Annotated in this window: 46 protein-coding genes (2 of these 46 running past the window's edge); 10 read left to right on the top strand and 36 right to left on the bottom strand. The window is 64.9% G+C overall.

The features are described 5' to 3' along the window. The 3 genes from AC1DUN_RS12205 to AC1DUN_RS12195 all read right to left on the bottom strand — a co-directional run. Positions 1-428, bottom strand: the start of a protein-coding gene (locus tag AC1DUN_RS12205) for a DUF1800 domain-containing protein (protein ID WP_477714185.1). The gene continues 1,132 nt to the left of window position 1, outside the view; 428 of the gene's 1,560 nt are visible here — the first part of the coding sequence; the start codon lies at positions 426-428; the stop codon falls past the left edge of the window. A gap of 158 nt (positions 429-586) precedes the next feature. Further along, positions 587-994, bottom strand: a complete 408-nt coding sequence (locus tag AC1DUN_RS12200; protein ID WP_477714184.1) for a DoxX family protein — start codon at positions 992-994, stop codon at positions 587-589. A gap of 80 nt (positions 995-1,074) precedes the next feature. Then, complete coding sequence (locus tag AC1DUN_RS12195; RefSeq protein ID WP_477714183.1) at positions 1,075-1,977, bottom strand: LysR family transcriptional regulator; 903 nt, start codon at positions 1,975-1,977, stop codon at positions 1,075-1,077. Between the two features lie 190 nt (positions 1,978-2,167). Here AC1DUN_RS12195 and AC1DUN_RS12190 point away from each other — a divergent pair, with 190 nt between their 5' ends. The 6 genes from AC1DUN_RS12190 to AC1DUN_RS12165 all read left to right on the top strand — a co-directional run bounded on the left by AC1DUN_RS12190 (position 2,168) and on the right by AC1DUN_RS12165 (position 9,327). After that, a complete protein-coding gene (locus AC1DUN_RS12190; protein WP_477714182.1) occupies positions 2,168-3,061 on the top strand; it encodes an alpha/beta hydrolase in 894 nt (297 codons plus the stop codon). A gap of 2 nt (positions 3,062-3,063) precedes the next feature. Continuing rightward, positions 3,064-4,008: an ABC transporter permease gene (locus AC1DUN_RS12185; RefSeq protein ID WP_477714181.1), complete on the top strand. Its 945-nt coding sequence runs from the start codon at positions 3,064-3,066 to the stop codon at positions 4,006-4,008. Beyond that, positions 4,005-4,826, top strand: coding sequence for an ABC transporter permease (locus tag AC1DUN_RS12180; protein ID WP_477714180.1), 822 nt, complete (start codon positions 4,005-4,007; stop codon positions 4,824-4,826). Before AC1DUN_RS12185 ends, AC1DUN_RS12180 begins: the two co-directional genes overlap by 4 nt. Next, positions 4,823-6,496 carry an ABC transporter ATP-binding protein gene (locus AC1DUN_RS12175; protein WP_477714179.1) on the top strand — a complete coding sequence of 558 codons (1,674 nt, stop codon included), beginning with the start codon at positions 4,823-4,825 and terminating at the stop codon, positions 6,494-6,496. Before AC1DUN_RS12180 ends, AC1DUN_RS12175 begins: the two co-directional genes overlap by 4 nt. Before the next feature lie 17 nt (positions 6,497-6,513). After that, positions 6,514-8,073 (top strand): ABC transporter substrate-binding protein, encoded by a 1,560-nt coding sequence (locus AC1DUN_RS12170; protein ID WP_477714178.1) that lies wholly within the window; start codon positions 6,514-6,516, stop codon positions 8,071-8,073. Positions 8,074-8,193: 120 nt separating this feature from the next. Beyond that, the gene (locus AC1DUN_RS12165; RefSeq protein ID WP_477714177.1) at positions 8,194-9,327 is read left to right on the top strand and encodes a C45 family autoproteolytic acyltransferase/hydolase; all 1,134 of its coding nucleotides are present in this window, start codon (positions 8,194-8,196) and stop codon (positions 9,325-9,327) included. Positions 9,328-9,330: 3 nt separating this feature from the next. On the opposite strand, the gene AC1DUN_RS12160 is transcribed toward AC1DUN_RS12165, so the two are convergent. Continuing rightward, on the bottom strand, positions 9,331-11,604 hold the full coding sequence (locus AC1DUN_RS12160; protein ID WP_477714176.1) for a Nal1-like putative serine protease: 2,274 nt from the start codon (positions 11,602-11,604) through the stop codon (positions 9,331-9,333). A 438-nt stretch (positions 11,605-12,042) separates the two neighbouring features. Between AC1DUN_RS12160 and AC1DUN_RS12155 the strand changes: the two genes are divergently transcribed. Beyond that, the gene (locus tag AC1DUN_RS12155) at positions 12,043-12,303 is read left to right on the top strand and encodes a hypothetical protein (RefSeq protein ID WP_477714175.1); all 261 of its coding nucleotides are present in this window, start codon (positions 12,043-12,045) and stop codon (positions 12,301-12,303) included. 57 nt (positions 12,304-12,360) lie between these two features. Here the strand turns inward: AC1DUN_RS12155 and AC1DUN_RS12150 are convergent, their stop codons facing one another. From AC1DUN_RS12150 to AC1DUN_RS12035, 24 genes are all read right to left on the bottom strand, one after another. Further along, positions 12,361-12,765: a hypothetical protein gene (locus AC1DUN_RS12150; RefSeq protein ID WP_477714174.1), complete on the bottom strand. Its 405-nt coding sequence runs from the start codon at positions 12,763-12,765 to the stop codon at positions 12,361-12,363. 2 nt (positions 12,766-12,767) lie between these two features. Beyond that, positions 12,768-15,146, bottom strand: a complete 2,379-nt coding sequence (locus AC1DUN_RS12145) for a tetratricopeptide repeat protein (protein ID WP_477714173.1) — start codon at positions 15,144-15,146, stop codon at positions 12,768-12,770. 55 nt (positions 15,147-15,201) lie between these two features. Further along, entirely contained in the window at positions 15,202-15,885 is a 684-nt protein-coding gene (locus AC1DUN_RS12140; protein WP_477714172.1) for a methyltransferase domain-containing protein, read from the bottom strand. Positions 15,886-15,895: 10 nt separating this feature from the next. Next, positions 15,896-17,491, bottom strand: coding sequence for a tetratricopeptide repeat protein (locus AC1DUN_RS12135; RefSeq protein ID WP_477714171.1), 1,596 nt, complete (start codon positions 17,489-17,491; stop codon positions 15,896-15,898). After that, entirely contained in the window at positions 17,488-19,662 is a 2,175-nt protein-coding gene (locus AC1DUN_RS12130) for an ATP-binding cassette domain-containing protein (protein WP_477714170.1), read from the bottom strand. Before AC1DUN_RS12130 ends, AC1DUN_RS12135 begins: the two co-directional genes overlap by 4 nt. Beyond that, on the bottom strand, positions 19,659-21,026 hold the full coding sequence (locus AC1DUN_RS12125; protein WP_477714169.1) for a TolC family protein: 1,368 nt from the start codon (positions 21,024-21,026) through the stop codon (positions 19,659-19,661). The genes AC1DUN_RS12130 and AC1DUN_RS12125 overlap by 4 nt, the downstream gene beginning before the upstream one ends. A 17-nt stretch (positions 21,027-21,043) precedes the next feature. Then, positions 21,044-21,400, bottom strand: a complete 357-nt coding sequence (locus AC1DUN_RS12120) for a hypothetical protein (protein ID WP_477714168.1) — start codon at positions 21,398-21,400, stop codon at positions 21,044-21,046. A gap of 58 nt (positions 21,401-21,458) precedes the next feature. Next, positions 21,459-22,895, bottom strand: a complete 1,437-nt coding sequence (locus AC1DUN_RS12115) for an HlyD family type I secretion periplasmic adaptor subunit (protein ID WP_477714167.1) — start codon at positions 22,893-22,895, stop codon at positions 21,459-21,461. Next, positions 22,892-25,078, bottom strand: a complete 2,187-nt coding sequence (locus AC1DUN_RS12110; protein ID WP_477714166.1) for a type I secretion system permease/ATPase — start codon at positions 25,076-25,078, stop codon at positions 22,892-22,894. Before AC1DUN_RS12110 ends, AC1DUN_RS12115 begins: the two co-directional genes overlap by 4 nt. A 265-nt stretch (positions 25,079-25,343) precedes the next feature. Further along, a complete protein-coding gene (locus AC1DUN_RS12105) occupies positions 25,344-26,123 on the bottom strand; it encodes a Crp/Fnr family transcriptional regulator (protein WP_074577840.1) in 780 nt (259 codons plus the stop codon). A 70-nt stretch (positions 26,124-26,193) separates the two neighbouring features. Next, complete coding sequence (locus AC1DUN_RS12100) at positions 26,194-26,616, bottom strand: hypothetical protein (protein ID WP_477714165.1); 423 nt, start codon at positions 26,614-26,616, stop codon at positions 26,194-26,196. 325 nt (positions 26,617-26,941) lie between these two features. Further along, positions 26,942-28,042: an NAD(P)/FAD-dependent oxidoreductase gene (locus AC1DUN_RS12095; RefSeq protein ID WP_477714164.1), complete on the bottom strand. Its 1,101-nt coding sequence runs from the start codon at positions 28,040-28,042 to the stop codon at positions 26,942-26,944. Continuing rightward, positions 28,039-28,974, bottom strand: coding sequence for a 4-hydroxyproline epimerase (locus AC1DUN_RS12090; protein WP_477714163.1), 936 nt, complete (start codon positions 28,972-28,974; stop codon positions 28,039-28,041). Before AC1DUN_RS12090 ends, AC1DUN_RS12095 begins: the two co-directional genes overlap by 4 nt. A gap of 325 nt (positions 28,975-29,299) precedes the next feature. Continuing rightward, the gene (locus AC1DUN_RS12085; RefSeq protein WP_477714162.1) at positions 29,300-29,800 is read right to left on the bottom strand and encodes a hypothetical protein; all 501 of its coding nucleotides are present in this window, start codon (positions 29,798-29,800) and stop codon (positions 29,300-29,302) included. A gap of 410 nt (positions 29,801-30,210) precedes the next feature. Further along, a complete protein-coding gene (locus AC1DUN_RS12080) occupies positions 30,211-31,440 on the bottom strand; it encodes an ABC transporter substrate-binding protein (RefSeq protein WP_477714161.1) in 1,230 nt (409 codons plus the stop codon). Between the two features lie 36 nt (positions 31,441-31,476). Further along, complete coding sequence (locus AC1DUN_RS12075; protein ID WP_477714160.1) at positions 31,477-33,417, bottom strand: hypothetical protein; 1,941 nt, start codon at positions 33,415-33,417, stop codon at positions 31,477-31,479. Positions 33,418-33,715: 298 nt separating this feature from the next. Next, the gene (locus tag AC1DUN_RS12070; RefSeq protein ID WP_477714159.1) at positions 33,716-33,994 is read right to left on the bottom strand and encodes a YrhB domain-containing protein; all 279 of its coding nucleotides are present in this window, start codon (positions 33,992-33,994) and stop codon (positions 33,716-33,718) included. Between the two features lie 16 nt (positions 33,995-34,010). Then, on the bottom strand, positions 34,011-34,553 hold the full coding sequence (locus tag AC1DUN_RS12065) for an Imm42 family immunity protein (RefSeq protein WP_477714158.1): 543 nt from the start codon (positions 34,551-34,553) through the stop codon (positions 34,011-34,013). Between the two features lie 236 nt (positions 34,554-34,789). After that, the gene (locus AC1DUN_RS12060; RefSeq protein ID WP_477714157.1) at positions 34,790-35,149 is read right to left on the bottom strand and encodes a hypothetical protein; all 360 of its coding nucleotides are present in this window, start codon (positions 35,147-35,149) and stop codon (positions 34,790-34,792) included. A 104-nt stretch (positions 35,150-35,253) separates the two neighbouring features. Beyond that, complete coding sequence (locus tag AC1DUN_RS12055) at positions 35,254-35,697, bottom strand: hypothetical protein (RefSeq protein WP_477714156.1); 444 nt, start codon at positions 35,695-35,697, stop codon at positions 35,254-35,256. A 62-nt stretch (positions 35,698-35,759) separates the two neighbouring features. Beyond that, entirely contained in the window at positions 35,760-36,032 is a 273-nt protein-coding gene (locus AC1DUN_RS12050) for a colicin immunity domain-containing protein (RefSeq protein WP_477714155.1), read from the bottom strand. Next, a complete protein-coding gene (locus AC1DUN_RS12045) occupies positions 36,029-44,299 on the bottom strand; it encodes a two-partner secretion domain-containing protein (RefSeq protein ID WP_477714154.1) in 8,271 nt (2,756 codons plus the stop codon). Before AC1DUN_RS12045 ends, AC1DUN_RS12050 begins: the two co-directional genes overlap by 4 nt. A gap of 76 nt (positions 44,300-44,375) precedes the next feature. Then, a complete protein-coding gene (locus AC1DUN_RS12040) occupies positions 44,376-45,302 on the bottom strand; it encodes a hypothetical protein (RefSeq protein ID WP_477714153.1) in 927 nt (308 codons plus the stop codon). Positions 45,303-45,335: 33 nt separating this feature from the next. Then, a complete protein-coding gene (locus AC1DUN_RS12035; protein ID WP_477714373.1) occupies positions 45,336-47,033 on the bottom strand; it encodes a ShlB/FhaC/HecB family hemolysin secretion/activation protein in 1,698 nt (565 codons plus the stop codon). Between the two features lie 462 nt (positions 47,034-47,495). Here AC1DUN_RS12035 and AC1DUN_RS12030 point away from each other — a divergent pair, with 462 nt between their 5' ends. Genes AC1DUN_RS12030 through AC1DUN_RS12020 form a run of 3 tightly spaced genes read left to right on the top strand, consistent with a single transcriptional unit; the run spans position 47,496 to position 50,155 of the window. Further along, positions 47,496-48,029, top strand: a complete 534-nt coding sequence (locus tag AC1DUN_RS12030; RefSeq protein WP_477714152.1) for a thioredoxin family protein — start codon at positions 47,496-47,498, stop codon at positions 48,027-48,029. Between the two features lie 60 nt (positions 48,030-48,089). Beyond that, the gene (locus AC1DUN_RS12025) at positions 48,090-48,833 is read left to right on the top strand and encodes a response regulator (RefSeq protein ID WP_477714151.1); all 744 of its coding nucleotides are present in this window, start codon (positions 48,090-48,092) and stop codon (positions 48,831-48,833) included. After that, complete coding sequence (locus AC1DUN_RS12020; protein ID WP_477714150.1) at positions 48,830-50,155, top strand: ATP-binding protein; 1,326 nt, start codon at positions 48,830-48,832, stop codon at positions 50,153-50,155. Before AC1DUN_RS12025 ends, AC1DUN_RS12020 begins: the two co-directional genes overlap by 4 nt. Positions 50,156-50,232: 77 nt before the next feature. Here AC1DUN_RS12020 and AC1DUN_RS12015 read toward each other — a convergent pair whose 3' ends face one another. The 8 genes from AC1DUN_RS12015 to flhC form a co-directional block, all read right to left on the bottom strand. Then, positions 50,233-50,658, bottom strand: coding sequence for an organic hydroperoxide resistance protein (locus tag AC1DUN_RS12015; RefSeq protein WP_477714149.1), 426 nt, complete (start codon positions 50,656-50,658; stop codon positions 50,233-50,235). 175 nt (positions 50,659-50,833) lie between these two features. After that, positions 50,834-50,965: a hypothetical protein gene (locus AC1DUN_RS12010; protein ID WP_477714148.1), complete on the bottom strand. Its 132-nt coding sequence runs from the start codon at positions 50,963-50,965 to the stop codon at positions 50,834-50,836. A 5-nt stretch (positions 50,966-50,970) separates the two neighbouring features. Next, positions 50,971-52,761 (bottom strand): cytochrome c biogenesis protein DipZ, encoded by a 1,791-nt coding sequence (locus AC1DUN_RS12005; RefSeq protein WP_477714147.1) that lies wholly within the window; start codon positions 52,759-52,761, stop codon positions 50,971-50,973. 322 nt (positions 52,762-53,083) lie between these two features. Further along, complete coding sequence (gene cheA / locus AC1DUN_RS12000; RefSeq protein WP_477714146.1) at positions 53,084-55,147, bottom strand: chemotaxis protein CheA; 2,064 nt, start codon at positions 55,145-55,147, stop codon at positions 53,084-53,086. 37 nt (positions 55,148-55,184) lie between these two features. Next, the gene (locus tag AC1DUN_RS11995; protein WP_477714145.1) at positions 55,185-55,565 is read right to left on the bottom strand and encodes a response regulator; all 381 of its coding nucleotides are present in this window, start codon (positions 55,563-55,565) and stop codon (positions 55,185-55,187) included. After that, positions 55,565-56,527, bottom strand: a complete 963-nt coding sequence (gene motB, locus AC1DUN_RS11990; RefSeq protein WP_477714144.1) for a flagellar motor protein MotB — start codon at positions 56,525-56,527, stop codon at positions 55,565-55,567. Before motB ends, AC1DUN_RS11995 begins: the two co-directional genes overlap by 1 nt. Before the next feature lie 33 nt (positions 56,528-56,560). Then, a complete protein-coding gene (gene motA, locus AC1DUN_RS11985) occupies positions 56,561-57,424 on the bottom strand; it encodes a flagellar motor stator protein MotA (protein ID WP_074577822.1) in 864 nt (287 codons plus the stop codon). Between the two features lie 42 nt (positions 57,425-57,466). Next, positions 57,467-57,671, bottom strand: partial view of a flagellar transcriptional regulator FlhC gene (flhC, locus tag AC1DUN_RS11980; RefSeq protein ID WP_477714143.1) — the final stretch only. It continues 425 nt past the right edge of the window; the window shows 205 of its 630 coding nt (coding positions 426-630); its start codon lies off the right edge, out of view; it ends in the stop codon at positions 57,467-57,469.

Below are 57,671 nucleotides of genomic sequence, written 5' to 3'. Positions count from 1 at the left end.
GCCTCACGCCCCAGGCGGTTCATCTCGGCCTGGAAGCCCTGCTGGGCCGCTTTTTTTTCCTCATCATTGGCCAACGCATTGGCCTCCTTGTTGCGCTGCTCCAGTTCCTGCACCAGCGCCACAATGGGCCGCTGGCTGATCGTCATGGCGCCGATCTGCGCCGCCACCGCCTCAGGCAGCTTCGCCGCGCCGGGGTGAAGCTGCTCAGCCAGGTAGGCGTCAAACCCTTTGGGGGCGATCTGCTCCACCGACGAAGGAGAGGCGCCCCAGGTCACGCGGTTGACCCACAGGTAGCCGTCAGCTGTGGCAGTCTGTCGGCCTTTATCCGATGTATCCGCGCCGGGCGCCGCGCAACCGGCCAGTGTCAGGGCCAGAGCCAGGCAGGCCAGGCTGCGGGGGGAAAATCGGGGAATGGGGTGCTGGGTCATAGGTCACGAATCTTGTCACAGCGGCCAACAACGGCAGCCCATCCCTGAACAACGCCTCAGCAGGCCGCGGCGACTACGCCGGCTTCAGCTCGTCGCTGTAACAACACGTGCCGCGGCTGCGCCCCGTGCAGCCCACCCGCGGGCATCAAAAAAGCCGCCTATTTTTTGCCACGCAGCGCGTCAATGCCCCAGGCGCCGCCGCCCGCGGCGGCCATGAACAGGAAAACAAAGCAGAACAGCACGGCCGACTCGCCGCCGTTGAGCATGGGCGAGAGCACAAAACCCTTGGAGGCATGGCCGATGAAATAGGCAAATGCCAGCAGGCCCGACAGCACAAAGGCCACGGGCCGCGTGAACAGGCCGACCAACAGCAGCGCGCCGCCAAAGAGTTCCAGGATGCCGGCAAAGCCGATCAGCGACAGCACCTGCAGCCCGTCGAAATAGGCCACATGGGGAAAGCCCAGCAGCTTGGCCGTGCCATGTTGAATAAGCAAATAAGCCGAAACAATGCGAAGCACCGACAGCGCGCGCGACGTGAGTTGTGGGTTGTTGTTGGCAAACGCCATGGGTATCCTCCGTTAAAAGAATGTGTGACGGAGCCAGGCTGAAAAAGTTCAGCGGGCGAGTCAGAAAGTTCCCAGCCGCCTCAACGCGCAGCCGGCGCCGCGCTTTTTTCGGCCAACAGCTGCACCAGGTGCTGGCGTATCGCCGAGGTGATGTGCTCGCGCTTGCCCTGCTCCAGCATGCCGATCAGCCGCGTCGGGGGCCGGCCCGGCAGCGGCAGCACGCGCAGCAGCGCGTCATTGGCCCAGTCGGCGTTCTTGACGTGCGGCACGATGGTGACGCCCACGTTCTGGCGCACCAGCTCGATGATGGCCGACAGCGAGCTGAGTTCCAGGAAATCCTGCGGGGCCAGGCCCAGCTTGCGCAAGGTCTGCTCTATGCGTATGCCGCTGGGCGTGCGCCTGTCAAAGCGCAAAAAGGGTTGCTCGCGCAGCAGTTTTTTGAAGTCGCTGCCCGGCGGCGCGACCTGCGAACTCGCGACCACCGTCAGCGGCTCGGTGTACAGCGGCGTCCAGCGCATGCCCTTGCGCTCCAGCGGCGAGTCGTCGACAAAGATGGCCGCGTCGAGTTCGCCGCTTTGCACGCTGCGCGCCAGGCCGCTGGATTCCTGCATGACCAGGCGCACATTGAGGCGCGGGTACAGCGGCTTCATGCGCACCACGGTATTCGAGAGCAGGCCCATGGCCGTGACGATGGAGCCCACCGTCACGGTGCCGGCGATCTCGCCCTCGCCCTCCAGTCCCTCGCGCATCTGGTCGTAGTAGCCAATGATTTTTTCGGCATGCGCGACCAGCGCGCGGCCGGCGTCGGAGAGCACCACGCCGCGCCCGGATCGTTCAAACAGCACGGTCTTGAGCTCGGTCTCCAGCGCGCGCATTTGCACCCCGACCGCCGCCTGCGTCAGCGCGACCCGGTCGGCCGCCGCGGCGAAGGAGCCGCCGTGCGCCACGACCAGAAAGGTCCTCAGGAAACGTATGGTGCTCAAGAAGAATGGGCCTCAATACAAAAGAATAACTTTATCATCTCAAAACATAATATAGATATATTTTTTAAACTGGATGGAGAACAATCCGCCTTAACAGGCTTGTGTGACGGACAGATGTCTTGCCCACCCACGCTTGCAGCGCGGCCTGCAACAGGCCGCTTTCGAGTCTTATTTGTGGGTGATGATGTGTATGCCTGAAGTGCTCCCAGCGAATGCCGCAACGGCTTCAACCCTGTCTTTCGGCGAAAAACGGGCGGCGGCGATTTACGACCTGGGCCACAGCACGATTTTTGCGTCGCGCACCGACCCGCGCTTTTCCTATTGCACTTATGCGCCGCCGCATTTGCATGAGTCCAAACAGCCCATGCAACTGGTGGTCGTGGTGCACGGCACGGGCCGCGCTTTCACCGAATACCGCGACGCCTTTGCTGCCTTCGCCAAGTGGAACGACTGCATCGTGCTGTGCCCGCTGTTCCCGGCCGGCCCGCAGGGCGACGGCAACCGCGACGGCTTCAAGCACCTGCGCGAGGCCGACATCCGCTACGACCAGATCCTGCTGAGCATGGTCGACGAGGTGGCGGTGAAGTTCGGCTGCGATTTCTCGAAATTCGCGCTCTTCGGTTATTCCGGCGGCGGCCAGTTCGTCAACCGCTTCGGCCTGCTGCACCCCGAACGCCTCTGGGCCCTGTCCATAGGCGCGCCGGGCTCGGTCACGCTGATAGACCCTGACCAGGACTGGTGGGTCGGCGTGCGCGATTTTGAAAAGCGCTTCGGCAAAGCCCTGAACCTGGCCGCGCTCAAGGCATTGCCGGTGCACATGGTGGTCGGCAAGGCCGACATGGAGACCTGGGAGATCACCCACCGCGAAGGCGGCAAATTCTTCATGCCCGGCGCCAACGACGCGGGGCGTACACGCCCCGAACGGCTGGAGACTTTGCGCCAGTCCTTCGCGAAGGCCGGTGTGAACGTCACCCTGGACCTGGTCGACAACGTCCCCCACAACGGCCTTGCCTGCGTAGACACGGTGCAGGACTTCTTCGCAGGCGTGCTCAGCAACATGCGCAGCAAGGCGCCCAAGGCCTGACCATGCTACGTTTCGCGCTGGCCCGCCTGGTGATGGCGATACCGACCCTGCTGATCGTGGCGGTCGCGGTGTTTGTGCTGATACGGCTGATTCCCGGCGACCCGGCCCAGCTGCTGCTGGGAGACCTGGCCGACCCGGTGCGCCTGGCCGACCTGCGCGCCCAGCTCGGCCTGGACAAAAGCTGGCCGGTGCAGTTCGGCATCTGGGGCCGCCATGTGCTGGGCGGCGACCTGGGCGTGTCCATCACCACCGGCGAGCCGGTGCTGCAGCTGGTGCTGAGCCGCTTTGCGGTCAGCGCGCAAATCGTGCTGGTGGCGGTGTTCTTCGCCACCCTGGTCGCGGTGCCCGCCGGTATGATCGCCGCCTGGAAGCAAAACCGCCTGCCCGACCTGATGCTGGTCGGCGCGGCCACCTTGCTGGTCTCGATTCCCACCTTCTGGCTGGGCCTGTTGCTGTTGCTGTTTTTCGGCCTCAAGCTCGAATGGCTGCCGGTGGTCGGTTATGTCTCGGTCATGAACGACTGGAAGTCCGGCCTGCTTTACCTCTTGATGCCGATACTCACGCTGTTCCTGCATGAAATCGGCGTGCTGATCCGCATGGCCAGGGCCAGCACGCTGGAGGTGCTGCGGCTGGACTACATCACCCATGCGCGTGCCAAGGGCCTGTCCGAGCGCGCCGTGCTGGTGCACCACGCCTTTCGCAACTCCTTCGGCCCGACCTGGACCCTGATAGGCCTGGTGCTGGGCAACCTGCTGGGCGGCGTGGCCGTGGTTGAGACCGTGTTCACGATTCCCGGCCTGGGCCGCCTGCTGGTCGATGCCATCTTTGCGCGCGACTATCCGGTGATCCAGGGCTGCCTGCTGCTGGTGGCCGTGATCTATGTGGTCACCAACCTGGTGATTGACCTCTGCTATCCGATCTTCGACCCCAGGGTGCTCGCGGAATGAAAAAGTTTTTAAGCCCGCAGGCGCTGATAGGCCTGGCCATCGTGGGCATCATCCTCGCGGCGGCCGTCCTGGCCTTCTTCTGGACGCCGCACGAGCCGCTGAAGATCAACTTCATGGCGCGCCTCAAACCGCCCAGCGGCACTTACTGGCTGGGCACCGACGAGTTCGGCCGCGACGAACTCTCGCGCCTCATGGCGGGCGCCTCCAACAGCATGTGGATCAGCTTTCTCACCGTGCTGTTTTCCATCACCGTGGGCACGGCCATCGGCGTGTTGACCGGCTTTGTGCGCGGCTGGACCGACCGCATCATCATGGCCTTCATCAACGCCCTGCTGGCCTTCCCCGGCCTGCTGCTGGCGCTGGCGCTGCTGGCGGTGTTCGGCGCCAACAAGTACGGCATCATCCTGGCGCTGGGCCTGGCCTACACGCCCTCCGTCACGCGCATCGTGCGCGGCACGGTGATGTCGCTGCGGGAAAAGGAGTTCATCGAATCCTCGCGCGTGCTCGGTAATTCGGAGCTCTACACCATGTTCCGCCACGTGCTGCCCAACTGCGTGGCGCCGCTCACGGTGCTGGCGACCTCGATGTTCGGCTGGGTCATCCTCGCGGAAAGCGCGCTGTCCTTCCTGGGCCTGGGCGTGCCGCCGCCGGCGCCGACCTGGGGCAATATGCTGGCCGCGGCCCGGCCCTTCATGGCGCAGGCGACTTACCTTTCCATCTTCCCGGGCCTGTGCATCGCGCTCACGCTGCTGGGCATCAATTTCCTGGGCGACGCGGTGCGCGACCTGCTGGACCCGCGCATGAGGGGCATCGAATGACGCAGCTGGTGGATGTCTCCGGCCTGAGCTTGTCCGTGGGCAAGGGCGGCCGCGAAATCGTGCGCAATGTGTCGTTTACCGTCGCGCCCGGCGAAATCGTCGGTATCGTCGGCGAATCCGGCAGCGGAAAGACCCAGGCGGCGCGCGCCATCATGGGCCTGACACCGCCGCCGCTGGTGCGCAGCGCCGGCCGCATTTTGTTTGAAGGCGAAGACATGGCGGCGGTGGGCGACGCGCGTTTGCGCAAGCTGCGCGGCGCGCGCATAGGCATGGTGTTCCAGGAACCCATGACTTCGCTGAACCCCTCGATGACGATTGGCCGCCAGCTCGACGAAGGCCTGGCCCTGCACCGGCCCGAGCTGTCGCCGGCCGCGCGCCGCGACAAGGCCCTGGCCATGCTCGCGCGTGTCGGCATCAGCGACCCGCAGGCCGCACTCAGCGCCTGGCCGCATGAATTTTCGGGCGGCATGCGCCAGCGCATGATGCTGGCCTCGGTCATGCTGCTGGAGCCGGCACTGCTGATCGCCGACGAGCCGACCACGGCCCTGGACGCGCTGGTGCAGCGCGACGTGCTGGAACTCATGGTCGGCCTCACGCGCGAACACAACACCGCCGTGCTGCTGATCAGCCATGACCTGCCCATGGTGGCGCGCTATACCCAGCGCATGATCGTCATGCAGCAGGGTGAGGTTGTTGAAGCCGGCGACACCGCCGCCATGCTGGCCGGCCCGCGGCAGGACTACACGCGCAAGCTGCTGGAAGCCATTCCGCGCCGGCAGGCCGCGCGCACGATTGCAGACGAACAGCCCGTCATCGAAGTGCGCAATCTCGTCATCGACTACCCCGGCAAGCGCAGCCTGTTCGCCAGGTCCGCCGCCAAGCGGGTGCTGCACGGCATAGACCTGGTGGTGCGCCCGCGCGAAATCGTCGCGGTGGTGGGCGGCTCGGGTTCGGGCAAGACCACCTTGGGCCGCGCCATTGCCGGCCTCATCAAGCCCACCGAGGGCGACATCCGTTTTCGCGGCCGTGCCATCACCCGCCGCGACGCGGGCTGGCTGGACTACCGGCTCAACTGCCAGATGGTGTTCCAGGACCCGTATTCGTCCCTCAACCCGCGCATGAGCATAGGCCAGCTGGTCGGCGAAGGCCTGCGCCTGGTGCCCGGCCTGTCTTCAGCCGAGAAGCAGACACGCGTCGCCAAGATGCTCGATGAAGTCGGCTTGCAGCCGCAGCATGCGGCGCGCTACGCGCATGAACTCTCGGGCGGCCAGCGCCAGCGCGTGGCGATTGCCCGCGCGCTGATACGCGAGCCGGCTTTTGTGATCGCCGACGAGCCGGTGTCGGCGCTCGACGTCACGGTGCGCGCCCAGGTGCTGGCCTTGCTGGCCGAGCTGCAGGAGCGCCACGGCTTTGCCTGCCTGTTTATCAGCCACGACCTGGGCGTGGTGGAGCAGGTGGCCGACCGCGTGGTCGTGATGCAGGCAGGCCGCATCATCGAACAAGGCAGCCGCGACGAGGTCTTCGACCATCCGCAGCATGCCTACACCCGCAAGCTGCTTTCCGCGATTCCCGCGCTGACGCCCACCGGCCAGGGCGGCATGCAGCTCAGGTGGCGTTTTGATGACGCCGATGCGACTGCCCCCCTGCACCCCCATCCCCTTCCGGCCTGATTTTTAAGGAGCTTTTGATGCTTTCCCTGCGATTGAATTTTCTGGGCGCCGCCGTGCTGGCGGCCTGCGCCGCGGCCCAGGCCCAGGCGCCCGCGCAAATCGTGGTCGCGCAGCCGGCCGACATACGCTCGACCAACCCCGGCGTGAACCGCGACAACACCACCGATGGGGTGGTGCTCAACATCGTCGAAGGCCTGGTCGCCCACCACGAGAACGGCACCATAGGCCCCCTGCTGGCGCGCTCCATCGTCACCAGCCCCGACGGCCTGACCTATATCTTCAAGCTGCGCACCAACATCAAGTTCCACAATGGCGAGCCCATGACCTCGGCCGACGTTCTGTGGAGCTGGAAGCGCTACATGGATCCGAAAACCGACTGGCGCTGCCTCAGCGAATTCGACGGCCGCTCCGGTGTCAAAGTTACCTCGGTCACGGCGCCCGACGCGCAGACCGTGGTCATGCAGCTGGACCGCCCCTCGGCCGTCTTCCTGGACAACCTGGCGCGCACCGACTGCGGCATGACGGCCGTGCTGAACAAAAAATCCGTCAAGGAAGACGGCAGCTGGGACAAGCCCATAGGCACAGGCCCCTTCAAGTTCGAGGAATGGAAGCGCGGCGAGTACGTGACCCTGAGCGCTTTTGCCGACTACCAGTCGCCCCCCGGCAGCAAACCCGACGGTTACCTGGGCCTCAAAAAACCGCTGGTCGAGCAGGTCAAGTTCCTGACCGTGCCCGACATGTCGACCTCCAAGGCCGGCCTGCAGTCCGGCGCCATAGACGCCGGCCAGATCACCTCTTCCGACGTGCAGGAACTCAAGGCGAATAAAAACCTCACGGTGGTCGGCGCCGTCGACGCGGGCAAGAACACGCTGCTGATGCAGACCAACGACCCGCTGCTCAAGGACGAAAGAATCCGCCAGGCCATCGCGCTGTCGCTGGACATGAACCAGCTGGTCGCGGCCTCGTCCGAAGGCCTGGCCAAGGTCAACAACTCGGCCATCCAGGGAACTTCGGCCTTCTACAGCGCGGCCCAGAAAAAAGGCTACCGCTACGACCCGGCCAAGGCCAAGCAGCTGCTGAAAGAAGCCGGCTACAAGGGCCAGCCCATCGTGATCCAGGCCAACAAGCGCGCCCACGTGCCCAGCTTCTCGGTCGCGGTGATGAGCCAGGCCATGATGCAGGCCGTGGGCATCAACGCGCAGATCGAGGTGCTCGAATGGGCGACCCAGCTGGACCGCTACAACAGCGGCAACTACCAGCTGAGCTCCTTCACCTATTCCTCGCGCCTGGACCCGGCCCTGAGCTATGAGCAGTTCTCGGGCAACAAGGCCAAGCAGCCGCGCAAGGTCTGGGACGACCCGGCCGCGCAAAAGCTGATCGACCAGAGCTTTGCCGAAGCCGACCCGAAAAAGCGCCAGGCTTTGTTCGACCAGCTGCACGCCATGATGATCGCCAAGACGCCGCTGGTCATTCTCTACAACGTGACCGACTCCTGGGCCGTGCGCAAGCGCGTGTCCGGCTTCACGGTGTGGGAAGGCAAGCCGCTGCTCTGGAATACGAAACTGGCCGCCAGGTAAGCGTTCCAGCATTCCCCATTTCTCCATCGCCTTGATGCGCGGGTAGCGCACAAGGCAGGGACAGGCACGCCTTGCGGCGGCCGTCATTCCCCTGTCAGGTCCTTTTTTCGGCAGCACAACATGGCAAACATCGAACAATTTCCCTTTATCTCGGTTTCCGGCAGCCCGCGCGAACGCGGCCTGCAGTACGGCCGCCAGGCCGCCAGCCGGGTGCGCGGCAGCGCCCGCCTCTACGGCCAGACCCTGGTCAACCTGGGCTATAGCGAGCAGGCACGCACGCGGCTGATCGACTTCTTCGCCAAGGAGATTGGTGATTTCGCGCCGCACTACATCGACGAGATGCGCGGCATCGCTGAGGGCGCGGGCGTGGACTTCCAGGACATCGTGATGATCAATGCCCGCACCGAGGTGCTGGCCAAGGCGCGCGCCGAGAAAGTCCAGCAGGCCGACAAGGAGCCCGGCGACGGCTGCACCGGCGCGCTGATACTGCCCGAGCGCTCGGCCAACGGCAACCTGCTGCACGGCCAGAACTGGGACTGGCGAGCCGAGTGCGTCGAAACCGCCGTCGTGCTGCGCGTGCGCAACGACCACGGCCCCGACTTCCTGACCTTTGTCGAGGCCGGCGGGCTGGCCCGCAGCGGCTTTAACAGCGCGGGTGTGTCCATCACCGCCAACTACCTGGAATCGGACCGCGACTTCAAGCAGCTGGGCGTGCCGCTGTCGCTGATACGCCGCAAGGTGCTGGAGCAGGAGATTTTTTCGCTGGCCATGAAGGCCGTGGCGGCCACGCCCAAGTCCTGCTCCAACAACCTCATGCTGGGCATGGCGCAGGGCTTCGGCATCGACTTCGAATGCACGACCAACGAGTCCTTCCCGATCTACCCGGGCGCCGACAACCTGATCGTGCACGCCAACCACTGGATGAGCCCGGTCGCGCTCAGCAAGCTGGTGGATATGGGCATTTCCCAGTCGCCGGACAGCCACTACCGCGACTGGCGCGTGCGCAAGCTGCTCAATGCCAAGGACAAGCTGAGCCGCCAGGATTTGAAGAACGCCTTTTTTGACGACTTCGGCCTGCCCTATTCCGTCTGCCGCCCGCCGCGCCTGGGCAGCCATGACAACCTCTCGGCCTCGGTGGCCATGGTCATCATGGAACCGGCCGCCGGCGAGATGGAAGTCGCGCCCCTGCCGGCGCTGAACCGCGTGTTCACCTGCTACAGCCTGACGCAGGAGCCGCGGCTTTCGGCTATCTGACTGTTAAAGGACCGCGGCCAGCTGGTCCAGGTCCAGCGACGGAACGAACTTGGGGTTGACATAGCGCTTGCGGATCTCTGCTTCGGAGAACTCCACCATGTCCGCGCTTTTGGCGCTGTCGCCGCCGCCGGCGATCCAGGCGCTTTCCCAGATATGGGCCAGGTTGCGTATGCCCAGGGCCATGACCTTGGCCGTGTTGTTGCCGAACTGATCCCACAGCCCGTCTATCACCGCGCGCGAGGCACCCTCGCCCAATTCAACGTAGGCGTCGCAGATCTCTGAAGGCGGGATCAGCCGGGCGACGTCGTCCATGAGCTTGACGGTGGCGATCGCGGCCTTGCGGCCTTCGTCGATGGCGGCCAGCGCGGCGGCCGGCTTGGCCAGCAGCTTGTCAATGGCCTCGAACAGCTCTTCGGCCTTGGCGTCAATCATCTTGGTTTCGTAGATGGAATGCACGCCCTTGGCCGGCCAGTCCGTCTTCGGCTTGCCGGTGCTGGTGACGCCTTCGGTGGCCTGGTCCTGGTAACCGTCGGCCAGGAAGGAGCCGTGCAGCGGCTGGCAGGCGTCGCCCACATAGTGCGCAAGCAGCCCCGCCGCGGCCACATAGCTGGCGTAGTCCTTCTTCTCGACGTAGCCGACCATGGCCTCGTAGAACTGCCAGACCCGAAAAGGCAGGCAGCCGCGCGACTTGGAGGCGGTGGAGCCTACGCTGTCGTAAAAAGCCTGCCAGTATTCCACCGCCACCCTGTCGGTGTCCTGCATGCACAGCTCGCGCAGGCTGGGCCCGTCGTTGGGGCCGGGCACGTCGATGTCGGCGTAGTGCGTGGGGTGTTCCGGCCCGCTGTTAAAGCCGGTGTCGCGCCCGCCCTTGACCTTGCCGGGCTGCTTTTTCCAGATCACGTCGGGCACGTCGGCCAGGGCGATAAAACCCGTCGTGTCTTTCAGCGCCTCGTTGATCTTGCCGGGCGCGATGTCGGCGCGGTCAAAGCTGATGCGCAGCGCATTGGCCGCCAGCAGCTTGGCGAGTTTTTTGTCCTTGACCTGGCCGACCGCGACATTGCCTATGCTGTAGTGGCCGGTGGCGCCCCAATAGGGCTGGGCCGCCGTGTTGTGGGCCGACACCAGCTCCACGTCCAGCAGCTTGCAGACATTGCTGAGGTTGGTCGCCAGCGCGAAGTTGTAGGCATCGCCGGCTACGCTAAAGGTCTGTGCACCCCATTCCACCGCGATGGGTCGGTAGACGGTCTTGCCGTTGGGTTCCTTGCCGTCTTTACCCTCCTCGGTCTTGAGGTGCCAGACCGTGCCGGAGTCGCCAGGCTGGGTCTGGTGGGCCGGGTCCTGCGGCGCGATCAGCAAATCAGCCACGTAGTCATAGCCGCCCACGGATTTGTAGCGGTAAAACAGCGCCTTGATGCGCCCCTCCAGGTGGCCGGAGGCCGCGCCGAAGGCCGACACCGGATGGTCTATCAGCTGCAGCCCCAGGTTTTGCTCGTTAAGGTCGGCCAGCGCGCCCACCTCGCCTATGCCGTAGACGCTGCTGGTCCAGTCCCGGGCGTCGTCGACCTCGACCAGGCCGACGTCCAGGTTCAAATAAGTCTGCTTGCCCGCAAAAGAGGGATAGACCTCGGTAAAGGGCAGGCGCGTGAGCTGGCGCTCGGAGGCATGGCCGATTTCGACCTCCTCGCCGCGCAGCCGCGCATGGACGGGCTCGCCGGGTTCGCCGCAGACATGGCGGTTGGTCAGCGCATAAATCGTGTGGCCGTCGCTGACCAGGCAGCCGGCGCTGGCACTGCGCAGCAGGCCCTGGTTGCGGATCAGCAGCGGAAAGCCGCCGCCTATGGCCGCCTCGGGCCAGATCCAGGAGGGCAGCGGCTTGCGGGCCGGGGCCTGCGGCTCGACCTTGACGACACAGACCGGCACCACGCGGCCGTCGGGCAAATAAAGCATCTTGGGCACCATGTCCTGCGGGTGCAGCTTGCTGCTGGCAAAGGATTTTTCCTCCACCCATTCATCGACCATCACCAGCATGCAGGGCCAGGAATAGGGGCGCACCTCGGAATTGGCGAAAGTGCGTTCCACCTTTTTTTTGCCCGTGGATTTTTTGACCGGGTTTTTCGCATCGGGCCAGGGGTCGCTGCGCCGTATCAGGTACAAACCCACCGCCGTGCCCACCACGTTGCGCTTGTTGAGCATATGCACATGGAACTGGTTGCGCGCGTCCAGCAGGTCGCGCACGGAAAGGCTGCTGTAGCTGTTCTGGCTGCTCAGGATGTCCATGGAATTCCTCCGTGTGGTGAGGCTCGGGCCAGCAGGCATTGTGCGCAGCCGGATTGGCCTGATCAATCCTCCAATAGGAGGAGAAAAACAGCTTCACCGGGCTTTGTGACGCGGCGATGTCCGGGCCGCCCTCATGGGGAAATGCAAGCAACAAAACAAGCAATGCAAAAAAAGCATGGCTAAAACAATGTCTTTCTGGCGACATTGCGAGATCATTCAAGTTACAGCAAGCCAAAGCCGTGCGCGCGAATTTGAGGGCAAAACCCGTGGCGCATGGGCCTCTTGCGGCGTCCCAAACCATGTGGACCCCATGTGTATCGCCGCTACCCGCTTCGATGCACAAACCAGGCGAAAGTCAACCCCCGCCGCCGTCGGTCACGGCGCCGGGGAAACCACAACAGGGTGAATGACATGGAAGCCATCAATGCAAGCCATGCAATGTCAATTTATCTGCCTCTCGCGCTGTATGTCGTTGTCGCCGTCATCGGCTGGCGGCTGATGAAATGGCAGCGCAAATGCAAGGCCCAGAGGGCCGTTTACTGGCAAGCCTGCTACATCAAGCTGGACAGCCTCGCCAGGTCCCACCGCCTGCGGGCCGCCGAGTTCGAGATCCAGGCCGAGAAAATCCGCCTGCGCTGGAAGCGGGAACAACGGGCCCTGCACAAAAAAAGGTTTGACGAGATGTTCCTCAAACGGTAAGCCCGGGCTCAAGCCCATGCCGGCCATCGCGGCCGGCCGCGCCTTCGCCCTGGGGCCTCAGTTGCGGCCAAACGTCTTCTTGCCCAGGTAGCCGAGGGCGGCAATGCCCAGCAGAACGCCCCATTTGGTGTACCAGGCGGCCCACCAGTGCGGCATGCCCTCGCCAAGCGGGGATGGCGGCAGGTCTTCGGCGGCCCAGAAGTCCAGGGCCGGCCACCAGCACAGCCACAGCAGCGACAGCAGGACGGGCCAGACCGCCCGCGGAGCCAGCCGGGGAAAATCCTCCCTCATCTTCCATGAAAGCCCCGTGAGCACGACCAGCACGGCCAGGCGCGCCAGCACAGAACCTCCAGCAGCCATGTCCAGGCCCAGGTAGGCTGAAAGTTTCCAGGCGACAAAGGCGGCCAGCGCCACCACGGCCACAAAAAGAAGCCAGCTGTCCTCGCTGTCGACCTTGCCCATGACTACTCCCTTTTTGATGGCTGTTCTTTTTTGACAGAAGGCCGCGAAGCGCTCGCCTTGCGAGGCGGCTGCTTTACAGGCGGGCGCGTCCAGGCGGCCAGCGCGGCCGCCACCTCGTCGATCACGCGGCCCCAGTCATCCCCTTCGGCCTGCCTGAACAGCCGCAGGCTGGGGTACCAGGGTGAGTCCATCCGCTCAAGCAGCCAACGCCAGTCCGTGTCTATGGCGGGCAGCAGCACCCAGCATGGTTTGCCCAGGGCGCCGGCGAGGTGGGCAATGGCGGTGTCCACGCAGATGACGAGGTCCAGCTGGTTCACGATGGCGGCCGTGTCCGCGAAGTCCTCCATCTGTGTCCCCAGGGCCAGCAGCGGCTGGCCAGCCGGCGGCTCCTCGGCTTCTTCCTCGCCCTGGCCTTTTTGCAGGCTGACAAAGGCCACGCCCGGCACGGCCCAGAGCGGCGCCAGGCTGGCCAGCCCTGGCAGCGAGCGGTTGCCGTCGTTGCCGTGCCCCGAACTGCCCTTCCAGACCAGCCCGACCTTGCGCCCCGCCGCCGGCAGGCGTTTGCGCCAGCGCGCCATGCGCGCCGGCAATGCGCGCACATAGGGCAGCGGCGCATCACCGAGGGTGTCGGCCGTGACGGCAAAGTGCAGCGGCAGGCTCAGCACAAAACACCAATAATCATGCGCGGCAAGCCCGGCCGCGTCGGTGACCACCGCATCCACGCCTTGCACCGTTTCCAGCAGGGGGGCCAGCGGCGCGCGGCACAGCATCGTCAGGCGGGCGACACCACGCGCCTTGAGCAAAGGGGCAAAACGCGCGCACTGGATGTAGTCGCCAAAACCCTGCTCGGGCCAGATCAGCAGGGACTTGCCCGCCAGCGATTCGCCCTGCCATTGCGGCCAGGGCAGCGAGGGAAAGGGAACCGCGACGGTTTTGCGCTCGGGCGCATAACGCGACTCGTACAGGGGCCAGGCTTCGGCATAGCGCCCCAGCGTCAGCAGCAGCAGGCACAGGCTGAGGCGGGCCTCCACGTAAGTGGGCATGAGTTCCAGTGCGCGCCTGTGCGCCGCCTCGGCCTCCGCCAGGCGCCGGTTGGTCTTCAGCATGATGCCCAGGTTGTTGTGGATTTCGGCCCGGTCGGGCTGCAAGGCCAGCGCGCGCCGGTAGGTCGCTTCGGCTTCGGCCAGGCGCCCGTCGCGCTTGAGCAGGATACCGAGGTTGTTGTGCGCCTCGGCATAGTCGGGCTTGAGCGCCAGCGCGCGGCGGTAAGCCGCTTCCGCCTCAACGGGGCGCTCGCTTTCCTTGAGCAGGTTGCCCAGGTTGTGGTGGGCGTCGGCGTAATCCGGCCGGAGGTCCGCGGCGCGCCGGTAAGCCGCCTCCGCCTCGCCCAGGCGCTGGCCGGCCCGCAGCAGCATGCCGAGGTTGTTCCAGGCCTCGGCGTAATCCGGCCTGAGCGCCAGGGCCTGCCGGTAAGACGCCTCCGCCTCCGGCAGGCGCCGGGCCAGCTGCAGCAGGTTGCCCAGGTTGTTATGGGCATCCACATAACCGGGCCGCAGCGAGAGCGCGCGGCGGTAGGCCGCCTCCGCGTCGGCCAGGCGCCCCTCGCTCTTGAGCAACACCCCGAGGTTGTTGTGCGCCTCGGCGTAGTCCGGGCACAGCGCCAGCGCGCGCCGGTAAGCCGCCTCGGCTTCAGCGCCGCGCCGCTGGTGCTGGTGCCGGTTGCCCAGCTCGTTGAAGGCCCTGGCATCGGCGGGAACGGGACTTGCCGCGCCGCGCTGCGCCGCCATTTCTTCACGCGGGCGCCAGCTGCTTTTCAGCAGCACACCGAGGTTGTTCAGCGCCTCGGCATAACCGGGCCTGATCTCCAATGCGCGCCGGAAGGCCGCCTCCGCCTCGTCAAGCTGCCCGCGTTTTTTCAGCAGGTTGCCGATGTTGTTGAGCGCTTCCGGATAGTCCGGCCTGATCTCCAGCGCGCGCCGGTAGATGGCCTCGGCCTCCTCCGGTCGGCCGCTCTCCCTCAGGAAGATGCCGAAGTTGTTATGACTTGCGGCATCGGCCGGGTCCAGCGCCAGCGCGCGGCGAAACGCCGCCTCCGCCTCGCCCGGGCGCCGCTTGTCCTTCAGCACATTGCCCAGGCTGGCAAAGAAGGCGGCTCTTTCCTCCAGCGCCAGCGCCTGGCGGATCCGCTCTTCCGCCTCGGCAAGCTCTCTTTTTTGCAGGTGCGCCACACCCAGCATATGCAAGGCGTCCACATGGCCGCCGTCCGCCTGCAGCACCCGCAGATAGCCGGCTTTGGCATCGTCCAGCCGCCCTTGGGTGTGGGCGGCAAGCGCGGACTGGAAAACGTCGACATGGAAAGGCAAGGCTTGCGCGCGCGTCATAAGTCCTCAGGTCCGGGTATAGAAAAATGAACGACCAGAGCCGGCGGGCCCGGGTTCAACGGCCGCCGGCGGACAAACCCGTCAGCAGGGTGAAGCCCTGGGCCGTCAGCTGCTTTTGCGGGTCCGGCAGGCGGCCGCCCTTGTCCAGTTCCGCGTCCGTGCGTTTGCGAAGCACAAACTCGATCGCCGATTCGCCGACCGGCGTCAGGGTCTGGTCAAAACGCGGCAAGCCGTAACGAAAGCTGGCGTCCAGCAGCTCCACCTTGAGCGGCTGAGCGGCCCCGCCCAGGGTGCGCAAAAGATCCAGGACATTAAGCGAGCGCCCGCTCCAGGACTTTTCCTTCCACAAGGTGAAGGTCCATTTGTGGTCGCTGTTGAAGGTGGACGGGAAACAGCCCTGTTCATACAGGTCTTCGTCCGGCACCACGCACACCAGGTGCCCGCCCGGCCTCAGCACGCGGAACCAGTGGCGCAGCGCCTCCTGAGGGTCCTGCATGTGTTCCAGGCAATGGGAAGAATGCACAAAGCCGAAACTGGCATCGGGCACCCCGTGCAGGTACTGCGCGTCGCCGTCGGGCAAGTCCCATTGCCTGACCTGCTCCATGCGCGGAAAGAGCTCGGCGTACAGGGACACGGGGTCGGGGCCGCAACCGATGTCTATGCCATTGCCCACAAAATAACGGGTGGCGAACCTGGCGTCACCCAGTCGCCGCATCAAGGCCTTGCTCGCCTCCCTCACACAAGCTCCTTCAGCCTGCCGCGCCCAAATCGGCGCCCAGCGCCCGCACCACCGGCGACCACTCGCCCGGCGCCTTCTGGCTGAAGATTTTCAGGCCCGGATACCAGGGGCTGTCCTCGCGCGGCGCCATCCAGCGCCAGCAGGCATCGAAGCGCGACAGCATCCAGGTCGGGCGGCCCAGGCTGGCCGCCAGGTGAACGCAGGCCGTGTCCACGCTGACCACGCCGTCCAGGCAGCTCATCAAGGCGGCCGTGTCGCCGAAATCGGCGAGGTGGTGGCTCCAGTCCACGATGCTGCCCTGCCAGGCCGAGGTTGCGATATCGGCCGCGGCTGGCCCCAGCTGCAGGCTGTGCCATTGCACGCCGCGCACCGACAGCAGGGGCTCGAGCTCGGCCAGGCCCATATTGCGGCGCTGCGCCATGGTTTGCGCGCCGGAGCCGCTCCAGACCAGGCCCAGCTGCCGCATCGCGCGGCCCCGGACAACGCCCTTGGCGGAGCGCGGCATGGGCGCATAACAAAAGCGCCTCATGCGTTCATGCCAGAGCGCGACGCTCTCCGGGCTGGCTGACAGCGGGGCCGGCGGCGGGAGCTGCGCCAGCGTACAGCCCAGGTGCAGCGGCAGGCTCAGCAAGGGCACATGCACATCGTGGCCTTGCACGCGGCCCGGCAGGGCGTCTTCCGCCGGCATCAGAGTGATGCGCTCGCGCGCGGCCATCGCGGCCAGCACCGGATGCAAGGCGCGGCGGCACACCAGCAGCAAGCCCGCTTGCGGGTGCGCGGCCCGCAGCTGCGGCAAAAAGCGCGCGAACTGCATGGCATCACCCAGGCCTTGTTCAGCCCAGACCAACAAAATGCGCTCGCCCAATGCATCACCCGTCCAGGCCGGACCGTAGTCGCGCCAGCTGCCCTGGGCCTGCGCTGCCTTCCAGCGCCACTCATGCGCGGGCCAGCCGGCTTCAAAATCGCCTTCGGCCAACAACACCAGCGCGCGGTTGAACTGTGCCTCCGCATAGCCCGGGTCCACCTCGCAGGCCGCCTCCACGAGCGGTTTGGCGGCGGGCCAGCGCGACTGCTCCAGCGCCACCACCCCCAGCGCGGTATAGGCCCGCGCCTGCGCCGCGCGGTCGCCGGTGGCCAGGGCGATGTCGAGTTCGGGCTGCCACAGCATGCGCGCCTCGGCAAAGCGGTATTGCGCGCGCAGCAAGGCCGCCAGCTGGCGCAGCACGGCTTCCTTGTCCGTAGGCCCCAGCGCCAGCGCCTTGCGGTAGGCCGCCTCGACCCGCGCCGTCAGCTCGGGCCGCTGCGGCTGGTCCAGCGCGGACCCGAAGTTGAACCAGTCGTCCGCGCCGCCTTCACCGCCGGACTCTTGCGCCAGCGCCAGCACTTTTTCAAACGCCGCCTGGGCCTCTGCCAGCCGGCCGGCCTGGAAGGCCAGCGCCCCCGCCAGCCGCCAGGCTTGCACCGACTCGGGCTGCGCCGCCAGCACCTGCCGCAGCAGGCGCTCGCAATCGCCCCAGCGTTTGTCGGCGTAGGCGCGGTTGAGCAAGGCGATGATGCGTTGTGCCGAGCGCAAGGCCGGCGGTGTGGAGGACAGGGAGCTCTTCATGCGACGGCCTCCAGGGGTGCGCCAGGACGCGCGGCGGATGCCGGGCGAGACCGGACGGCAAGCTGCTGCAGCACTTGCGCCTTGGGTCCGTCGAGGACGACACCGGTGGGCGACAGGATGACCAGCCGGTCCACCAGTTGCAGCAAAGCGGGTTTGTGCGTGACCAGGATCAGCGTCTGGTCGACCTGCACGCTGGCACGCAATGCGGCGATGGTGCGATTTTCGAGAGGCTCATCCATGGACGCCGTGGGTTCATCGAGCAGCCACACGTCGGGCGCGGCCAGCACCATCCGCGTCAGCGCGATCAGCTGCTTTTGGCCGCCCGATACGCCAGTACCGCCCTCGGCGATGGGCATGTCCAGGCCCTTGGGATGCGCGGCAATGACCTGCCTCAGGCCGGTGAGCTCGCAGGCGGCGAGCAGGTTCTGCTCGGTTTTTCCGACGACGCCGGTCGTGAGGTTGTCGCGCAAGGTGCCGGCGAACAGGCGCACGTCCTGGGGAAGATAGCCCAGGCGGTCGCTCAGGTGGGCGCGCGAGATGTGCTGCATGTCGATGCCGTCCAGTGAAACACGGCCTTTGGAGGGCATGTACATGCCGGACAGCAGCTTGAGCAAGGTGCTTTTTCCGCTGCCGACCGGGCCAAGCAAACCGACTTTTTCACCGGCGGTGATGTGCAGGTTTTCCAGCTGCAGCACCGTGGCGTGGCCGCGGTAACCGAACTCGAGTTTCTGCACCGCCACCTCGCCGCGCAGGCGGTCGATGACCAGCGGGCGCTCGACGGCGTGGTTGTCCTGCTCAAGCGTGAAAATATGCGAGAGGCTGCGCATCGCCGATTTGGCGTTGGCCCACTGGACCATGAGGCCGGGCAGCATGCCGGCCGGCGTGAGGACGCGGCCGGAGATGATGGAGCAGGCGATGATGCCGCCGGCCGTGAGAGAGGTGGAGGTGGAGGCGACGTAAGCGCCGGTGGCGACCAGCAGCACGTAGCTGATCTGCTGCAGGAAACCGGCGTAATAGCTGGCCGATTCGCCCAGGTGCCGCAGGCGCATGTCTTCGTCGACGTTGGTGCGGGTCAGGCCGTTCCAGCGCGCCAGGAATTGCCAGCCGGCGCCGCTGGCCTTGATGGATTCGGCGCCCTCGACCGCCTCGACCAGCAGGCCCAGCTTGCGGTTGGCGGCGGCCTGGCCGGAGAGCGCATGGCGCTCCATGCCGCGGCGAAAAAGGAAACCGACCGCCAGCGCGACGATGAAGAACGCGACCGGAACCGCTGCGACCAGAGGACCTCCCAAGAGGTAGATGATCGCCAGGAAGATCAGCGCGAACGGCGTGTCGACCAGCAGGTAGAGCGTGACCGACGAGGCGAAGGAACGGATCATTTCGTAGCTGCGCAACTGGGCCGACAAGGTACCGACACTGGCGGGGAACTGGTCCATGCGCACACGCAGCAGGCGCTCGAAGATGCTGTGCGAGAGGTCAAGGTCCATGGACCGGATCGAATGCTCGGTGATGGCGGCGCGCGCGAACTTGGCGATCAGCTCGAGCAAGATGCCGACGGCGATACCGGCCGTCAGTGCGTAGAGGGTGGACAGGCCTTGCGTGGGGATCACGCGGTCGTAGACCTGCATGCTGTAAAGGGAGGTCAGCAAGCCGAACAGGTTGATCACGACCGAAGCAATGGCCGCATGGACGAAGTAGCGCCGGTTGTCGCGCAGCGCGCCGCGGAACAGCTCGCCCGCCGTCCGGTAGAAGTTGAGGCCTTCGGCTTGGGTTGTATGGATTTCGGTATAAAGCGCGCCTTGGGGCAGCACGGTGACATGCCTGCGGCCGGTGGCGTCTTCCAGCAGCCAACCTCCGGCCGGTGTGTGCTGGTGCAGGATGAAGGCGCCGACGTCGGGGTGAATGGCCGCGGCGGGCAGCTTGGCCGCCGCATGGCCTTCAATCCAGGATTGCGAGCGCACGCCCATGGAACGGAATGCGTGGTCGACGCAGCCCCGCAGGCCATCCCGGGTGACACTTTTTTCCTGCAAGGCCGCCAGTCGGCCTTCGAGTTCGGCCAACATGTGGGACTGCATGGGCCGCAAGTCCTTGACGATGTCGGGCAGGCGGCGGGCCAGCCACAGCACGCTGGGCGTGACGGAGGATGGCGCGTTCTTGACGGGGGGATTGTTCACGGAAGCTCGCTTTCTGGAGACCACATGGGTATGCCGAGCAGAAGGCCCAGGCGGTAATAGGCGCCGACACTGCCCGCGCGGGCCTCGGCCTCGGCTTGCTCGGCCTGGGCGATTTCGCGCACGGAATTGAGCAGGTCTATCCAGCTGCGGCGGCCACTGACAAAAAGACGCCGGTTGGAGGCCAGCACCTCGGCGGCGCCTTCGCTGCTGCGCTGCAATTCGGGCAAGCGCCGCAGCGCGGACTCAAGGTCGCGCCATTCGGACTCAACACGCTCGCTGACATCGCGGCGGCCGGCCTCTGCCGTGCGCTGGGTCGCCGACAGGTGCCGCTCAGCGGCTTCGATCTGGGAACCCAGCGACAGGCCCGAACCCGGCGCGTACTGCATGGACACGTAGACACGGTTGCCGGCGGCGGCGGACCCCAGGAACTCGCCCACCTGGCGCTCCAGCCGCAAGGAGACGGTGGGCCACATGGCGGCGCGCGTGCGGTCGATTTCGACGGCAGCCAGGCGTGCGTCGATTTCGGCAAGGCGCAGGTGGGGGTTGTCCTGCACCGCGCGCTCCAGCAGGCGCGCGAGCATGGGAGGACGCGACGGAGAGGCGGGCAGCTCGAGCTCGCCGGGCTGCAGGGGCCGGCCAATCGCACTGCCCAGCTGCGCCAGGGCGGAGTGTTCGAGCGCACGAAAGGATTCGAGGTCGGCCTGGGCCTGCGCAAGCCGTGTTCGTACCATATTGACGTCAGCCGTGGCGGACACCTCCGCCTGGCTGCGCCGCTCGATCATGCGCAGCAGTTCGCGCAGCGTCGCGACGTTGCGCTCCTGGGCGATGCGGCGGCCGGCGTTCAGCAGGTAGGACTGGGCGGTGGTGGCCACGCGCGTGGCCAACGTGATCTGCGTGTCTGAAATGGCTTCGCGGGCGCGCAGTTCACGCAGTTCGGACAGGCGCAGGTCGGCGGTCAGCCTGCCGCCTGTCCAGAGCGGTTGGGTCAGGCGAAAGACGGTGGCGCTGCGCCCGTGCAGCGAATCGGTTTGCACCCCGGGAGCGGGCCAGAACTGCATGCGCGCGGCTTCGATCATGCTTTGCGCGGACTGCTGGTCGAAACGCGCGCTGGCGATGGTGGGGTGAGTCTCGACGGCCATCTGCAGCAGCTGGCGCAGGCCCAGGCTCGCACTGGCTTGGGGAGCAGGAGCAGCCTGGCCGGCCTGGGCATGCAGCGAACTGCAAGCTACGCACAGCGTCGTCAGGGCAAGCCGCACGCCGGCAAACTCGCTCGAGGCGGATGCCGAGGCCCCGTTTACGCTTTGTGCCTGTACAGCGCCGCAGGGGCCCAGAAACAGCAGCGCAAGAACGATCAATGCTTTCATGGGGGCGATGCGGCTCGTCAACGGCTTGGCACGAGACGTGCACAGCGCGAACCTTGCTTCGCGCGGCCGTGTTGTCGAGGGATGCTCAGGGCCTTGGCGGGGCTGGAACGCACAAAATCACGAGCCGGAATCTCTTTGCTTCCGTGCGCGGTCGCAAGACAGAAATGAATGAGTTTGACCATGAAAAATCGTGTGGTGTTGAAGACCGCTAGAGCGAAGGAAAGAGCTGGTTTCAGCTTATCGATATCTGTTACGCGGGTTTTTAGAGATAGTCTTTCTGCGGACAATGTTTGTCGGGTTCCACTTTTCATTTGAAATAGAAGCCCGCGGGCGAGGTAGGGCTGGAGCAACACATCCTGGCGCGGAACGGTCATTGCCCGTCCCTTCCGTGCCGACCGTCGGCCGGCTGCCTGATACATCAACAGGGCCCGGCTAGCGCTCGCGCAAGCCTTCCTGCGCGGCCTGCACCAGCGGGCTGAGGAAGAATGAAATCACCCGGCGCTGCCCTGTCTTGATCTCGACATGGGCGACCATGCCAAAGCCCAGCGGCACATCGGCGCCGTCGACGGCGATGCTGGTGCGCGCCAGCTGCACGCGCACGACATAGAGCAAGCCGCGCTTCTCGTCGGCAATGGCATCGCGCGAGACATCAAGCACCACGCCGGGTATGGCGCCGTAGGTGGTGTAGGGAAAGGTTTCGAGCTTGACGGCGACTTCCTGGCCGGCGCGCACAAAACCGATGTCCTTGTTTTCCAGCATGGCCTCCACTTCGAGCGGATGCTCCCCGGGCACGATGACCATCAGCTGCTGCGCCGGCGTGACGACGCCGCCCACGGTATGCAGCGCCAGTTGCTGCACGGTGCCGGCCACCGGCGCGATCAGCCGGGTCAGGCTGCCGCGCCCCTGGGCCTTGCTCAGTTCCTGTTCCAGCGCGGCGGCATGCTGCTGGCCCTCCTTGAGGCTGTCGAGGGTTGCGCGGCGGATCTCGGCCTTGAAGGCTTCGCTCTGGCGACGGCTCTCGGCGACCGCAGCCTGCAACTGCTGAACGCGCTCGCGCTGCACCGACAACTCGCCCGACTGCTCAAGATAGGCCTGCTGGCGCTCCAGAAAAGTGTGCTGGGCCACGTAGCCGTCCCCGGCCAGCTTGTCCAGGTCGGAGGCACGCTGCCGCATCATGGGCAAAGTGGCCTGCAGTTTGGCCACCTGTTCCCGGCTGGCGCGCAATTCGGCCTGGCGGGTGGTGATTTCCGCCTCGCTGCGCGCGAGCTTGGCAAGGTACTCGCCGTACTGCCCATCGAGCATGCGCGCCGCTTCGCTGTGCTGCTCAGCCGAGACCTGGGACAGCCGCGGCAGAACCGGGGTCTTTGCGCGGGCCATCGCATCCAGCAAGGCGCCCGCGCGCGCGGCCTGCAGAAGGGCGGCTTCAAGCTCGGCGCGGGAGCGCTCGATGTCGGCGGCCTCGGTGGTGGCGTCGAGTTCCACCAGCAGGTCGCCGGCCTTGACGGCTTGCCCGTCTCTCACATGGATGGCCTTGACCACCGCCGCGCCCAGCGGCTGCACCACCTTGGTATAGCCGCTGGGAACAATTTTGCCGCTGGCAACCGCGACGATATCGATCTTTCCAAACACGCTCCAGGTGACGGCGATGAGGGCGAACACGATAAGCAGCCACATGAAGACGCGGGGCGCGGCAGGCACGGGCGTCTCCTGCACCGCGAGCACGGCGGGCAAAAATTGTGCCTCGGCGGCCTTGTAGCCGCGCGTGTCGGTGTGCCGGCGGCTGTCCCAGGCCAGGGTGAAGACGGCCTTGTAGCGCTCCAGCAGTTCGCGCATCGCGCCCAGGCGTTGTTTGAAGCTGTCCATCGTCATGCCCCCTGCATCGCATACAGGTGCGCGTACTGCCCGCCCGGCAGGCCCAGCAGTTCCTCGTGCGTGCCCTGCTCGACAATCTGGCCCTTGTCGACAACCACGATACGGTTCGCATCCCGGACCGTGGAGAGCCGGTGCGCGATGATGAGGACCGTGCGCCCGGCGCAGATGGACTTCATGTTGTCCTTGAGAATGCGCTCGGATTCGTAGTCCAGTGCGCTCGTGGCCTCATCGAATATCAGGATGCGCGGATTGCCGATCAACGCGCGCGCGATGGCGATGCGCTGGCGCTGGCCGCCCGACAGGGTGGCGCCGTGTTCACCCACCAGGGTGTCATAAGCGTCGGGAAGCTCGATGATGAATTCATGGGCGCCGGCCAGCTTGGCGGCGGCAATGACCACCTCAAGCGGCATTGCGGTATTGACCAGCGCGATGTTCTCGCGAATGCTGCGGTTGAACAGCATGTTCTCCTGCAGCACCACGCCGAGCTGGCGCCGCACCGTGGTGGCATCGGTGGTGGCAAGGTCGACGCCGTCTATCAACACGCGTCCCTGGTCGGGGATGTACATGCGCTGCACCAGCTTGGTCAGCGTGCTCTTGCCCGAGCCGGACCGACCCACGATGCCGATGACCTCACCCGCGGCGACCTCAAAACTGATGCCGCGCAGGACCTGCGGCGCGTCGGGCCGGTAGCGGAAGTTCACGGCATCGAACTCGATACGGCCTTCGATCTGGGGCATGGCACTCTTGTTGCCGGCGATCTCGGGCCGGGTATTCAAAATGTCGCCCAGGCGCTGCATGGAAATGCCAACCTGCTGGAACTCCGTCCACAGCTGCGCCATGCGGATCACGGGGGCCGCGACGTAGCCGGCGAGCATGTTGAAGGCGATCAGCTGTCCCACGGACAACTTTCCTTCGACCACCAATTGAGCGCCCAGCCAGATGGTGGCCACGGTGACCAGCTTGCTGACCAGAGAGACGCCGTTGTTGGCGAGAGTGCCTATCGTGGTGGTGCGAAAGCCGGCGGCGACATAGGCGGCAAGCTGGTTGTCCCATTTCTGCGCCCATTGCGGCTGCACCGCCATCGACTTGACGGTGTCAATGCCGCCTATGGTCTCGACCAGGAAAGCCTGGTTTTCGGCGCCGCGGTTGAATTTTTCGTTGAGCCGCGCGCGCAGAACCGGCGTGAACAGCACCGAGAGCAGCGCATAGCAGGGCAGCGACACCACCACGATCAGCGTCAGCCAGACGCTGTAATAAAGCATCACCGCGAGGAAGACCACGGAAAACAGCAGGTCGAGCACCACGGTAATGGCGTTGCCGGTCAGGAAAGAACGTATGGTCTCCAGTTCGCGGATGCGGGCCACCGAATCGCCCACGCGCCGCGCCGTGAAGTAGGCCATGGGAAGGCCCAGCAGATGGCGAAACAGCCGCGCGCCCAGTTCCACGTCGATACGGCTGGAGGTGTGGGCAAAGACGTAGCTGCGCAGCCCGGTGAGCACCACGTCGAACACCGAGATGACCAGCAGGCCTATGCAGACGACGTGCAGCGTGGTGAGGCCGTTGTGCACCAGCACCTTGTCCATCACCACCTGGAAGAACAGCGGCGTGACCAGCATGAAGAACTGGAGCACGAAGGACACCAGCAATACCTCGACCAGGGGCCGGCGGTACTTGACGACCGCGGGGATGAACCAGCTGAAGTCGAACCTGGCCATGTCGCCCGCCAGCGACGCGCGCGAGGTGATCTGGATCAGCTCACCCGACCAGCGCTCATGAAACGCCGCCAGCTCCAGCACCTGCGGACCCGATACACCCGGCTCCTGGACCAGGGCCTTGTCCTGGTCGACCCGCGCGAGGATAAAAAAACCGCCGTCCGCGCCAAGGGCAATGGCCGGCAGCGCCGCCAGCGCCAGCCGCGCGCGCGAAGGCCGTCTGCGCGCGGCCACCAGTCCCAGGCTTTTGGCGGCATTGAGGATGTCGACGACATCCATGGCCTGGCCGTCACGGCTGAATTCGTGCCGCAGCTTTTCAGGATCCGCGGCAACCGCGTGGAACTGCGAGAGCATCACAAGGCAGGCGAGCCCGCTGTCTTGCACCGTGCCGGGTGTCGGCTGCGCAGCCGAGGATTGGGTGCGCGAATTTCCTTGCGGCAAGACCGGCACCACTGTATTCATGACCATCCGCTACTCCCTCCCCTTGTGCCACCTGCTTCCATGCAGGTCCGTGGCGGCGAACACCCCGGTGTGCCTGCATGCAGCACTTCTGCCTTACGAGCATGCCGTGTGTCGTCTACGGCAAGCCGATAAGGCGCTTTTTATGCGGTACCACTTTGGCAGTACACGACATGGGGATCGAGCATAGGTTTGCGGACGGGGCGTCGCGAAGGACTTTGTCTTTGTACAGACAATGTGTGGGCGATTTATCTGGACACCGCCCCGGACGGCGTCAAGGCACCGCGGCCTCCTGCATCAGCACAATGAGTTCTTCCAGCGTGGGTTTGGTGATATTCATGCGGGCTTGCCGGTGTTTTCGGGAAAAGCGCAGCCAGGTTTCCAGCGAGCGCAATTCCAGCATGCCGTAGTTCACGCGCAACCAGCCGGCCGCAACGAGGTGATGCACGGCCTCGGAGAAAACGCTGCGCGACACGCCGCAGACAGACGCGATGACGGTTTGCTTGACGGGAATCTCCACGGAAGTGCCTTCGAGCCCGTGCGTGGGCGGCCGCGACGAGTTGTAGTAGAGCGCCTCGGCGAACAGCGCCAGGCCCATGACTACCCGCAGCGGCGGGCTGCCCTGCTTCATGAGAACGATCATTTCTGAATGCTGCCGGCTGCGCCAGGCCATCAGCAGGGCAATGTAGCGGGAAAATTCCGGCTCGTCCTGGAATGCCGCCAGCGTGTCGGTGGCCGGCACACACACCGCGCGGACCGGGGCCAGACACACATAGTCCAGGCACGAGGGATAACGATTGAGCAGGGGCTCTTCGCCAAACCAGGTGCGGGGGCCGTAAATATTGACCTGGATGCAGCCGCCCTCTTGCAAAGGCACGCTGGCGCCCACCAGGCCGGAGACGATATAAGTCCAGGCGGCCACCTGGCCGCCCTTGGGCCAGATGACGTCGCCGGCATCGAAGGCCGTCATCTTCACGCGGGACAGCATTTGCAGCGCGGAGCGCTCGCCGATTCCCAAACCCGTCAGCAACTGATAAATGTATGCGCCAGACATCCCTATCCCCTTAACATCGGAAAGCACTGGCAAGCACTTCCGTTTTTTTTGATTTCACACGGAACGCGGATCAGGACAAGGCCTTGACCGGCATGAAAGGCATGGGCGTCGTGTCGACCCACACGCCCGGCCGGTATGGGGCGTTGCGGTCTTTTTGCGGCAGTACCGCCGGCCGGCGGGGCATGAAGCGCAGCAGATCATTCAAGGCGGCCGCATCGGGCAGCACCGGCAAGGAAAGCACGGAATCCCGCCGCCCCGTGAGCACAACGGTTTCGGCGCCGCATTCATCGACCAGGGACTTCAGTTGCCTCCAGTCCAGGCGTGCCGCATTGATGAGCGTCACGTCGGGGCAGGACCGGCCATTGGAGCCATCGGGCCGCCATTCGGCCCAATGCACGGCTTTGCCTTTGTCGCGCCCCATCTGCGCCTTGAGTGACTGCAGCACCGCGTCATCCTCCGCCAGGAACTGACTGAGTTCGATAAAGTACATCATGGTGGTTGTCCCTTTGAATGGCTGAGCAGGTTTATGTCCTGCCATCGATGGGCATCGATGGCGGTCGCCGGGAAGCGATGAACCAAGCATAGGCCGCTCAAGAACAATTGGGCGCAACATTGTCCGCACGAAGGCAATCTCGGTACCTTTTTGGAAATTGGCATGCAGTCCAAGGCATTGCCGGTACCGCGCAGCAGAAACGCGCCGGCGCGATCCAGGGGCTGGCGCTGCGGAACTGGCCGTCGACATGCCGGGTCGAGGCTCTGGCGGATGTGCGGCCATCACAACGATACGCGGCAGCTTGCGGGCCGGCTCGACGCCGCCATCATGCGGCCGCCAGAAAGCGCTGCATGCCGTAGGGCGCAGCCTCGAAGGGCAGCGCCGCGCCGGTAAGCTGCGCCGCCAGCAAGCGCGCCGTGGCCGGGGCCGTGGTCACGCCCAGGCCTTCATGGCCCACGGCCAGCCACAGGCCAGGCTGGCGCGGATGGCGGCCGATGATGGGCAGGCCATCCGGCGTGGCAGCGCGAAATCCCGTCCAGGTGCGCACGGTATTGAGGCCGGCCAGCGCCGGCAGATACTCCAACGCGCGGCCCAGCATGCGTGCAAGCATGGGCGCCTCTACCGCCGGGTCGGTGGTGTCGAATTGGCGCGAGGAGCCTATCAGCAGCTGGCCAGTCGGTCGCGGCTGCACGTTGAAGGCCACCGATGCGCCGTCGCTGTGGTGTGCACTGCTGATGTAGCCAAGCTCGACAAGCTGGTGGTGCACCGTGCCCGGGTAGCGGTCGGTGATCGCGAGGTGGCCCTTCTTGGGGCGTATCGGCAAGTCGGGACAAAGGCGGCTTGCCTCTATGCCCGCGGCCAGCAGCACGGCGCCGGCGCTGCGCCAGCTGCCGTCCGCCAGTCGCACGCGGGAACCTTCGATGGCGGCCACCTCAGCCTGCTCAAAAGCGATGGCGCGCGGCGCCTGCGCAAGCAGCCAGCGCGCGGCATTGGGCGCATACACCACGCTATCACCGCTGACTTTGAGCGCCCCCGCCAGACCCGGGCGCAGCACCGGCTCCGCCGCGGCCAGCGCGGCGGCACCCAGCAGCTCGCAGGCGACACCATGGGCCTGCAAGCAGCGCCGCTTGTCTTCGGCGACGGCCATCTCGGCGTCATTGGCGGCCAGCCACAGCGTGCCGCAGGCGGCGAAAGCGCAATCGGCATTCATGCGCGGTGCCCAGTCGTGCCAGAGCTTCAGTGATTCATGGCTGAGCGTGAGCTCCGCAGGGTTGTCGTCCATCACCACCAGGTGGCCCATGCCGGCCTGGGTGGCGCCGCCCAGGCCGGCGTCCAGCACCAGCACACTGAGGCCCGCGCGCGCGAGTTCATGCGCGCAGGCCGCGCCCACAATGCCTGCGCCTATCACGATCACGTCGGCATTCACAGGCGTATGCCCCAGGCGAAGGGATCGCCATCCTCGATCAGCAAGGTCGCCTCGGCGCTCATGTGGGCGCGCCCGCGCAAGGTCGGGATGACCTGGCCGTCCTCCACGGCGTAGCTGGCCTCGAAGCGGCTGCCGATGATGCTCGCCTGGTGCCAGACCTCGCCGGGCGCAAGCTTGCCGTCGGCGGCCAGGCAGGCGATCTTGGCGCTGGTGCCCGTACCGCAAGGCGAGCGGTCGTAGGCCTTGCCCGGGCACAGGACGAAGTTGCGGCTGTCCGCGCCTCCATCGTCGTCCGCGAAGAGCTCGATATGGTCTATTTCCGCGCCGCCGGCGCCCGTGATGCCCTGGGCCGCCAGTGCTTCACGCAGCGAAACGCTGTAAGTTGTCAGGGCCTCCAGCCTGTCGCTGGCCACGCGCTGGCCGTGTTCGCTCGCCAGGAAAAACCAGTTGCCGCCCCAGGCCACGTCGCCGCGCACCGTGCCGTAACCCGGCACCTCGACGGCCACCTGGTGCAGGTGCCGCCAGGCGGGCACATTGCGCACGCTCACCGAGCCGTCGCCGTGCAGCGTGGCCGTGACGGTGCCCACCGGTGTCTCGATGCGGTGTTCGCCGGGCCTGATCAGACCCATATAGGCCAGCGAGGCCACCAGCCCTATGGTGCCGTGCCCGCACATGCCCAGGTAGCCGGTGTTGTTGAAAAAGATCACGCCCACGGCGCTGGCCGGGTCCACCGGCTTGCACAGCAAGGCGCCCACCACCACGTCGCTGCCGCGCGGCTCCAGCACGGCGGCGGCGCGCCAGTCGTCGTGTTCCCGCGCCAGCAGCGCGCGGCGCTCGGCCATGCTGCCATGGCCCAGATCGGGAAAACCATCAATCACAAGGCGCGTCGGTTCGCCGCCGGTGTGGGAGTCGATTATTTTGATTCGCTTCATGGTGCAAGTCCGAGGGTGGGTTCGGTGGTGAGCTTACTTCTTCAGCCGTGCAAAGCACCGGCACTGCAAGCCGGGGCGCGCGCCTGGCGCCGGGTGGATGACGGCCCGGCAAAACCCCGGGCACGGCAATGAATCAAGGAGAGATTCCTAAAACAAAGGAATTAAATATCGTTTCATGCAAATATATTAAAGAGATATTTAAATTGACTTTACAGGGTATCAAGCAGCTTGCCAAGCCGCTTTTTTTGCGCTTGGAGAGTGAATTTGCGGAATCGCCGGGACGTCCGGCGGTGAGGGTACGGACCTGGGCGCGGCCGCCCTGGCTTCAAAGCCCCGCGATGCTCGGTTCCGCAGGAGCGTCCACCCGGTCGATCCTGCGCCGGACGGGTTTGGAGAAAACACAGGCGCCCAGGATATGCAGAAGGTCTTCCTGCACAAAGGACGTGCCCAGGTACATCGGGCTGACGCCGCAGAGATGGCCGTGGAAGTGGTCGATGACCGCGCGCCGGCAAGTGACGGGTATGACGGTGACGGCGCGGGACGCCGCCAGCTGCGTCAGGAAGGCCTTCATCGCCGGACTGCGGTCGCCGCGCATATGCTGCTCGCGCAAGCGCACAAAAACCACACAATGCCGGAAGGTCTCGAACATCCATGGCGCGCCCGTCAGCGGCGTGGCGTCTATGCGCGTGATCAGCCTCGAGGCGGACAGCATTTGCAGGCGGCTTTGGAAATCCTCGACAGCGAGTTCGTGGAACTCCACCAGCAACACGCGAACCCCCATGCCTTTGCGCAAGGTATTGAATTCAAAAGAGTCTCTGGCACTCATAAGCATCCCCTGCTTCGCGAGGCCTGGTGCGGATTTACTAAGAGGATCTGGGCGGCACCACCCGGTCAGCGTCGCCGCAGTGTCTGCGAGAACACCGGGATGTACAGGGGACTTTGTCTGCGCACGGGCAATGCTTGCCGGAAAACACAACTATTTATGTGCGCACTGCGGGCTTTCGGGAGCCGGGTGTCCGCAAGAATTTCCGCTGATCAACAACAAATGTCCGCAGAAACACATTGTCGGCTTTCCCAAGCCGGCACGATTTTTACAATGACCACGACGCTCCGGCGTTCCTTGTTCTCATCCCAGACAAGGCTGCTGTCAAGCAGTTCAAGCCCCCTGCAGTGACCTCTACTGCAGGGGCTTTTTTTTGGGCACCTGAATAAATCAGCGACCGAACAGCGGCCCGGCTAGGCCCTGTCCTTCCAGCGCTGCATTTCCCACGAGGGCAGGCCGCGCAGGTCGCCGACCCGGGCGCTCTGGAATTCCGCGAGCGCCGGTTTCGCGCCCAGCCTGTCATAGGCCAGCTTGACCACGGGTGCGGTCTTGACGAACACACTTTTGACCTGTGCCCAGTTGAGCGGCTCGGGGATGATCTTGGCGCCGGCAATCATTTTGGAGGTCGCGAGCAGGGACAGTGCGTCGCCCTCCGTCGACCAGGCCCAGCCGCGGCGGAACACCACCTCATCGCGAACCACCTTGGCACCCTCCGCCGGTGACAGGCCCCAATAGGACTTGACCAGCTGCGACACCACGCCGGGGTCCGACTCGCTGAGCGCGCCCACGGCTTCCTGCTGCGCCAGCAGAAAGGCCAGCACCAGGTTCGGGTGCTTTTCCACCAGGCTGTTGTGCACGATGCGAAAAGACCGGTGCAGGTAGTAGCCATCCGGATAAAAAGGCGAGTTCTTCACCGAGGGCAGCAGGATGCCCGCGCCCTTGCCTTCCGGCCCGTCGTAATGGCCCTCCGTGTAGCCGTAGGAATTCATGATGGCCACCGTGCCCGTGGCCTGCGCCTTCAGGAAGGCCGGGTAGACGGCCAGCGTCGCATCCATGCCGGCCGGCACCTGCGCCGCCTCGGGCAGGGTCGGCAGGTGCACCATGCGTATGCCGTGGGCGGCCGGGTCCGGGTTGCCCAGCTCATAGCGCAGGATTTGCGTGAACGCGTTGTACGGGTCCGCGCCCATCAGCGTGCCCACCGTCTTGCCCTTGAGGTCCTGCACATTGCGGATAGTCGAATCCTTGCGCGTGCACAACAAAAACCGCAGCCGCCCTTCCGCCACCGACACCAGGCTGAAAGGATGCTGCGCCACGATGGCGCGTATCGTCGGCGTATTGCCCCACATCGCCATGTCGAGCTGGCCCGCCGCCAGGGCCTCCACCTGCGGCGCGGCCGCGGGGTAAGTCCGGTAGTCCATGGTCAGGTCGTAGCCGAACTCCGCCGCGTGCTTTTCAATCAGCCGCTTGCTGATCATGTGTTGCGTGACCGGCGAATTGCCCGCCGCCCACGGAACCCAGCCGTAGGACATCGTGAAGGGCCTGCCGGCCTGCGCGCGCGCCAACCCGGCGACCCCGAGCGAGGCGGCCAGGCCGGCGCCCCGGCGCAGCCAGCGCCTGCGTGTCAACATCGGTACGCTGTTCACGACAACCTCTCTTTCAGCCTGGACCCGCCGTGAAACCTAGGCCGCCGCCGGCTCGCTCGCCCGGACGTGTTTCGCATCGGTTTCATGCACGATCCGCTCCACCAGTTCATACACCTCATGCAGCTCGCCGCGCGGGCCCAGCGGCACCGTGGCCGCCAGCCTGAAGCGGAAGTAGCGCGCCGCCGCCAGCGCCACCGCGCGGCTGGCCGCGACGTTCAACCCCAGTGCGTTCGCCTGCCGCGCCAGCGCGCGCGCATTGTCCAGCGGCGCGCCCACCGCGGTGAAGGTCAGGTGGTCCCAGGTGCCGAAATTGCCCACCGTGGCGCCGCCGAAATCCAGGCCGAAGCACGGCGGCTTCACGGATGTGTTCAGCCCCTGGGCCAGCGCCTGCATCGCGTCCACCGCGCGCAGCGCCGCCTCGCAGGCATAACCCGCGGGGTTGGAGACATTCAGCGGCGTGTTCCACAGCGCCACCGCCGTGCAGCTTTCATAACGGTCCATCATGCCCTTGCCCTGCGCCACCTCCACCGCGAATATCTGCAGGTAATGATCGGCATGCGGCGACCAGCTCACCGCCGTGGCGTGTTGCTCGTCCAGCGCCGCGCACAGCACCGCCAGCTCGCGCTGCTCCACGCCGGCCTGCGGCGTCAGGCGGTTGGCAATGAAATGTTTCACCAGCGGCCTCGGCACATAACGCGAGAAACCCTGCAGCGCGATGCGCGCCATCGCCAGCGATTCCTGCAGGCGCCGCACTTCCGAAATATCGCTGTCCTGCGGAATGTCGCTGTCGAACTCGAACTCGCGGATGTGCTTGGCCGAACGCACCAGGTTCTTCAAAGGCGTCGCCAGCCGGTTGGCCATCCAGAACAACATGGGCAGCAGCATCAGCAGCCCCGCCACGCCCACCCCCAGCAGCATCCAGCGCATGCGCCGCACCTGCGCCAGCAACAGGTTCTGGTCCGACACCAGCGCCACATAAGCCTTGTGGCTGAACACTCCCTCCATCGGCATCACCACCGCCGCAAAGCGCTGGCCCCCCGCGCCTTCCAGCGAATGGATGGGCATATCCTGCGCCGCCCCCTGCTCCACCAGCTTGTGCAGCGACCCATACAGCGGATCGCTCAAAGAAGAAAGGCTCAGCGGCGTGCCCGAACCCAGCAGGCGGCGCAGCCTGTCCGCCTGCGACCAGCCCCAGACACGGCCCTGCGCGTCGAACAGGATCAGCTCGGCATGGCTTTCCTCGCCGCGCGCATGTAAAAAATCCGACAAGCCGCCGACCGTGAACATCGCCGCCGCGACCCCGCCCCGGGCCCCGCTCAGCGGACGCGACAGCGCCATGCCGAACTCCTCCGGCACCTTCAGCACAAAAGGATCGGTTGCCTGGAAAGTGCCCAGGTTAAGGTCGCTTGCGCCCTGGTACCACGGGCGCTCGCGCGGATCGTAGCGCTCGCCCCAGGGCCGCCGCTGGCTCGCGATCGCCGTCATCTGCTGGTCGTAGAACACCCATTCTTCGACACGCTTTTGCCGCTCGTCCACCCGGATGATCTGCTGCGCGTAGCGCGCCTCCGGCAGTGATTTAGCCCAGGCCCGGTCGCGCGCGCTGCGCAGCACCATGTTTTGCACGAAGCTGCCGTCCGGGTAGCCGAACACCAGCGAGCCTATCTGCGGATAGCGCTGCTGCATGGACATCTGCATGCGCAGCACCGAAATGTCGTTGTCGCCTTCCAGCCCCGCATGCGGGTCGTTGGCGGTCGCCTCCAGCCAGGCGCGCGCCGGCTCCTGGAAACGCAGCAGTTGCTCCTGCGTGCGCCGGCCCAGCTGCTCCAGCTCGCGCTGCGCGCCGTCAAACACGATGCGGCTGGCCGCCAGCTCCGCCAGCGCCATCAGCGCGACGACCAGCACCGTCACCAGCGCGGCATAGGTCCAGAACAGGTGGGCGCGAATCGACCTGGCATGAAAGCTCGGTATCTTCATCACCGTTGTCTCCCTGCGGTGCTTGTTTGCCTTGCAAGATACGCCTCGCTAATGGCTTTGACAAGGTGATTGATACTGTCTTTGGAGGCTGCGGCCCGGCTTGAACAGTTTGTGACGTTTGTCAGGTGGAGGAGGGGCTGGGGCGCCTCCCACAAATAGAGGAGTCTCGTTCTCGTGAAGCGGCCCGTACGCCGCGTATGCCGGCCTAAATGAGGTCCACGCTTTGGGACACCGCATCATTGAATGAATCCAAACAGCGCTCCACCTGGAAGAGGCGCGCTAACTTAATGTCACAAATCCCCTAGGCCCGCTGCGTGCCAGGTCGGCGAGGCCCAACGTAGTCGCCGCTTCGACTCACAAATATCGGCCAATTTCCAACCAGGGAATCGCCAAAATTTCCATGCAGAACAAAGCTCGCAGACTGATACGGAAAGTACCACCCTTGATCATCTTCTCGGATCGGGGAGTCGAGCAGGACATACGGCACCCCCTCTGGCTCGGCGGATAGCCGTTCAAGGAAAGCGGTCGCCAATCGGCTAGCGGTCAAGAAGTCGATCTTCACGGTGTTCGTGTGTTGCATTGAGTTGAAGCTTGATTCACCCAGTCAGATTTCCGCTTGCTCGATTGTTTGCGTCAGAGTGCCGCAAAACGTATTCGTTCGCCTCTCTTGCAATTGCGAATGTAGATCCGATAACCATCGAAGTTGAAACAACAATTCCAGCATCGACAGAGCCGCCTAATAACACCTCGCTTGAATCATCTCGATAAATGAATAGATGAAAGCCTCTGTCTGTCATGGCGTCTGGTGAAATCACATAATTCCAACAGTTCTGGACTGAAAGATCTGTTGCGTTAGATGGATATGTAAGCTCATACAGCTTGCTAAAAAGATCCTCTCGCTCTTTCCCAACAAGCCCGTCTGGTAGGGGGCATGGCTTCGACACATCAGCGACGCTAGTGTTAAGTCCACTGAGCAACTGTCTCGTCGCCACAGTCAGGGTATCCGTGTGCACATGCGACGGACTTAAGCGTTGCCTATCTAAATAGACACAGAACATCCCCTCTAAAAACCTATTGCTGCACCATTCGGGGACTATTTCAATTTGAATTGCTAGTTCACTTGGGTTGCCAAAAATCATCACCGTTTTCCTATCCTAATATCGCGATTCACTCCAGGTAGTTGCCGAATACTGTTTGGAATGTTGAATTTCGCCGAAGCCTGACTCAGCTTTTCCATCAAATTTTGACCCGTACTCAACGTGAAGGAGTGGGTGGGGCCTACGTGGGTCCCGCTAGGGTGGAAATTACTGTTCTAACCGGGTCAGATTTCGACGGAACTCAACAAACAATGATCAGGTTGTTGGTCGCGAGCTTCTTAGTCTGCTTCGCTACTAGGCAAATAGGTACCTGACGCAATCGCATCTGCCAAATTCTGAGTGGTCGAGTGATCAAGCGCATGCAGTACATCCCCCATGCAAATTCCGCGTATCGGCATGGCGGAGTTGTGCTTATGCAGTGCGGTTAGCAGAACACCAAAAAACATGCTGTACGCATCGTGATGATTCTCTTTCAGGAAAGCGCGGACTCCATCCGACAACACAATCCAGAGGTCTGTATCTCCGACCTGCGCTTCAGAGATTTTGATCAATTCCCCATTGCAATCGATTGTGATTTCTCGCACCCGCTCGGTGTGCAGAAAATCGTGCACATCAAAAAATATCTCTGTGATTTTCATAGTGTGTTGAATTTCGCTGAAGCCTGACCCTTACTGTCTAAACCGAGTCAGATCTCGATGGTCCCCACACTTTTCCAGCATGGCCACTGAAGGATCGCCCTTGGCTATCTTGGAGCATCCCAAAGCCATTCAAAACCCCGCTTCTCATCTCGGATGGCATAAACGCTTTCGCCTTGGAATGACAGCACAAACCGCATAGGCGAGAGCTCACTCAGGTGAACAAGAAATGTCTTAATATTTTCAGCAGATTCGTCGTACTTGCTGTTATTGATTCGAAAAATTAGCCCTTCGCTAACCGTGAATTTGCAATCGTGATTGCCCGCGGCGTCGATCATGCCTTTGTAGGTGTTGTAACCCTTGAAGGCTGCTGCCGCGCCGGCCAGCGCCTGCATGCGGCCGTCGCTGGTGTTGCTGGCGGCGTCCGCCATTTGCTGGCCGGCTTCCACGGCACTGAGGAGGGGGCTGCTCACGCTGAAGGTGAGGGCGGATTGTTTGAATTTGTCTTCACTCTCGTAGCGGCTGGTTTCGCGGGCCTCCAGGATGTCCACCTTCCTGGCCAGGATGGTGACGTCACCTGCGGGGGAAAGCGTCAGCTCAGATCATTTTCTCTTTAAGTTAAGCCGGTTCGTCCCAACAAACTTGCTATTTCAGCCTTCAACCTCACTTCGTCTAGCTCATAACTTTCACGATCGTCGTCAGCATTAAATAGATCTACCAAGCAGAAGATGCTAGACAACACTTCGCTCACCTGAGGCGAATCAAGAAGAATTTCTCCGTTATCACGCTCACGCTTCCACCGAGCCATAAACTCTTCAACAAAAATCTCAGGGCTGGTGCTTTTCTCCAGAAAACTATTGGCAAAAATTAGAAGACTCTCACTCATCTTAAAACTCCATTCTTCAGCAAATTGTCAAACTGCGGCGTGCCTGGCACTAATTTGAACCCCGTAACGAATTCACCGGCCTTATTTAGAACCACCACATTATTGGTGGCGGCATTGAAATAGACGACTGAATCGGGAACATACAGGTAAGTCCCATTCTTTTGAGTAACTGGGCTACTTAAATGAGCCTCAAGCGCGCTTCGGTACTGGCCTAATGTTTCCGGATTTTTCTGCGTCGTGAAAATCCCGAAATCTTCGGCGTGCTTGAATTTCTTGTCGAGTTGCTTTGTTGAGAATGCAGCTAACTCTCCAGCTGAGACCTTTGTTCCAGTCGTAAGAGCCTCAAGCTCCTTCTCCAGTTTACTTAGTCCTTTGACAGTAGCGGCGGCACCTACCGCCACGGACGTCCCCGCCAGAGCGTCGCCGACGAGAATTTCGCTAATGGCAATCCCAGCTTCATTGGCGCACAAAACCGGATTTCTAGCGCAAGCTTGAACAGTCATTTCTGCAGCGACTGCCATGGTCGGAACAGATTTGACCAAAACCGCCATGATGGAACTTCCGGTCAGCGCACCGCCCAGCAAAGTTAAAGCCCTGATCTGCGCATCTCCCTTTAGCGCCAGGATCGTGTTATCGCAGAGACTACTACTCGAATCGACACATATTTGCTGGCGTACCTGAGCCATTTGTTTGGCGGCCTGTGCGTCAGTTACCGGCGATGTATTGTTCGTCACCGCGTGCCCGTACTGAACGTTACTCGCACGGTCTTCAAATAGTTTGGTTATTCCGCCGACGCCCGCGACCGACACCTCTCCAACCGTAGCCGCTTCTTTGTTAAGACTATCAACGCATGAGGCATCTCCGCGCAGGACGCAGATCTGCATTGCAGCGAGATTTATATCAGAGAGTAATTTATATTTCTCAAAAATAGTTTTCAGATCGGTGTCGCTGCACTTATCTCCTTTGGCCTTGCACTCACTGAACTCTTTAATCATTGCTGTAGCTTGGTCATGCTTCAGGAAGTTATTCATCACCTCATTCGCCGCAGCGGCTGCCCCCGAAGTACCACCGGCAGCCGCACCTACTGCCGTTGAAGCAATCGCCGTCAGCGTCTGCGCCAACGGCCCGCTGATGCCGGCGTCAGCAAGGGCTTGCGCCACCAGTGGCGCAGTTAGCGTCCCTGCAGCCGCGCCAACAGCACCTCCGGCACCACCCGTTAGACCGCCGATGACCGTATGCAAAGCCACGCGCAGCACACCGCTGTTGCCCCAGTTGTCTTCGAGTTCTATGGCTTGCGCCTTCAGTGCATTCTTGCGGTCTTCATTGGGTTCGTTGTTGGCCTGGTCTCGTAACGCTGCAGCTTCGTTGAGTTTGGTCTGGGCGTAGTCCCCCACCGCCTTGCTCGCCTGCTTGCCAAACTCCGCAGTAATAGCGATCTGCGCATCAATATCGGCCTTGACCTTGTCCTTATCAAAGATCGGTTTAAGGCCCGGTTCAGCATCCCCGGTCCGGGCGCCCGTGTTACCCGCAATCCCGCTGATCCCCGCCGTAGTGGTGCTGCCAGCGTCGCCATTGACTTGGCCATAACCAGCGCTCCCGCCAGGGCGGGTTACGGTGTTGCTGGCTCGTTCGATTTGTGCGTCGGTCATGCCACGGTCACGCATGTCGGCCAGCGCCGCTGCGCTGCTTTGATCGCCCAGCGCACCGCTGAAGTCCGCACCAAACTTATAGCCGCTACCGTTGTAGCGCGCCTGGTTCTGGATGTCAGTGGTGGTTAAAGTACCGCCGGTTTGAAAACTGTTCTTGCCTTCCTGCACGGCCTTATCGGTGCTGGTGATCTGGCCGCCAACAAGCGCCGTGTTACCGCCCACCGTGACAGAGAATCCCGCATCGCCGGCGCGAATCGCGCTTTGCTCGCCAACGCTTTGGTAGTTGCTGTCGATACTGCCTTTGCCGAAACTTGCACTGACGCTGCTTGCGCCGTAACAGAACGGCGGAATGCAGAGGCTGACGCCCCCGCCGGAACTGCTCTGGGTCTCGGTGTAGGTTGAGGTGTCCTGCAAGCTTCGTACGTTGAGGTTTCCACCGACCTGGGCGGTCACCTGGCTTGCAGCGGCCACCGCCCCTACCAGGTTGGTGTCTCCCCCTGAAACGATATTCAACTTGTTTCCGGCCTGGACTTGGGTGTTGGTGTAGGTGACATCGTCCCCGCTGCCTTGCCCCTTGTTGCTCGACGCGCTGGCATTGAAGCTGATGCCGGTTTGGGCGCCGAAATTGATGCCTATTCCCAAACTGGCGCTGGAGCCGCTGCTGGTGCTGCGTTCGCTGGAGGTATTTTGTGCAGCGAGCAAATTGACCTGGTTGTCGGCAATCAAGGTGGTGTTTCCGCCTGCCACTACCTGGCTGCCTTGAACGGTCAGGTTGCTGGCTTGCCCTGCGCCCGTCGCGGTGATCGTCACGTTACCACGCGCAACCACGTTAGAGCCGGCTGCCGTATTGCTCTGACGGTCTGTGTTGCTCTGGCTCTCGCTGCTGCCAATGCTGATGTTGATCCCGATACTTGCCGCCTGCTCTGGGTTCGCTACCAGGTTGGACACCTGGTTGTAGGTGTTGTAAGCACTCAGGGCCGTCACCGCCGCACCCAAGGCCTGCGCGCGCGTGTCGTCTGTCTTGGTGACGGAATTTGCCATTTGCATGGTCTGGCCAGCGCCTTGCAATGCAGAGATCACGGGGTTGCTGACCGTAATACCCAATCCGCTTTGGCTGAACTTGCTTTCCGTTGAGCTCTGGCCTGCTTCTCTTGCTTCAACAATTTCAACGCTCTTGGCCGATATGGCGATATCACCCGCCGGCGCCAGCACATTGCTGCCCACCTGGCGGTATTGGTTATCAGCCACCAGGGTGACATTGCCGGCAATGCTGGCCACCGTGCTGGCTGTCGCCGTGGCACCGCGGTTTTTCTGATCGGTGGACTGTTCGCTGGCGCTGTAAGACAATCCTTCCTCGAAGAAGCCGGACTCCTTCTTCTCGAAGAACGACGTGCTGCTGCTGGTGTTCTTCGCGGCCTCAATGGCGATGTTGTTGCCGGCGGCCAGGGTGGTGCCTGCGTCACTGATGACGTTGGAGCCTTTGACGTTGATGTCTTTGCCGCTGACGATGGTGACCGTTTTACCGCCCAGGCTGGAGCCCACAGCCTTGTCCTGCTCGCTGCTGCGGCGCTCCGTGGTGCTGCTGGAGCTGAAGAGGTCGCTTTCGGCGGTGGTCAACGCAAAGCCGAAGCTGTTGGTCTTCCGGCCTTCGGTGATATTGACGTTGTTGCCCGCGCTGGCGGTCAGGTCGCCGCCGGCCTGCACGTTGGCGGCTTTGGCGTTGAGGTCCTTGCCGGCAATCAGGCTCAGGCTGCCGGCGGTTTGCAGCTGGCTGCCCATGTCGGCGGTCTGGCTGTCGCGCAGGAAGTGGTCTTCACCGCGCGACTGCAGGCTGCTGCTGGCCGTGGCGACGGTTCCCAGGTTGATGCTGTTGCCGGCGCTGATCACAGTGCTGCCGTTGGCGCCGCTGTTGGAGATGACGCCCGCGAGGATGTTGGCGTCGCGCCCGGCGCTGGCCACCAGGGTGCCGCCCGGGTTGCTGACATAAAGGCCCGCCACACGGTCTATCCCCGTCAGGCTGAAGCTGTTGGAACTGGTGCCGCCGGTCTGGTTGCCGGCGCTGCTGGTGGTGGTGACCACATTCAGGTCGCGCCCGGCACTGGCATTGAGGCTGGCGGCGGCGATGATTTGCCCGCCGATGTTGTTCAAATCATTGCGGGCGGCCACGGTGAGCGCATCACCGGTGATGCGCCCGCCCAGGTTCTGCACGTTCTCCGCAGTCAGGTTGACGACGGTGCGGCCGGCCACGGTGCCGGTGTTGCCCATGTCGCCGGCCAGGTTGATGTTGACACTCTTGCCGGCCAGCAAGGCGCCTGCGGGCGCGAGGTCGCCGTCCTTGACCTGCACATAGACCTGGGGCACCAGGGCGCGGGTTTTGCTGCCATCGGCCAGCGTGACTTCCTGCTCGACCAGCCAGACGATGTCGCTGGTGAGCTGGGCCATCTGGATGGCGCTCAGGGCGATGCCGGGGCGCAACTGGTATTGCTGGGCATAGGCGATACCGGCGTCCATCAGGGCTTTGTACTGGGCTTCGTCGCTGGTGTAGTTGCCCAGGAAGCGTTGGCCGGTTAGTTGGGCCACTTGTTCGTTGATCAGGCGCTGCTCATAAAAACCATCGCCCAGGCGCTTTTGCGTGACGCTGGGGTCCAGCGCGAGCTGGCCCAGCATGTAGTCGCTGCCCAGCCAGTTGCGGTAATTGGCAAAACGCGGGTCGGTTTCAATCAGGAAACCGCCGGCAGGATTGGGGTTGATGCGAAACAGGCTGGTGGTGGGGACGCTGAGGTTGACGGGCACGGTGCGCACGCCGGCCGCGCTGAGCGCGCCGGGCGCGCTGGGGCTGCCGCCGATGCTGGCGCCGGTGGCTGCGGCCACCCGTGTGCCGGTGCCGGCGGGTGCGCTGAAGCTGCGGCTTTGGAAGGCATTGAGCGTGACGGTTTGCGGCACGTCCTGTGTGTAGGGACCGTCGCGATAGGCGTTGTAGTTGTAGTCGCAGCCGTCAAAGCCGCCGCAGCCTTCGTTGTAGTTGCTCCAGAAATAGGCCGTGCCGTTGCGCTGGGCGTTCACGCTGACGGTGCGGCCCCGGTTGTCGACGGCCTGGCCGGTGATGTTGAGGGCACCGCCCGCGATGATCTGGCTCTGGTCGTTGACGAGAGCGGTCGCCGCATGCAGCGTCATGGCGCCGGCGCTGAGGATTTTGCCCGGCGTGCTTTGGGTGATGACCGGCGTTTGCGGCGACGAGGTGTAGTCGCGAAATCCCTCGACGGCGACGGCGTTGGCAACAACGGTCATGCGCATCGCGTCAATCTGCGCCTGCAGCGCGATCCATGGAGCGGGGTCCACATCAGACGAGGCCTGCGGCCGGGCAACCCCAAAAACATCCCACACCGGGCTGCTGGCGTCGTAGCCGAAAAACGCCGCGACGGGCGTTGACACCAGGCCGTCCCGGGCGCCCGTCAGCAGGTAATGCGCTTGAACGTAGGCGTTGGGGCCGAGGAAGTACGGTGCGTACTTGGGGTCCGAATAAGGGGCGCCCTTCAGAAGCAGGCGGCCCTTGCCGTCAACATTAAGGTGGCCGGTGTAAGGCGGTATGCCGTCTTCCGACGCCCAGCGTCCGGGACCGCCGTAAATTTGCTGCAGGCCCGTCGTGTCCCAGTAGGCGTAGCCGCCGCCGACACCCGCCTTGTAAGTCTCGGCACTGACAACCCAACCCACGTCGTTTGGCGAGTAATTGCCTTGCGCCGTGATGTACTCCCTGACGCTGCCGCCGCTGGCACTGCCCGTCTGTACGGTGTAGGCGAAATTGGGATTGGTGTTGTTGATCTGCCCGGCGGTGATCGCCAGGCCGCCCAGGGACTCGACGGTGCCGCCGCTGTTGTTGATGGCGCCGGCTTGGCCGGTGGCACGGCCGCCGGCGTCCAGGCTTGCGCCTATATTGAGCGCGTCAGCCGCAGTGCCGCCGCTGAAGAGCAGCGCGCCTTCGCCGTTGTTCAAGGTCTGCGTGCCGATGTCAAGCCGCGCTCTGGCGGCGATGACGGCGTCGGCACGCGTGCCGTTCACGGTCTCGGTGCTGTTGTTGACGGTGGTGGCGGCAATGGCGACATGGTCGCCGTAGATGCGGCCGGTGCCGATGTTGGTCAGCGTGGCGGCGTTCAAGCGGGTCTCGGTACCATCGATCAGGCCGCGGTTGGTCAGCGTGTTGGCGGCGGTCACCGTGGTATTGACGCCGCTGATGACGCCGGTGGCGGCATTGTTCACGTTGGCGGCCGAAGCGGCCAGGCTGCGCCCGGCCTGCAGCTTGCCGCTGTTGCTGAGGTTGCCGGTGGTCGAAAGCGTGACGTCCCGATTGGCGATGAGCTCACCGGTGTTGCTGAAGTCGCTGGTCAGCGTGAGAGACACATCCTGCTGCGACAACAGACTTCCGTTGCCGCCCAGGCTGGCCGCGGTGGCCGCCAGCGAGAGGCCGGCAATGACGGTGCCGCCCGCATTGGTGACGGCCAGCGTCTTGGCAACGGCGGTGTCTTGCAAGGTGGCCGTGTTGCCCGCGCTGATCAGGCCGGCATCGTTATTGATGCTGCCGGAGCTGGTGACGGTGGCGTTGTTGCTGGTGCGTATCGCGCCCGAATCGTTGGCGACTGTGGCGGCCGTGATGGCGATATTCTTGCCCTCCAGGCCCTGGCTGGCGCCGGAGGTGTTGCTGTTGACGACGCTGGCAGCGGCCAGGGTGACGGTCTCGCCGCTGCGGACCAGGCCGCCTGTGTTGCTGATGGCGCCAGGCCCTGCGGCCACAGAGACATTGCCCGCGGCTTGCAGCTGGCCGCCGCTGTTGTTGAAGCCGGTGGTGGTCAAGCCCGCGGTGGACTCGCTGACGATCTGCCCGCCTGCGTTGCTGACGTTGGCCGCGCTGGCGGTCAACGCGCCCTTTGCGCCGATGGAGCCCGCTGTATTGTTCAGGTCACCGGTCAACAGCGTGACGGCGCCCTGGGACGTGATGCCGCCCCCGCCGCCGCTGTAGCCCGCGGCATTCGTGTTGGTCAGCGTCTGGCCGTGGGTGTCCAGTGTCAACGCGCCGGTGGATTGGATCAGGCCGGCGGTGTTGGTCAGCGCGCCGCTGCTGAGAGTGGTGGCGCCGCTGGCGGAAACGGTGCCGCCGGTGTTGTTGAAGGCCTGCAGGTGGGTGTCAACGGTGATGGCAGCGCCGGTGAGGCTGCTGCCGGTGTTGACCAGGCCCGTGTTGCTTAAGCTCACATTGCCGCCGGCACTCAGGCGCCCGCCCTGCGCGGCGCCGCCGGCCGCGGTGTTGCTGGTGGCGCCTGTGGTCGTGACGGCAAGGTCGCTGCCCACCGAGGCAACGGTGCCGGACGCATTGGACAGGCTGGCGGCGTTGACGGTGACCGCACCATTGCCCGCCATCGTGGCTTGTGTGTTTTGCAGCGCGCCTGCGGCGTTGATGGCCAGGGTGCCGGTCGCCACGATCATGGCACCCGATTCGTTGGCGAGGCCCGCGCCCGTGTTGAGGCTGCTGTTGCCCTGGGCACTGATGACCGCGCCGGCGCCGCTGTTGGTGACGGCGCCGGTTGTGGTGAGCTGCACATGACCCGCAGCCTGGATGCTGCCGGTGTTGGTGAGCCAGCCATTGGCCTGCAACACCAGGTCGCCGCCGCTGGCGCCTATGACACCCGCATTGCGCACGCCCAGGCCGGTTTCCGTGCCTATCAGGTAAATCTTGCCGGCATACATGCCGCCCAGCTGGGCCACGTCAACCGCATAGGTCGGCGCAGCACCCGTCCCGGCGATGGGCGTGGTGCTGGTGTGGTCCGCACTGATATCGTTGGCGCCCGTGGCCACGCGCAGCTCCCTGGCCCAGACGCCGGCATTGAGCTGCACGGCACGCGCCAGGATGGCGGTGTAGTCGGCCGTAGAGGTGTCCAGGCCGGCGCCGCCCACGCTGACATTGCCGCCCTGCACCCGAAAGCCTTCCAGCGCGCCGCCGTTGAGCACCGGCGTGCCGGTGGTCAGCGTGACGCGGTTGGCGTTGAGGAAACCGCCGCCGTTGACGTTGATGCCCGCCGGGTTGGCGATGATGACTTCGGCGCGCTGGCCGGCGACCTCGACATAACCGCGCAACTGGCTGGGGTTGCCGGAGTTCACCTCATTGAGGATGACACGCGCCGGGCCGGTGGCCAGCCAGGGGTTGGCGCCGACAAAACCGCCGAGCTGGGTTTGCACATTGGTGCGGCTGTTGTTGAGGATGGCGCCGTTTGGCTGGACGTCGAACTGCTGGTAGGTGTTGCGGCTCACGCCGGCGGCCGACGGCGTCTGGATATTGACCTGCGGCAGGCCGTTGGCGGTTTGCAGCACCGTGGGGCGCTGGCCGGCGGGCGCGCCGGGGGCCGCGACGATTTGCGCGTGCAGGCCTGGCTGCCAGCACAGGACCATGCCCAGCGCGGCCAGCACGGCAAAGCGCAGCGGGCGCAACTGCGCCGTGAAGGTGATGCTTGTGCTGCCCGGCCCCGTGCCTTGGCCGTCCGCCGTTTTACCCTGTGCGCTGGCGGTCTCGCTGACAGCCATCAACTGGCCGCGTTTGGCGTTGAAAACAATGCGGTGACGGTTTTTGTTCACGACAGACTCACAGGGAAAAAGAAATGGAACGGGACAATGCAGGCCCCAAAGGCGGGGCGTGGAGCGACGTGGCGGATCAGTTGAGTTCGAGCAGGTCGGCAAGCTGCGCCGCAAACTCCGTGGCGCATTGGTTTACCGCCACGGGCGCGAGGTCCACCACGGCCTGGTAGTCGCCAGCCTGCCACTCGCTCATGGGACGAGCGTCGCTTTCGTATTTGCAGGACTTCCCGGCGCGGACTTTGGGCATGAAGAAGGCGGAAGACTCGCGCACCTTGAATATCTCGGTTTCCAGGCGCAAGCGATAGCTTGTGTCTGCGGGGTCAAGGCTGTTGTAGACCAGCCGCCAGGTCGCGGAATTGACGACCAGGTTGCCGGCGAATTTCATGTCGCGGGTCTTGTCCTGGCCGGCAAGCCAGGCGCTCACACGCTGCTGCAGTTCTCCGGGCAGCAAAGTGCGTGCCGGATTGGTCAGCCGTGCGGTGTTCACGGCGCCTTCGGGCGAGATGCCGGCAAAGTTGTCCTTGCTGACGCCCTGGAAGCTGAGCGCACGACCGCCGCTCAGCAGCATCATCGCCACATTGAGGACGACCTGCTGGCCGACGGCGTTGTGGGTGGCCTGCGGACGCACCACGCGCAACTCATCCATCACTTCCTTGACGGCCACGTTGTCGGGTCCAAAACGGGAGTAGCTCACCGCCAACTGTGTCGGGGCCGTTGCCACGGGTGTAGCCGCTGTTTCAGGCAGCGGCGTGGCGGTGGCGACAGGCGCAACGGCGTCGCCGGATGTGGACGTGCCGACCACCGGCACGGCCGGCGGAACGGCCGCCACGGATGCGTCCGGTGAGGGTGTGCGTACTTCCGCCGTCTGGGGCGCAGTTGCCGGTGTGGCCGTGGGCGCGGCCGCGTCCGGCGCTGCAGCTTGCTGCGCGAATGCGCCGGGGCCCCAAGCCATGAGGTTGGCGATGACAACTGCGCAGGTACTGCTCTTGGAAAAAACGGGCATAAAGAAGACTCCGATTGAAATAAAAACGAATGACTAGAAACTGGCGCTCAGGCTCACGCCCAAAGTGCTGCCGGCGGTGCGAAACAGTTCAGGCTTTTTGACGGGCGCGCCTATGAAGAAGTCGTACTGCAGCTTCTTGAAGCTGCCGCGCAGGCCGATGGCGGCGCCTGTCAGGCGCTTGCCGACCAGCAGCTCGCTGCCGGGGCCGCCGACTTCACCGTGGTCCAGGCCGATGTAAAGCTCCTGGCCGGTCTCGCCCAGCAGCGTGCTGAGTTCATTGCGCAGCAGCCAGCCACGCTCGGCGCTCAGCGAGGATTCGCCGTCAAAGCCGCGCACGGTGTAGCGCCCGCCGATGGAGAAGCGGTCTTGCGGCGTCAGCGGCGTGCGGTTGTGCTGCAGGCGCCAGGCGGCGCTGTAGCGCAGGCCTATGCCGGCCAGCTTGAAGGGCAGCTGCAGGTTGGCGTCGGCGTTGATCACCGCAAAACGCGAAGTGCCCTCGCCAAAAGCTTCCTCGGGCGCGGGCAGCGAGCCGAAAGCGCCGGTGCCGCGCTTGTAGGCGAGGTTGCCTTCGAGTGTGGCCTGGCCTATGAACTCCTTGTGGCCGATGCCGAATTCCCAGCCGCCGACCACGCGGCGCTGCACCTCGACCTCGGTGTCGTCGATGAAGTTGTTGGAGCGGCGCTGGAAAGCCTTGAGGCTGACGGTGCTCTTGCGGCTGGCGTCGCGATACACCAGGCGCGAGAGCTTGATCTCGGCATTGCTGCTGGTGCCGCGGTAGACATAGTCCTGGGTGGCGCCGGCCACGCTCTGGAAGTAGCGGTTGTCGCTGACGGTGGCGCCCAGCGTCCAGTAGCCCAGGGGCAGCGAGTAATGCACGGTGCTGCCGCGTGTGCCGCGGCTGCCGGGCTCGCCGCCGCCCAGGTCGGTGTTGAGCGAGACATAAAACAGGTCGTTGAGCGTCCACCAGTTGTCGTAAGACAGCGTGATGCCGCCCTGGTACTTGCCGGTGGCTTTGGAGCCGCTGTCGTCGGCAAAGACGGAAACGCGCAAAGGGAAACCCTGGCGGTAGCTGATGACCAGGTCGCTCTGGCCGGGTTTGGCGTCGTTGCCTTTGGCTTCTTCGATCTGGATGTCGGCCTCGGCCGTGGGCACGCGCTTGAAGTTTTCCAGGGCCTGCTCGATGTCGCGCAGGTTCAGCAGCTCGCCCGGCTTGACGGGCATGGCCGTCCAGGCGTTGCCGCGCGCGTCGCTGCCTTCGGAAAACCGGATGGCGCGTATGCGGCCGGGGACCAGCGTCAGCGTGAGCACGCCGGTGTTCAGGTCCTGCGGTTCGGCCAGGATGCGGGTGGTGACGTAGCCGCGCGCGATGACGGCGTTCTGCAGGCGCTTCATCACGATGGCGATGCCCTGGGTGCCCAGGCAGCGGCCCAGCGGCGCATCGTTGGCATCGGGGCCGGCCGCCGCATCCAGCGCCCAGGCGAATTGCGAAGCCAGTGCGGCCGGCTCGCCGGCGACGCTGCGCAGTTTCAGCTCGCGGATGGGCAGGCAGGGCGACTCGGCGGGCGGCAGCCTGTCGGCTTCGGCCTGCGGCGCGGGGGGAAGGCGCACATCGGGCGCCCTCTCCTGCTGCTCGCGCAGCAAGCGCTCACGTTCCTGGGCGCGGCGCTGTTCCTGGTCGGCGCTGCTGAGCGGCGCGGGCTGGGCCCAGACATGGCCGGCCAGGACGGCCATGGCCAGGCCGGCGCAGAGTTTGCGCGCGCCGCTGTGTGGTTTGACAGATGGTTGGGTGCGCTGCGGCACCGCCTCGAGTGATCTACCCAAGTCATCGTGTGGCTTGGCCAATCACGCTCTCCCTGATTCCGTTTTTTTATTGCCGGGCCCTTTGCCGGACATGCAAACAAGTGTAATTTTTTAGTAACAAGAAAGCTGTAACTTCGTCCTTTTCCGAGCGGTTGGTGTTGGTTTTATCGGGAAACCACACTTAATTAGTAAGAGGGCTCAGCAAAATACAGCGCAACCGGGTGGGTGAGCGGTTTTTTGTATGCCACTGTGTCCACGCATTCCTGCGATACCCGGCCATACGCATCGCCCTTGGCAGGACACACCCGGGATACCTCGCGGCCTTCCAATGCCTGCATGGGCGGCTGCTTTCCCCGGCGCCGCGTTTCATCCCCTCATCACAAGGACCCGACCATGAGCGCTCGCCGCCAATTCCTGGCCACCGCTGCCGTAGCGACAGCCGCCGCCTTTGCCATGCCTGATGCCTCGGCTTTCTTTTCGCTGGGCCGCGCGCCCACGGTCGCGCCTGAGTTCGCGGGCATAGACAGCTGGCTCAACTCGGCGCCGCTGCGCATGGCGGATCTTCAGGGCAAGGTGGTGCTCATTGATTTTTGGACCTATACCTGCATCAACTGCCTGAACCATCTGCCGGCCGTGAAGTCCTGGCATGAGAAGTACAAAAGCCAGGGCCTGGTGACGGTGGGTGTGCACACGCCGGAGTTCGCGTATGAAAAATCGACGAAGAACGTCAAGGCCGCGATGGAGCGCCTGGGCATACAGCATGCCGTGGCGCAGGACAACAGTTATGCCACCTGGCGCGCCTTCAGCAACAACTACTGGCCCGCCATTTACCTGGTCGACAAAAAAGGCATGATTGTCTACAGCCACTTCGGCGAGGGGCGTTACGCCGAGACCGAAAAAACCATACAGGCGCTCCTGGCTCAATAAGCCCGCCCTGCCCCGGGCCTGGCGCAAAATGCCGGGGTCACGCATTTCTCCAGGACAGCCATGCAGCAGCAGCCAGACCACATCCTCATAGTTGACGACGACCGCGAGATCCGGGAGCTGCTGGGCAGCTACCTCGAGAAAAACGGCCTGCGCGTGACCAAGGTGGAGTCGGGCCGGCACATGCGCGCGGCGCTGGAGAACGCGGCGGTGGACCTCATCGTGCTGGACCTGATGCTGCCCGGCGAGGACGGCCTGACCCTGTGCCGCGACCTGCGCGCCGGCAAGCACAAGACCATTCCCATATTGATGCTGACCGCGCGCAACGAGGAGGCCGACCGCATCCTGGGCCTGGAGATGGGCGCTGACGACTACCTGGCCAAGCCTTTCGCGGCGCGCGAGCTGCTGGCGCGCATACGCTCGGTGCTGCGCCGCACGCGCATGCTGCCGCCGAATCTGCAGGTGGAAGAAAGCTCGCACCTGCTGAGCTTCGGCGACTGGCAGCTCGACACCACCGGCCGCCACCTGCTGGACGCCAGCGGCACGCTGGTGCCGCTCAGCGGCGCCGAATACCGGCTGCTGCGCGTCTTCCTGGACCATCCGCAGCGCGTGCTCAACCGCGACCAGTTGCTCAACCTCACGCAGGGGCGCGACGCCGAATTGTTCGAGCGCTCCATAGACCTGCTGGTGAGCCGGCTGCGCCAGCGCCTGGGCGACGGGGCGCGCGAGCCGCGCTACATCAAGACGGTGCGCAGCGAGGGTTATGTGTTCAGCGCCGCGGTGCAGGGCCGGCCGGAGGCCGCATGACCGAGGCCCGCCGGCGCTGGCCGCACAGCCTGTTCGCGCGGCTGATGCTGATCCTGCTGCTGGGCATACTGGCGGCCCAGGCCATGTCCTACCTGCTGGTGATGTATGAGCGCGGCCTGGTGGGCCGCGACCTGATGCTGGACAACCTCGAAAAAGACATCACCAGCTCCGTCGCCATCCTGGACCGCGTGCCTGCGGCCGAGCGCCCCAACTGGCTGCCGCTGATAGACCGCAAGAATTACCGCTACCAGCTGGACGGCGGCATCACCGATCAGGGCGGCGACAACGAGATCGTGGCACGCGTCAGCGCATCGATCGCCCACGCGGTGGACAAGCGCTACCAGGTCACGGTCAATGCCATTCCCGGCGACCCAAAACGTGTGCACATCCACCTGCGCCTGAGTGACGGCGCGCCGGTGACCATCAACCTCTGGGCCGCGGCCACGCCGATCTCGCCCTGGCTGCCGGCGCTGCTGCTGCTGCAGCTGTCGCTGCTGGCCGTCTGCGCTTTTTTTGCGGTGCGCATCGCGACCCAGCCGCTGCGGCGCCTGGCCCATGCGGCCGACGCGCTGGGCCCCGACCTCAAGGGCACGGCGCTGCCCGAAGGCGGGCCGACCGAGGTGGCGCGCGCCTCCAGCGCCTTCAACGCCATGCAGCGGCGCATCGCCGGCTACCTGGCCGAGCGCACGCAAATCCTGGCCGCCATTTCGCACGACCTGCAGACGCCCATCACGCGCATGCGGCTGCGCACCGACCTGATGGACGACGAAGAACAGCGCGGCAAGCTGCAGCACGACCTTGATGAAATGGTGGCCCTGGTGCGCGAGGCGCTGGCCTATGCGCGCAGCCTGCACGGCGCCGACGAGGCGCCGCGCAGGGTGGACCTCGACGCCCTGCTGGACACCTTGCGCTGCGACTACGAGGACGCCGGCAAGCAAGTCACGGTGAGCGGGCGGGTCGGCAGCCCCGTGATGAGCCGGCCGCTGGCACTGCGCCGCATCCTGAGCAACCTCAGCGACAACGCGCTCAAGTTCGGCAAGGAGGTCGAGCTGGCCGTGCATGTCAATGCCGGCCAGGCCATAGAGATCTCGGTACTGGACCGCGGGCCCGGCATTCCCGAGTCCGAACTCGAGGCCGTGCTGCAGCCCTTTTACCGCGTGGAAAGCTCCAGGAACCGCGATACCGGCGGCACCGGCCTGGGCCTGGCCATTGCGCAGCAACTGGCCGCATCGATAGGTGCCCGCCTGAGCCTGGCCAACCGGACCGGCGGCGGGCTGGCGGCACGGTTGGTGCTGCCCGCTTCTTCGCCCGCTGAACCCTGACATCAAAAAAGCCGGCCTGCCCGATCACTCGGGCAGGCCGGCTTGGCCGTGCGCGGTCTGCAGGCTTAGAGCGGCTCTTAGACCAGGTTGATCTCCACATCGATATTGCCGCGCGTGGCCTTGGAGTAAGGGCACAGCTGGTGGGCCGCATCCACGATGGCGCGCGCCGTCGCGCTGTCCAGGCCCGGAAGGAGGACGTTCAGGCGTGCCTGCAGGAAGAAGGCCTCGCCGGCCGTACCCAGGTCCACCTCGGCATCGACGGCCACGCCGGCCGGCAGGCTGACTTTTTGCGCGGCGGCGGCACGGCCCATGGCGCCTATAAAGCAGGCCGACCAGCCGGCCGCGAACAACTGCTCGGGGTTGGTGCCCTGGCCGGCGCTGCCGGGTGGGGAGAGCTTGATGTCCAGGCGGCCGTCGGCGCTGCGGGATTCCCCGTTGCGCCCGCCGGTGGTGTGGGTCCTGCCGGTGTACAGGACTTTGTCGAGAAGGTTGATGGCTGTCATGGTGTTTCCTTATGGAGGGTTAAAAAAAGATGCGTCGGGAAGAGCGCCCCTGGCGTTCGCGAAGCACAGATGAATTACAAGGCGCCGGTTTGTCGGCGATATCTCGGCAACGCAATGTTCTGTACGCGCAAGGCTGCTGGACACACTGCGGTACAAATCTCTCGCCCGGCAGCCGTCAGCCGGGCTCGCGGCCCGCGCGCCACACGACCGCAGGCCGGGCGCCGATGCATTGGCAACTGAGCGGGTTGCGCAGCTCCTGCGCAAAACCGCCCACCAAAAACGTCAAGGCCATCCAGAGTTTTTTCATGATGTTCAGCCAAAGGTGAAGGCATACACCTGCGCACCGGGGTCCAGGAACTCGATCTCGAACAAATGGTCGCCGGCCGAGGCCGGCAGCCTGACCAGCTGGTAGAGCCGGTGCGCGTCAATCACGCCGCTGCCGTCCGCCGCGATGTCGCTGCCGTGGCTTTGGGCCGGCGGCTTGCCGTCGACAAGCACACGAAAGCGTACCGGCGCCGCGCCGGCATCGCGGCCCAGCACCAGGTGCAGGTCGCGTGCGCGAAAGCGGTAGGCCAGGCGCGCGCCGGCCTGTGGCGCGACGGCGCGTTCAGCTTCCACCAGCCACTGCCCACCCAAAGTCCAGTGGTTCAGCGCCACACTCGCGGCCGCCTCGTAGCGCTGCGCACGGTCGGCCTGCAGGCCACCGGCGGGCACAAAGTTCACCGCGCGCTCATGGCCCACATAGGTTTCGCCCGACAGCACCCGGTCGCCGGGCGCGGCCTGCACGCCCTCGCCCCGCACGGCGACCAGGCCGGCATCGCGCATGCCCTGGCCGTTTCTTTCGGCCAGCAGTTTCTGGATCAGGCGCTCGGAGGCCTCGTACTGCCCTTCGCCAAACACCTGGTGGCGCACCCTGCCCTGGGCATCGACAAAATACAGCGCCGGCCAGGCCTGGTTCTCGAAGCCGCGCCAGATCGCATGCCGGCTGTCGATGGCGACGGGGTATTGGATGCCCAGGTCCTTGACGGCCCTGCGTACATTGCTTTCGTTTTTTTCAAACGCGAACTCCGGCGAATGCACGCCGAGCACGACCAGGCCGGCCTCGCGGTATTTGTCGGCCCAGGCGCGGATATAGGGCAGCGTGCGCAGGCAGTTGATGCAGGAGTAAGTCCAGAAATCAACCAGTACCACCTTGCCGCGCAAGTCCGCGCCGGCCAGCGGCGCCGTGTTGATCCAGCCGGTGGCGCCGGCCAGCGGCGCGAAGGTGCTGTCCTGCCAGGCTGTGGGTATGGATGCAGGTACGGGCGCAGTTTCGGCTTTTGCGGCGGCGAGCGGGATGGCATCGGCCACCGTCATTTGCCCATCGCGCGGCACCTGCGCCTGAAAGACATTGATCAGCGTTTGTTCAATCCTTGAGGTGCTGCCCAGCGACAGCTGGCTCAAGAGCCCCGTGTCCAGCCCCGTGGCGATCAGCACCACACCAGCCAGCACCGCCGCGCCCATGGCGCGCCTGGCCCATTGACTGATGCCCAGGGAACGCCGCAGCAGCGCATACACGCGCCCACCCACCAGCAGCGACAGCGCCAGTGAAGTCGCCGCGCCGCCCGCATAGGCCAACAGCAGCAAGGAGGTGCCCGCGTTCGCGCCCTGGATGGCGGCGCCGGTAAGGATCAGGCCCAGCACCGGGCCCGCGCAGGGCGCCCACAGCAATCCGGTGGCCGCACCCAGCACCAGCGAGGACAGCAGCGAAGGGTTCCCGCCTTCGCCGCCTTCACCGGAAGAGGCCATGCGCGCACCCAGCGCCACCAGCGGCCGGGCCAGCCGGTCGGCCAGTTGCGGAAACAGCAAGGTCAGCGCAAACACGGCCAGCAGGCCCAGCGCCGCGATGCGCCCGTATTCATTGGCCTGCACCGCCCAGCCGCCGCCCACGGCGGCCAGCGTGGCCACCGCGGTAAAAGCCAGGGCCATGCCCAGCAGCATGGGCAGGCCGTTGCGCAGAAAGGGCTTGCCGGCGCGCGCCAGCACAAAGGGCAGGACCGGAAGAATGCAGGGGCTGACGATGGTCAGCACACCGGCGGCAAAGGCAAGGATAAGGAAGCTCATGGTCTGGCGGGTTCAGGAGTGGGCACCCCATGATTGAACCGCCCTTGCGTATCCGCGCTCTGTCGCCCGCACCGCCTCATGGCATGCGGCTGTATCCGCGGCCGGCGCGGATACACAGGCATACAAAACCGTGGCCGGTCCCGCCTGGCGCGCCTGCGGCGGCCACCCCACGGCACACAAAACTTACCCTCAGTTGCTGTGGGCTACCCTGTGGATAAACCTTTGCACAGGCCCGCGGAGCCACGCCGGCACTGGCGCGCCGCCGGATGCCCAAAATTTGACCATCCCGGCGTCCGGCGTGGCCCGGGCACCACCGGGGGCCTCAGGCCGCCATCGCCACCTCCAGCGCGCGCGACGCGGCGGCCGCCGCGGCCGCCACCAGCGCCGGGCGCGCCTGGCCGCGCTGGGCCGCCTTGTCGCGGTTGGCGCGCTGAACGGCCGCCACGTCGATGATGAGCGCGACATTGCCGTCGCCCAGGATGGTCGCGCCCGAAATGCCGGGCACCTTGCGGTAGTTGGTCTCCAGGTTTTTCACCACGACCTGGTGCTGGCCCACGAGCTGGTCGACCAGCAGCGCGAAGCGCGTGCCCTCGGCCTGCACGATGACGGCGATGCCCTGGGTGGGCACACGCACCGCGCCGGCCACGTCGAAGAGCTTGTGCAGCTCGAGCAAGGCCAGGTATTCGCCGCGCACATGCATGACGTGCTCGTCGGCGGTGATGGAATGCACGTCCTTGTCCAGCGGCTGCAGGGATTCGATGACGTAGTTCAGCGGCAGGATGTAGACCTCCTCGCCGACCTTGACCGACATGCCGTTGAGGATGGCCAGCGTCAGCGGCAGCACGATACGTATGGTCGTGCCCTTGCCCTGGACGGAGGCGATCTCCACATGGCCGCCCATCTCGTGGATGTTGCGCTTGACCACGTCCATGCCGACGCCGCGGCCCGACACGTCGGTGATCGCTTCGGCGGTGGAAAAGCCCGGCGCGAAGATCAGCTGCCAGACGTCCTCGTCCGGCATGGACTCGCTGACCGGCATGCCCTGCTGCAGCGCCTTGGCCAGGATTTTTTCGCGCACCAGGCCGCCGCCGTCGTCCTTGACCTCGATCACGATGCTGCCGCCCTGGTGCTGGGCCGACAGCGTCAGCCGGCCCACCGGGTCCTTGCCGGCGTAGGCGCGGCGCTCCGGGCCTTCGATGCCGTGGTCCAGGCTGTTGCGCACCAGGTGGGTGATGGGGTCGATGATGCGCTCGATCAGGCTTTTGTCGAGCTCGGTCTCCTTGCCGACCGTGACCAGCTGCACCTGCTTGCCGAGCTTGGCCGAGAGGTCGCGGATCAGGCGCGGGAAGCGGCTGAACACATAGTCCATGGGCATCATGCGTATGGACATGACGGATTCCTGCAGGTCGCGCGCATTGCGCTCCAGGTGGCCCATGCCGCTGAGCAGGCGCTCGTGCACCACCGGGTCCAGCAGGGAGGCGGTCTGCGTCAGCATGGACTGGGTGATCACCAGCTCGCCCACCAGGTTGATGATCTGGTCGACTTTTTCGACGTCCACGCGTATCGAGCTCGATTCCTTGTTCTGCACCGCGGCGGCGGCCGGCGCGTTTGCGGCGGCGGGCGCGGACTGGCTTGCAGGCTGCGGCGCGGCCGCTTCAACTTGCTGCGCCTCCACCGGCTGGGCTGGCGCGGCGGGCGCGCCTTCCTCATGGATGTCGATCTGCTCGGCCTCGATGATGAAACAGCAGACCGCGACGACGTCGTTGCCGTCGCAGCCGGTCTTGAGCCAGATGGTCAGGCTGCCCTCCTCCTGGGTCTGCGCCGTCACCTGGCCCAGGTTGGCCATCTCCTGGCTGAGCAGCTTGCAGTCGTTCTCCGACACCTTGGAAAAGCGCACTTTCAGGGTCCGCTCGGCCGCGGCCACGGGCTCTGCCTGCGGCTGGGCCACGGGTGCCGGCGCCGGCGGCGCGGCCACAACGGGCGGCGCGGGCGGCTCTCCGCCGGCTTCCAGCGCGAGCTGCTGCAGCACCGCGCAGATCTCGGCCACCATGCCGGCTTCGGGCTCGGTGCCGGCCCTGTAGGCGCTCAATTGTTTTTGCAACACGTCCTTGGTCTCCAGAAAGGCATCCATCATCTTGGTATTGAGTTTGAGCTCGCCGTGGCGCGCCCGGTCCAGCAGGTTTTCCAGCAGGTGGGTGGTGTCGGTCAGCGCGGCAAAACCGAAGGTGGCCGCGCCGCCCTTGATGGAATGCGCGGCGCGAAACACCGCGTTGAGGTGTTCGCCGTCGGGCGCCTCCAGGTCCAGGCCCAGGAACAGCTGTTCCATCTCGGCCAGCAACTCGTCGGCTTCTTCAAAAAATGTCTGGTAGAACTGGGTGATGTCCATAGGGGAAAGGTTTCTCTTGTTGGCTGCCGCGCCGGCCTCAGGCCCGCGCCGGGTTCATCAGGCTGCCCACCACGGCCAGCAGCGTGTCGGGCTCTATCGGTTTGCACAGCCAGCCGGTGGCACCGGCCTGCCGCGCGTCGGCCTTGCTGGCCTCGTTGCTCAGGGTGCTGAGCACCAGGATGGGCAGGGCCGCGGAGGCGGGCCGCGCGCGCAGCCGGCGCGTGAGCTCGCAGCCGTCCATGGGGACCATGGTCCAGTCGGTCAGCACCAGGTCCACGGGGGTGTCCACCATCCGCTCCAGCGCGGCCTGGCCGTCGCCGGCCAGCAGCACCTGGTAGCCGCCCTCTTCGAGGACGGCGGAATTGAGGTGGCGCATCACGGCCGAGTCGTCGACCACCAGGATGGTTTTTTTGTGCATCAGGTCCGGCTTTCAGGTTGGGCGGGGCCGGGGTTCAGCGCCCGCGGCGCGCCGGCCGGCTTGATCCCGGGGCCGGCGCTGCCGGCGGCCCTCGCGCCCTTGCCGGCCGCAAGAAAGGGCGCGCTGGCGGTCGCGGCATTGCCGCTTTCGATGTCGGCCTGCGCGCGCTTGTTCAGCACCAGGATGCTGATGCGCCGGTTGACCGCCGCGTAGGGGTCGTCGTTGTTCAGGTGCACGCTGGACGAGACGCCCATGACGCGCAGGATCTTGCCGTCCTGCATGCCGCCGGCCACCAGCTCGCGCCGCGAGGCATTGGCCCGGTCGGCCGACAGCTCCCAGTTGCTGTAAGACTTGTCGCCCTGCGAGTACACGGTGGCGTCGGTGTGGCCGGACAGCGTGAGTTTGTTGGGCTGCTCGTTGAGCACCGGGGCGATCTCGCGCAGGATGCTGCGCATATAGCTCACCACCACGGCGCTGGAGCGGTCGAACATGGGCCGGTTGTTGCTGTCCACGATCTGGATGCGCAGGCCCTCGGGCGTGATGTCGATCAGCAGCTGGGGCCGGAACTGCCTGAGCACCGGGCTGGACTCGATCATGTTGTCCAGCCGCTCCTTGAGCGCTTCCAGGCGCTGGCCGTCGTCCGGGTCCTTGCCGCTGTCAGCGGCCGCCTGCCGGACTTCGCCGTCCGCATGGCTGGGGTCGGCGCCGCCGCCGGGAATCACGTTGGTGCTGGTGCTGCTTTTTTTGCCACCGGCCAGGGCGACCCGCAGCGGCATCTTGAACTGGTCGGCGATGCCCTCGAGCTGCCTGGGCGAGGAGATGCTCAGAATCCACAGCACCAGGAAGAAGGCGAACATGGCCGTCATGAAATCGGCGAAGGCGATCTTCCAGGCGCCGCCATGGTGGGCAGCCGCCTTCACGGGGCGCCGTATGACGATGATTCTTCGCGCGGTTTCGCTCATGGCAATGTCGCCGGATTGCGTTGGCCGGCCGCCTCAGCGCGCCTTGACCTCACGCACATGGCCGTCCAGCTCGGTGAAGGACGGCCGCTCGGTCGAGTACAAAATCTTGCGGCCGAACTCCACCGCGAGCTGCGGCGCATAGCCGTTCAGGCTGGCCATCAGCGTGACCTTGATGCACTGGTAGGCCTTGAGCGACTCCGCCACCTTGTGCTCGATGAGCGTGGCCAGCGGCGACACAAAGCCGTAGGCCAGCAGGATGCCCAGGAAGGTGCCGACCATGGCATGCGCGATCAGCTGGCCCATCTCGGCCGGCGGCAGGTCGGCCGAGGCCAGCGCGTGCACCACGCCCAGCACGGCCGCCACGATGCCCAGGGCCGGCAGCGCGTCACCCACGCGCGCCAGGCTGTGGGCCGGGACCTCCGCCTCGTGCTTGTAGGTTTCGAGTTCGTGCTCCATGAGCTGCTCGATCTCGAAGGGGTCGGTGTTGCCGCTCACGATCAGGCGCAGGTAGTCGGTCAGGAACTCCAGCACCCGCGCGTCGCCCAGGATCACGGTATAGGGCGCGAACAGCGGGCTGTTGTGCGGGTCGTCGATCTCGGACTCCAGCGCCATCATGCCGTCCTTGCGGCCCTTGGACAGCAGCACGTAGAGCAGGGCCAGCAGCTCCATGTAGAGCGCCTTGTCGTGTTTTTTCGAGCTGGCCAGCAGCTTGGGCAATTCCTTGAGGGTGGCGCGTATGGTGCGGCCGTCGTTGCCCGCGACGAAGGCGCCCACGGCGGCCCCGCCGATGATGAGCAGCTCCAGCGGCTGGTACAGCACCCCGAAATGCCCGCCCATCATGGCGTAGCCGCCAAAGACGGAGGCGACGACGACGAGGTAGCCGATGATGACAAGCATGGGGTTCTCCTGCGGATCTGAAAAAGAAAAGCCGCCCCGCCCTCAGGCGGTGCGCGAGCTGTTCATCACATTGGCGAGCCACTGCGACGAGGAGATCGCGGGCGTGCCGCCGGCGGCGGCGGTGCTGCCGCCTTCGGCCTCGTCGCGCTTGGCACCCGAGGGGCGGGTCTTGCCGGCGCGCGAGGGCGGGCGGCACAGCACGCACACATAGTTGCTCTGCGAGTCATGGGCGTGGGCGACAAACAGG

The sequence above is a fragment of the Polaromonas sp. P4_F6 genome (genome assembly GCF_056401275.1).
The sequence above is the reverse complement of the archived record's forward strand: the minus strand, read 5'-3'. Positions and strand labels throughout refer to the sequence as shown.

What these genes read in the sequence shown, in the direction of transcription:
- AC1DUN_RS12010 (WP_477714148.1), bottom strand. Translation starts at nt 50,965, where the DNA reads ATGAAAAAACTCTGGATGGCCTTGACGTTTTTGGTGGGCGGTTTTGCG.
- AC1DUN_RS12065 (WP_477714158.1), bottom strand. Translation starts at nt 34,553, where the DNA reads ATGATTTTTGGCAACCCAAGTGAACTAGCAATTCAAATTGAAATAGTC.
- AC1DUN_RS12105 (WP_074577840.1), bottom strand. Translation starts at nt 26,123, where the DNA reads ATGTCTGGCGCATACATTTATCAGTTGCTGACGGGTTTGGGAATCGGC.
- AC1DUN_RS12185 (WP_477714181.1), top strand. Translation starts at nt 3,064, where the DNA reads ATGCTACGTTTCGCGCTGGCCCGCCTGGTGATGGCGATACCGACCCTG.
- AC1DUN_RS12020 (WP_477714150.1), top strand. Translation starts at nt 48,830, where the DNA reads ATGACCGAGGCCCGCCGGCGCTGGCCGCACAGCCTGTTCGCGCGGCTG.
- AC1DUN_RS12090 (WP_477714163.1), bottom strand. Translation starts at nt 28,974, where the DNA reads ATGAAGCGAATCAAAATAATCGACTCCCACACCGGCGGCGAACCGACG.
- AC1DUN_RS12150 (WP_477714174.1), bottom strand. Translation starts at nt 12,765, where the DNA reads ATGGGCAAGGTCGACAGCGAGGACAGCTGGCTTCTTTTTGTGGCCGTG.
- AC1DUN_RS12050 (WP_477714155.1), bottom strand. Translation starts at nt 36,032, where the DNA reads ATGAGTGAGAGTCTTCTAATTTTTGCCAATAGTTTTCTGGAGAAAAGC.
- AC1DUN_RS12175 (WP_477714179.1), top strand. Translation starts at nt 4,823, where the DNA reads ATGACGCAGCTGGTGGATGTCTCCGGCCTGAGCTTGTCCGTGGGCAAG.
- AC1DUN_RS12060 (WP_477714157.1), bottom strand. Translation starts at nt 35,149, where the DNA reads ATGAAAATCACAGAGATATTTTTTGATGTGCACGATTTTCTGCACACC.
- AC1DUN_RS12180 (WP_477714180.1), top strand. Translation starts at nt 4,005, where the DNA reads ATGAAAAAGTTTTTAAGCCCGCAGGCGCTGATAGGCCTGGCCATCGTG.
- cheA (WP_477714146.1), bottom strand. Translation starts at nt 55,147, where the DNA reads ATGGACATCACCCAGTTCTACCAGACATTTTTTGAAGAAGCCGACGAG.
- AC1DUN_RS12145 (WP_477714173.1), bottom strand. Translation starts at nt 15,146, where the DNA reads ATGACGCGCGCGCAAGCCTTGCCTTTCCATGTCGACGTTTTCCAGTCC.
- AC1DUN_RS12170 (WP_477714178.1), top strand. Translation starts at nt 6,514, where the DNA reads ATGCTTTCCCTGCGATTGAATTTTCTGGGCGCCGCCGTGCTGGCGGCC.
- AC1DUN_RS12200 (WP_477714184.1), bottom strand. Translation starts at nt 994, where the DNA reads ATGGCGTTTGCCAACAACAACCCACAACTCACGTCGCGCGCGCTGTCG.
- AC1DUN_RS12110 (WP_477714166.1), bottom strand. Translation starts at nt 25,078, where the DNA reads ATGGTCATGAATACAGTGGTGCCGGTCTTGCCGCAAGGAAATTCGCGC.
- AC1DUN_RS12030 (WP_477714152.1), top strand. Translation starts at nt 47,496, where the DNA reads ATGAGCGCTCGCCGCCAATTCCTGGCCACCGCTGCCGTAGCGACAGCC.
- AC1DUN_RS11995 (WP_477714145.1), bottom strand. Translation starts at nt 55,565, where the DNA reads ATGCACAAAAAAACCATCCTGGTGGTCGACGACTCGGCCGTGATGCGC.
- AC1DUN_RS12190 (WP_477714182.1), top strand. Translation starts at nt 2,168, where the DNA reads ATGCCTGAAGTGCTCCCAGCGAATGCCGCAACGGCTTCAACCCTGTCT.
- AC1DUN_RS12160 (WP_477714176.1), bottom strand. Translation starts at nt 11,604, where the DNA reads ATGGACATCCTGAGCAGCCAGAACAGCTACAGCAGCCTTTCCGTGCGC.
- AC1DUN_RS12070 (WP_477714159.1), bottom strand. Translation starts at nt 33,994, where the DNA reads ATGCAACACACGAACACCGTGAAGATCGACTTCTTGACCGCTAGCCGA.
- AC1DUN_RS12085 (WP_477714162.1), bottom strand. Translation starts at nt 29,800, where the DNA reads ATGAGTGCCAGAGACTCTTTTGAATTCAATACCTTGCGCAAAGGCATG.
- motB (WP_477714144.1), bottom strand. Translation starts at nt 56,527, where the DNA reads ATGAGCGAAACCGCGCGAAGAATCATCGTCATACGGCGCCCCGTGAAG.
- AC1DUN_RS12005 (WP_477714147.1), bottom strand. Translation starts at nt 52,761, where the DNA reads ATGAGCTTCCTTATCCTTGCCTTTGCCGCCGGTGTGCTGACCATCGTC.
- AC1DUN_RS12040 (WP_477714153.1), bottom strand. Translation starts at nt 45,302, where the DNA reads ATGCCCGTTTTTTCCAAGAGCAGTACCTGCGCAGTTGTCATCGCCAAC.
- AC1DUN_RS12120 (WP_477714168.1), bottom strand. Translation starts at nt 21,400, where the DNA reads ATGACCGTTCCGCGCCAGGATGTGTTGCTCCAGCCCTACCTCGCCCGC.
- AC1DUN_RS12100 (WP_477714165.1), bottom strand. Translation starts at nt 26,616, where the DNA reads ATGATGTACTTTATCGAACTCAGTCAGTTCCTGGCGGAGGATGACGCG.
- motA (WP_074577822.1), bottom strand. Translation starts at nt 57,424, where the DNA reads ATGCTTGTCATCATCGGCTACCTCGTCGTCGTCGCCTCCGTCTTTGGC.
- AC1DUN_RS12155 (WP_477714175.1), top strand. Translation starts at nt 12,043, where the DNA reads ATGTCAATTTATCTGCCTCTCGCGCTGTATGTCGTTGTCGCCGTCATC.
- AC1DUN_RS12015 (WP_477714149.1), bottom strand. Translation starts at nt 50,658, where the DNA reads ATGACAGCCATCAACCTTCTCGACAAAGTCCTGTACACCGGCAGGACC.
- AC1DUN_RS12165 (WP_477714177.1), top strand. Translation starts at nt 8,194, where the DNA reads ATGGCAAACATCGAACAATTTCCCTTTATCTCGGTTTCCGGCAGCCCG.
- AC1DUN_RS12115 (WP_477714167.1), bottom strand. Translation starts at nt 22,895, where the DNA reads ATGACGATGGACAGCTTCAAACAACGCCTGGGCGCGATGCGCGAACTG.
- AC1DUN_RS12025 (WP_477714151.1), top strand. Translation starts at nt 48,090, where the DNA reads ATGCAGCAGCAGCCAGACCACATCCTCATAGTTGACGACGACCGCGAG.
- AC1DUN_RS12135 (WP_477714171.1), bottom strand. Translation starts at nt 17,491, where the DNA reads ATGAAGAGCTCCCTGTCCTCCACACCGCCGGCCTTGCGCTCGGCACAA.
- AC1DUN_RS12035 (WP_477714373.1), bottom strand. Translation starts at nt 47,033, where the DNA reads ATGGCCGTCCTGGCCGGCCATGTCTGGGCCCAGCCCGCGCCGCTCAGC.
- AC1DUN_RS12125 (WP_477714169.1), bottom strand. Translation starts at nt 21,026, where the DNA reads ATGAAAGCATTGATCGTTCTTGCGCTGCTGTTTCTGGGCCCCTGCGGC.